General features: G+C 64.9%; 36 protein-coding genes and 1 pseudogene. 14 read left to right on the top strand and 23 right to left on the bottom strand.

Annotated features, from left to right (window positions below):
• Window positions 1-122 precede the first annotated feature (122 nt).
• Window positions 123-374: pseudogene (locus tag AC1DRP_RS16600) on the bottom strand (winged helix-turn-helix transcriptional regulator); the annotation flags it as partial.
• A 98-nt stretch (window positions 375-472) separates the two neighbouring features.
• On the opposite strand from AC1DRP_RS16600, the gene AC1DRP_RS16595 reads away from it, so the two are divergent.
• The gene (locus tag AC1DRP_RS16595; RefSeq protein WP_441493517.1) at window positions 473-1,486 is read left to right on the top strand and encodes a zinc-binding alcohol dehydrogenase family protein; all 1,014 of its coding nucleotides are present in this window, start codon (window positions 473-475) and stop codon (window positions 1,484-1,486) included.
• Window positions 1,487-1,542: 56 nt separating this feature from the next.
• Here the strand turns inward: AC1DRP_RS16595 and AC1DRP_RS16590 are convergent, their stop codons facing one another.
• Window positions 1,543-2,988 carry an aldehyde dehydrogenase family protein gene (locus AC1DRP_RS16590; RefSeq protein ID WP_441506093.1) on the bottom strand — a complete coding sequence of 482 codons (1,446 nt, stop codon included), beginning with the start codon at window positions 2,986-2,988 and terminating at the stop codon, window positions 1,543-1,545.
• A gap of 208 nt (window positions 2,989-3,196) precedes the next feature.
• The gene (locus tag AC1DRP_RS16585) at window positions 3,197-3,349 is read right to left on the bottom strand and encodes a hypothetical protein (RefSeq protein WP_441490044.1); all 153 of its coding nucleotides are present in this window, start codon (window positions 3,347-3,349) and stop codon (window positions 3,197-3,199) included.
• A gap of 213 nt (window positions 3,350-3,562) precedes the next feature.
• Here AC1DRP_RS16585 and AC1DRP_RS16580 point away from each other — a divergent pair, with 213 nt between their 5' ends.
• Window positions 3,563-4,051 carry a pyridoxamine 5'-phosphate oxidase family protein gene (locus AC1DRP_RS16580; protein WP_441490045.1) on the top strand — a complete coding sequence of 163 codons (489 nt, stop codon included), beginning with the start codon at window positions 3,563-3,565 and terminating at the stop codon, window positions 4,049-4,051.
• A gap of 9 nt (window positions 4,052-4,060) precedes the next feature.
• On the opposite strand, the gene AC1DRP_RS16575 is transcribed toward AC1DRP_RS16580, so the two are convergent.
• The 4 genes from AC1DRP_RS16575 to AC1DRP_RS16560 all read right to left on the bottom strand — a co-directional run bounded on the left by AC1DRP_RS16575 (window position 4,061) and on the right by AC1DRP_RS16560 (window position 7,238).
• Complete coding sequence (locus AC1DRP_RS16575; protein WP_441506092.1) at window positions 4,061-4,738, bottom strand: phosphatase PAP2 family protein; 678 nt, start codon at window positions 4,736-4,738, stop codon at window positions 4,061-4,063.
• A 41-nt stretch (window positions 4,739-4,779) separates the two neighbouring features.
• On the bottom strand, window positions 4,780-5,691 hold the full coding sequence (locus AC1DRP_RS16570; protein ID WP_441506091.1) for a diacylglycerol/lipid kinase family protein: 912 nt from the start codon (window positions 5,689-5,691) through the stop codon (window positions 4,780-4,782).
• 48 nt (window positions 5,692-5,739) lie between these two features.
• A complete protein-coding gene (locus AC1DRP_RS16565) occupies window positions 5,740-6,633 on the bottom strand; it encodes a transglutaminase-like domain-containing protein (RefSeq protein WP_476769013.1) in 894 nt (297 codons plus the stop codon).
• Between the two features lie 233 nt (window positions 6,634-6,866).
• Window positions 6,867-7,238, bottom strand: coding sequence for a PRC-barrel domain-containing protein (locus tag AC1DRP_RS16560; protein ID WP_441479701.1), 372 nt, complete (start codon window positions 7,236-7,238; stop codon window positions 6,867-6,869).
• A 313-nt stretch (window positions 7,239-7,551) separates the two neighbouring features.
• Here AC1DRP_RS16560 and AC1DRP_RS16555 point away from each other — a divergent pair, with 313 nt between their 5' ends.
• Window positions 7,552-7,815 (top strand): glycine zipper domain-containing protein, encoded by a 264-nt coding sequence (locus AC1DRP_RS16555; protein WP_069877583.1) that lies wholly within the window; start codon window positions 7,552-7,554, stop codon window positions 7,813-7,815.
• 58 nt (window positions 7,816-7,873) lie between these two features.
• Here the strand turns inward: AC1DRP_RS16555 and AC1DRP_RS16550 are convergent, their stop codons facing one another.
• Both AC1DRP_RS16550 and AC1DRP_RS16545 read right to left on the bottom strand, forming a co-directional pair.
• Entirely contained in the window at window positions 7,874-8,623 is a 750-nt protein-coding gene (locus AC1DRP_RS16550) for a UTRA domain-containing protein (RefSeq protein ID WP_441490049.1), read from the bottom strand.
• 17 nt (window positions 8,624-8,640) lie between these two features.
• Window positions 8,641-10,008, bottom strand: a complete 1,368-nt coding sequence (locus tag AC1DRP_RS16545) for a formimidoylglutamate deiminase (protein WP_441506090.1) — start codon at window positions 10,006-10,008, stop codon at window positions 8,641-8,643.
• 100 nt (window positions 10,009-10,108) lie between these two features.
• Between AC1DRP_RS16545 and hutI the strand changes: the two genes are divergently transcribed.
• The 5 genes from hutI (at window position 10,109) to AC1DRP_RS16520 (ending at window position 15,993) form a co-directional block, all read left to right on the top strand.
• Window positions 10,109-11,332: an imidazolonepropionase gene (gene hutI, locus AC1DRP_RS16540; protein ID WP_441490051.1), complete on the top strand. Its 1,224-nt coding sequence runs from the start codon at window positions 10,109-10,111 to the stop codon at window positions 11,330-11,332.
• Window positions 11,329-12,864: a histidine ammonia-lyase gene (gene hutH / locus AC1DRP_RS16535; protein WP_476769012.1), complete on the top strand. Its 1,536-nt coding sequence runs from the start codon at window positions 11,329-11,331 to the stop codon at window positions 12,862-12,864. The genes hutI and hutH overlap by 4 nt, the downstream gene beginning before the upstream one ends.
• The gene (gene hutG, locus AC1DRP_RS16530; protein WP_441490053.1) at window positions 12,864-13,673 is read left to right on the top strand and encodes an N-formylglutamate deformylase; all 810 of its coding nucleotides are present in this window, start codon (window positions 12,864-12,866) and stop codon (window positions 13,671-13,673) included. Before hutH ends, hutG begins: the two co-directional genes overlap by 1 nt.
• Window positions 13,674-13,735: 62 nt before the next feature.
• Complete coding sequence (gene hutU, locus AC1DRP_RS16525) at window positions 13,736-15,403, top strand: urocanate hydratase (protein WP_441490054.1); 1,668 nt, start codon at window positions 13,736-13,738, stop codon at window positions 15,401-15,403.
• Window positions 15,404-15,405: 2 nt separating this feature from the next.
• The gene (locus tag AC1DRP_RS16520; RefSeq protein WP_476769011.1) at window positions 15,406-15,993 is read left to right on the top strand and encodes a HutD/Ves family protein; all 588 of its coding nucleotides are present in this window, start codon (window positions 15,406-15,408) and stop codon (window positions 15,991-15,993) included.
• 19 nt (window positions 15,994-16,012) lie between these two features.
• Here AC1DRP_RS16520 and AC1DRP_RS16515 read toward each other — a convergent pair whose 3' ends face one another.
• The 5 genes from AC1DRP_RS16515 to AC1DRP_RS16495 form a co-directional block, all read right to left on the bottom strand.
• Window positions 16,013-17,083 (bottom strand): class I SAM-dependent methyltransferase, encoded by a 1,071-nt coding sequence (locus AC1DRP_RS16515; RefSeq protein ID WP_476769010.1) that lies wholly within the window; start codon window positions 17,081-17,083, stop codon window positions 16,013-16,015.
• A gap of 257 nt (window positions 17,084-17,340) precedes the next feature.
• Entirely contained in the window at window positions 17,341-18,747 is a 1,407-nt protein-coding gene (locus AC1DRP_RS16510; RefSeq protein ID WP_476769009.1) for a TRAP transporter large permease, read from the bottom strand.
• A 3-nt stretch (window positions 18,748-18,750) separates the two neighbouring features.
• Window positions 18,751-19,335 (bottom strand): TRAP transporter small permease, encoded by a 585-nt coding sequence (locus tag AC1DRP_RS16505; RefSeq protein ID WP_441490058.1) that lies wholly within the window; start codon window positions 19,333-19,335, stop codon window positions 18,751-18,753.
• A gap of 69 nt (window positions 19,336-19,404) precedes the next feature.
• Entirely contained in the window at window positions 19,405-20,379 is a 975-nt protein-coding gene (locus AC1DRP_RS16500) for a sialic acid TRAP transporter substrate-binding protein SiaP (protein WP_476769008.1), read from the bottom strand.
• A 39-nt stretch (window positions 20,380-20,418) separates the two neighbouring features.
• A complete protein-coding gene (locus AC1DRP_RS16495; RefSeq protein WP_476769007.1) occupies window positions 20,419-21,174 on the bottom strand; it encodes a FadR/GntR family transcriptional regulator in 756 nt (251 codons plus the stop codon).
• A gap of 344 nt (window positions 21,175-21,518) precedes the next feature.
• Here AC1DRP_RS16495 and AC1DRP_RS16490 point away from each other — a divergent pair, with 344 nt between their 5' ends.
• Window positions 21,519-23,867: a multicopper oxidase family protein gene (locus tag AC1DRP_RS16490; protein ID WP_476769006.1), complete on the top strand. Its 2,349-nt coding sequence runs from the start codon at window positions 21,519-21,521 to the stop codon at window positions 23,865-23,867.
• 95 nt (window positions 23,868-23,962) lie between these two features.
• Here AC1DRP_RS16490 and AC1DRP_RS16485 read toward each other — a convergent pair whose 3' ends face one another.
• The 4 genes from AC1DRP_RS16485 to AC1DRP_RS16470 are packed head-to-tail and all read right to left on the bottom strand — an operon-like array spanning window position 23,963 to window position 26,986.
• On the bottom strand, window positions 23,963-24,742 hold the full coding sequence (locus AC1DRP_RS16485) for an ABC transporter ATP-binding protein (protein ID WP_441506084.1): 780 nt from the start codon (window positions 24,740-24,742) through the stop codon (window positions 23,963-23,965).
• Complete coding sequence (locus AC1DRP_RS16480) at window positions 24,739-25,512, bottom strand: ABC transporter permease (protein ID WP_476769005.1); 774 nt, start codon at window positions 25,510-25,512, stop codon at window positions 24,739-24,741. The genes AC1DRP_RS16485 and AC1DRP_RS16480 overlap by 4 nt, the downstream gene beginning before the upstream one ends.
• Before the next feature lie 2 nt (window positions 25,513-25,514).
• Window positions 25,515-26,021: a mismatch-specific DNA-glycosylase gene (locus AC1DRP_RS16475; RefSeq protein WP_441506083.1), complete on the bottom strand. Its 507-nt coding sequence runs from the start codon at window positions 26,019-26,021 to the stop codon at window positions 25,515-25,517.
• Complete coding sequence (locus tag AC1DRP_RS16470; RefSeq protein ID WP_441490064.1) at window positions 26,018-26,986, bottom strand: ABC transporter substrate-binding protein; 969 nt, start codon at window positions 26,984-26,986, stop codon at window positions 26,018-26,020. Before AC1DRP_RS16470 ends, AC1DRP_RS16475 begins: the two co-directional genes overlap by 4 nt.
• A 240-nt stretch (window positions 26,987-27,226) precedes the next feature.
• On the opposite strand from AC1DRP_RS16470, the gene AC1DRP_RS16465 reads away from it, so the two are divergent.
• Window positions 27,227-28,591, top strand: coding sequence for an acetolactate synthase large subunit (locus tag AC1DRP_RS16465; protein ID WP_476769004.1), 1,365 nt, complete (start codon window positions 27,227-27,229; stop codon window positions 28,589-28,591).
• A 104-nt stretch (window positions 28,592-28,695) separates the two neighbouring features.
• Here the strand turns inward: AC1DRP_RS16465 and AC1DRP_RS16460 are convergent, their stop codons facing one another.
• From AC1DRP_RS16460 to AC1DRP_RS16445, 4 genes are all read right to left on the bottom strand, one after another.
• Window positions 28,696-29,739, bottom strand: coding sequence for a histone deacetylase family protein (locus AC1DRP_RS16460; RefSeq protein ID WP_441506081.1), 1,044 nt, complete (start codon window positions 29,737-29,739; stop codon window positions 28,696-28,698).
• Window positions 29,740-29,830: 91 nt separating this feature from the next.
• The gene (locus tag AC1DRP_RS16455) at window positions 29,831-32,167 is read right to left on the bottom strand and encodes a putative bifunctional diguanylate cyclase/phosphodiesterase (RefSeq protein WP_476769003.1); all 2,337 of its coding nucleotides are present in this window, start codon (window positions 32,165-32,167) and stop codon (window positions 29,831-29,833) included.
• A gap of 68 nt (window positions 32,168-32,235) precedes the next feature.
• Complete coding sequence (locus AC1DRP_RS16450) at window positions 32,236-32,859, bottom strand: TetR/AcrR family transcriptional regulator (RefSeq protein ID WP_476769002.1); 624 nt, start codon at window positions 32,857-32,859, stop codon at window positions 32,236-32,238.
• The gene (locus AC1DRP_RS16445; protein ID WP_441490070.1) at window positions 32,856-34,043 is read right to left on the bottom strand and encodes an acyl-CoA dehydrogenase family protein; all 1,188 of its coding nucleotides are present in this window, start codon (window positions 34,041-34,043) and stop codon (window positions 32,856-32,858) included. The genes AC1DRP_RS16450 and AC1DRP_RS16445 overlap by 4 nt, the downstream gene beginning before the upstream one ends.
• 106 nt (window positions 34,044-34,149) lie before the next feature.
• On the opposite strand from AC1DRP_RS16445, the gene AC1DRP_RS16440 reads away from it, so the two are divergent.
• Window positions 34,150-35,733: an acyl-CoA carboxylase subunit beta gene (locus AC1DRP_RS16440; protein WP_476769001.1), complete on the top strand. Its 1,584-nt coding sequence runs from the start codon at window positions 34,150-34,152 to the stop codon at window positions 35,731-35,733.
• An 8-nt stretch (window positions 35,734-35,741) separates the two neighbouring features.
• A complete protein-coding gene (locus AC1DRP_RS16435; RefSeq protein WP_441506077.1) occupies window positions 35,742-37,733 on the top strand; it encodes an acetyl/propionyl/methylcrotonyl-CoA carboxylase subunit alpha in 1,992 nt (663 codons plus the stop codon).
• 181 nt (window positions 37,734-37,914) lie between these two features.
• On the opposite strand, the gene AC1DRP_RS16430 is transcribed toward AC1DRP_RS16435, so the two are convergent.
• Window positions 37,915-38,496, bottom strand: a complete 582-nt coding sequence (locus AC1DRP_RS16430; RefSeq protein ID WP_441506076.1) for a hypothetical protein — start codon at window positions 38,494-38,496, stop codon at window positions 37,915-37,917.
• Window positions 38,497-38,749: 253 nt separating this feature from the next.
• Here AC1DRP_RS16430 and AC1DRP_RS16425 point away from each other — a divergent pair, with 253 nt between their 5' ends.
• Window positions 38,750-41,050 (top strand): DUF3141 domain-containing protein, encoded by a 2,301-nt coding sequence (locus AC1DRP_RS16425; RefSeq protein WP_476769000.1) that lies wholly within the window; start codon window positions 38,750-38,752, stop codon window positions 41,048-41,050.
• A gap of 8 nt (window positions 41,051-41,058) precedes the next feature.
• On the top strand, window positions 41,059-41,612 hold a 554-nt coding region (locus tag AC1DRP_RS16420; protein WP_476768999.1), incomplete at its 3' end, for a phosphate acyltransferase.

Below are 41,612 nucleotides of genomic sequence, written 5' to 3'. Positions count from 1 at the left end.
GTCAAGATACTCGGGAAGCAGGACACCCTGCCGACGGTCTTCACTCTCAACGAAGCGCTTCATCTAAGCTCCCGGAGCATCACCTCCAGGAATCCTAGCCGACTCGGCTCTTTTCACACAGCCTCCACCCGAGGCGGCACTTCGGGATAGACGACGCGAATGATCAGGCCATCGGCCTCCAGCTCGCGCAGCTGATTGGTGAGCATGCGCTGGGTCACCTGCGGCATGCGCTTGCGGATCGCGTTGAAGCGCATCGTCCCKTCCATCAGGAAATAGAGGATGATGCCCTTCCACTTGCCGTCGATCAGGGCGAGCGTACTCTCGACCGGACAGCCCGGCAGGCAGTTCAGGGTCTTGTGGCGCGCCCGGCGCATGACGGTATCCTTTTCGATACTATATGCGAAAATTGTGCGTTCTTGCGATGAACGAGTGTATCTCTCATCTCAGAGCTCCCGCAATCAAGGAGCCCGCCATGCGCGCCATCGGCTATCGTAAATCCCTCGCCATTTCATCGGCCGAGGCCTTGCTCGATCTCGATCTGCCCGAACCTGTGGCAACCGGACGAGACCTTCTCGTTGCGGTGAAAGCCGTCTCGGTGAACCCGGTCGACACCAAGGTGCGTATGCGCAGTGAGCCGAAGCCTGGCGATACCAAGGTCCTCGGCTGGGACGCTGCCGGCATCGTCAAGGCGGTGGGGCCCGAGGTGACGGGCTTCAAACCGGGCGATGCGGTGTTCTATGCCGGGGCGATCGATCGCCCCGGCAGCAATGCCGAGTTCCATCTCGTCGATGAGCGCATCGTCGGGCCCAAGCCCACCACACTCGGCTTCGCCGAGGCCGCTGCGCTGCCGCTGACCGCGATCACCGCCTGGGAGACCCTGTTCGACCGGCTCAAGGTCAAGGATCCGGTGCCCGGCGCGGCCAAGGCGATCCTGATCATCGGCGGAGCCGGCGGTGTCGGCTCGATTGCGATCCAGCTCGCGCGTCAGCTGACCGATCTGACGGTGATCGCCACCGCCTCGCGCGCGGAGACGCAGGCCTGGGCGCTGGAACTCGGGGCCCATCACGTCGTCGACCATACACAACCGCTCGCCGCGCAGGTCACGGCACTGGGGATCGGCGCGCCGGGGCTGGTCTTCTCGACGACCCATACCGACACGCATATGCCGGCGATCCTCGAACTGATCGCACCGCAGGGGCGGATCGCACTGATCGACGATCCAAAGGCACTCGATGCCATGCCGCTCAAGAGCAAGAGCCTGTCGCTGCACTGGGAGATGATGTTCGCGCGCTCACTGTACCAGACGGCGGACATGCAGGCACAGGGCGATCTGCTGGCGGAAGTCTCGCGGCTTGTCGATGCCGGCAAGGTCCGGACCACGCTGAGCGAGAGTTTCGGGACGATCAACGCCGCCAATCTGAAGCGGGCGCATACCCTGATCGAGAGCCATCGCGCCAAGGGCAAGATCGTGCTGGAAGGTTTCTGAAACGAAGAAGGGCCGCGCCTTGCCGGCGCGGCCCTTCTGTCGGACATCAAGGGCGATCAGGCGAGCGTGTAGGCCGTCTTCACCGTGGTGTAGAATTCCCGGGCATAGGCGCCCTGCTCGCGCGGGCCGTAGCTCGAGCCCTTACGTCCGCCGAACGGCACGTGATAGTCGACGCCGGCGGTCGGCAGGTTGACCATCACCATGCCGGCCTCACTGTTGCGCTTGAAATGCGTCGCGTGCTTCAGCGAGGTCGTGCAGATGCCGGCGGCAAGGCCGAACTCGGTGTCATTGGCGATTGCCAGCGCCTCATCATAGTTCTTGGCGCGGATCACGCTCGCAACCGGACCAAAAACCTCTTCACGGGAGATGCGCATGGCATTGCTCGCCTCGGTGAACAGAGCCGGCTGCATGTAGAAGCCGGGGCTCTCGCGCTTAAGCACTTCGCCGCCCCAGGCGAGCTTGGCACCCTCGTCCTTGGCGATGGCGACGTATTTCAGGTCCTGGTCGAGCTGGCTCTGATCGACGACCGGGCCGATATGGGTGCCGGCCTTCAGGGCATCGTCGACGACGAGGCCCTTCATGCGCTCGATCGCAGCCTCGACGAAGCGATCATGGATGCCTTCGGTGACGATCAAGCGCGAGGAAGCCGTGCAACGCTGGCCGGTCGAGAAGAAGGCGCCGTTGACCGCGGTCTCGACCGCGAGCGTGAGATCGGCATCGTCCAGCACCACGAGCGGGTTCTTGCCGCCCATCTCGAGCTGAACCTTCTTCATCGGGTTGGAGGCGATGCAGGCCGCCGCAACCTTGCGGCCGGTCGAGACCGAGCCGGTGAAGCTGATCGCATGCACATCCTTGTGCTCGAGCAGCGCCTGCCCGACCACCGAACCGCGCCCCATGACGAGGTTCAGCACGCCCTTGGGCAGGCCGGCGCGCTGGATGATGTCGACCAGCGCCCAGGCCGAGCCCGGAACGAGATCGGCCGGCTTGATCACGACGCAGTTTCCATAGGCGAGCGCAGGGGCGATCTTCCAGCCCGGGATTGCGATCGGGAAGTTCCAGGGCGTGATCATGCCGATGATGCCGACCGGCTCGCGCGTGACCTCGACGCCGACGCCCGGGCGAATGGAAGGGATCGCCTCACCGGCAAGGCGCAGGCATTCGCCGGCGAAGAAAGCGAAGATCTGGCCGGCACGGGTCGCCTCGCCAATGCCTTCCGGCAGCGTCTTGCCCTCTTCCCGCGAAAGCAGGCGGCCAAGCTCCTCCTTGCGAGCGAGGATCTCGTCGGACGCCTTCTTCAGGATCTCGTAGCGCTCCTGCGGGGTCGTGCGGCTCCAGGCCGGAAACGCAGCCTTGGCAGCCGCGACGGCGTTGTTCAGGTCCTCGACCGAACCCTGGGCATATTCGCCGACAACGTCATTGGTGTTGGAGGGGTTGATGTTGCGCGAGGCGTTCGAGCCGCCCACCCGTTCACCGGCGATCAGGTTCTTGAAAATCTCAGTCATCGCAGCCTCTCGACCAGTCGGAAGAATTCTCGGAGCCGGTGTTAACGCCTTTGTCAGGCGAACGCCATTCGTCCCRGTCATGGCTCACCGGCGCGTCAATCCGCATACAGTATGCAGAGAGTTTCTGTCGAGACGATCGACGCGCCGAGGCCGGTGCGAGGGGGCCGGGGCGAGAGGGCCGGGCAGCCCGATCGCGGCGGGGGAGGGCTCACTTCTCCTTGATCGACAGCCCGTTCTTTCCGACCGAGATCTGGACACCATCCGGCTGCTTCTTCTCCTCGTAGAGGGCATAGCCGGTCACGGCGAGGCCAGCGACCAGAATGGCGACGAGCAGCAGAAGCGTATTGCGGGAGGTGAACATCAGCGATCCTGTGGTCCAGACACAGCGACGGGGCGGCAGCCGGTCAACGTTTCGCGAGCGCCTGCGGTTCCACCTCATCATTCCGTGATCGGCATTGCCTTGCGGCTGAAAGGCGTGAAGAGTTCCCGGAGCCCCGGCACTGAGGAACGGACGCCTCAAAGGCGCGTTCCCCCAATGACGAGGACGGCGGCGTGCATGGAAGGAGAGGCGACAATGGTCGAGACACCGCTCCAGCAACGAATTTGGACCGCCCTCACCGATCACACGATCTGCATGGTGTCGACCATCGTCCGCGGTCGGATCAGGACCCGGCCCATGTCGGGGCATGTCGATCGTGAAGAACACCGCATCCTGTTCGTCACGCACAGCCATACCGGGCCGGTCGAAGAGCTCGATGCCTCGCAAACCGCCTCGATCGCCCTGAGCGACGAGAACCACAATTTCTATGCGACGATCGAATGCCGAGCCGAACGGCTTGATGACAACCACCTGCTCAGGAGAATCTGGAGCCCGTTGGTTGGAGCCTGGTTCCCGAACGGCCCCGACGATCCGGATGTGACCTTGCTGGCCCTGACGCCGGTCTCGGCCGAGATCTGGGACGGTCCATCGAGTGCCGTCGTGATCGCCTTCAAGCTTGCCACGGCCAAGATCCTCGGGCGGGCGCCGGATCTCGGCGTCAACACCACGATCGATATGCGCTGAACCGGCGGATCAGCCGGCGGAAGGGGTGCGAGCACTGGCGGGCTCCGCCCTTGCCATGCCCTGTCCGGCAAGGGCGAGCGAAAGACTCGACCACGCGATGCCGAGGCACCAGCCGGCCAGCACGTCGCTTGGCCAATGGACGCCCAGATAGATCCGGCTCACGCCAATCAGCAGCATCAGGACCCAGGCCAGCCCGATGCTGAGCCGTGTGATATCCCGATGCCGGGACGCCAGTCCGATCAAACCGGCGATGCCGAGCAGAACAACCGCCGATAGAAAGGCATGACCGCTCGGAAAGCTCGCAGTGAAGACGATTGCACTCGGCTCGACGACATCGGGGCGCGCCCGGCCGATCCCGATCTTCAGAAGCGTGCTGACCAGCGTTGCCAGCACGACATTGACGACGAGTGCGACGGCAAGGCGTCGATAGCCGGCAAGCCAGAGAGCGAGCGTCGCGGCGAGGGTCATGAAACCAAGCCCGACGAAACTGCCGAGCCCGCTGATGTCCCGCATCATCTCGGGCAACCATTGCGGCCCGATCGGCGTGGCCGGATCCCCAGCTTGCCGGAACAGCAGGATGAGGCCGGTATCGAAGGCGAAGGTGCGGCCGGACATGATGAACAGCGCCAGGCTGAGAAAGGCGAAGGCGGCCGCCAGAGGGACAAGAATGCGGGGATGAAGCGGCATCGAAATCCTGAATGATGGCAATCGACCGGAGGAACGTGTCTCTAGCCGTGCGCCCGACCCGGGGGCACCCGGCAAGCGATGATGCGCACCGCCTTTGGCAGGAGGCGATAGCGGAGCTCGCCGGCCTTGCGCTCGACCTCGCCGTCAAAGGTGATGTGACCGCGCTTCTTGTCGCGACGCGTCAGCGTGACTTCGTCACCGGTATAGGAGGTCAGGTTCTGGGACGAGCGCCAGTGCCCGGATGCGACCGACAGCGCTGCCTTGGTGCGAGAGAGAAGGCCGCCCGCATTGAGGATATGAACCTCGAAGACGCCGCCATCGAGCTTGCTGCGACGCCATTCGGGCCCATCGAAACTATTGATGGTGACAAGAACGGCATCGGCCTCGACCTGGCGGCGCTCCTGGCCGATCCGGATGTCCACGGTGATCGCCCGGGTGAACAGGATGGAGCGCGTCGCAGCGACCGCAAAGGCGACCGCGCGGCTGAAGGGGAAGCGCCTGCGCGCATATTCACGCTCGCGCGCCATCAGGCTGAAGAAGCCCATTCCCGAGATCGAGTGGAACAGCCGGTCGTTGACGCGGCCGATGTCCATCGTCACCGGCACGCCCGTGCAGAGCGCCTCGATCTGGCCCTCCAGCGTCCCGATGAGGCCGAGATCCCGCCCAAGGATATTCACCGTCCCGAGCGGGAGAACCCCTACTGGCCGTCCGGCCTGCAGCAGGACCGGCAGCACGCCGTTGATCGTGCCGTCGCCACCGGCAATGACGGGGGTTGCCGCAGCATCGGCGATCGCCGTCGAAAGCGCATGATGCAACTCGCGCGGCGGCACGAGCCGGACCTCCGCCTTGCAATCATGAGCATGGAACGCGGCCTCGATCCTGGCCGCGAAGGCCTCGGGCCCTGCGGCCAGCACGGTTCCCGCCCGCGCATTGACGATCACGATATGGCGCATGACGCCCTGATATCATCCCATCCATGCCGGAGCCCAGGCCAAGGCATTTCACAATGCAGCGGCCCGCTCCGCGCGCCACTCAACACGGTCTTTCGTCACAATCATGGCAGTTGCCGCGTCTTCGACCTCTTCGGTCGTGACTTCGAAATGCTGAAGCGAATGGGCTCCGAAGGAATTGAGCATCGCGACGTCGGTCGCGTCACGCCCCCGGGCGATCACGATCCGGCCGATGCGGCGGGCATTGTGACGCGCATCGAAGGTGTACCAGCGACCACTGAGAAAGACCTCGAACCAGGCGTTGAAATCCATTGGGGCCGGGTCCTTCGGCACGCCGATATCGCCGAGATAGCCGTTGCAATAGCGGGCCGGGATATTGAGGCAGCGGCAGAGGGTCACGGCAAGGTGGGCGAAGTCGCGGCAGACGCCGATCCGTTCCTCGAAGGCCTCCGCCGCAGTGCGCGTGTTGCGCGCATAGGCATAGCCGAAGGTCAGGTGATTATGGACGAAATCGACGACGGCCTGGACACGCTGCCAGCCCGGAGGGATCTGGCCGAAGAGCTGCCAGGCGCGATCCCCGAGCTTGTCGGTTTCGCAGTACCGGCTGCCGAGCAGATAGATCAGCACCTCGTCGGTCAGCTCGGACGGTTGCGCTTGCCGCGCCGCCGGATTGAAAGGATCGGGCTCGCCGGAATCATGGAGAAGTCCCGCTGAACTCAGCCGGATCCCGCCCGCTGGGGCGACAAGCCGGCGGCAGATATTGCCGAACGGGTCGCGATAGCGCTCGACTGGAACATGGCGACGTGGATCGACCAGGGAGACCGCGGTCATATCGTCTTGGCGGATGACATCGTGCTGACGGGAAGGATGCACATCGAGCATCGTCAACAGCGGCAATTCCTGCTGAGAGACGAGTTCGATGCGATAGCCGTAACGGATCTGCATGAGGGGCTCCTGGCAGGAACTGGGCCGTCTCAACAGGCCGGCGGGCAGTCCCACACGTGCCGGCGATGACGGAAAGGCGCTGTCAGGATGACGCGCGATCAGCGAATTGGTTCCCGAAAAAGGGAAGGAGTCGGGCCTCCAAACGGAAGATGCGGGCCTTTCGGCCCGCATCCCGCCGTCACGACGGTTCGGCTGGGGGGATAGCAACCGCCGCGACCTGCAGCCGGCGGTGCCTACATCATCCAGTAGGGCATCGTGCCGTAGTAATCATGCACGCGCTTGCCGTAATTTCTGTCGTCCCAGTCGGGCTCGCCTTCGCTGTCATACATCGGCGCCGCCTCGAGCTTCTCCTTGGTAAGAGGCACGACATAGCCACCGCGATTGGTGTCGTAGTCGAGCACACTCCAGGGGATGGGATGGTATTTTTCACCCAAGCCGAGAAAGCCGCCGAAGGACATGATGGCGTAGGCGACCTTGCCGGTCTGCTTGTCGAGCATCACGTCATAGATCTCGCCGAGATGATCGCCCGACGCATTGTAGACGCTGGTTCCGGCGACACGTGCACCGGCAATGAGCGGGTTCCCCGTGGTGGCAGTTGCGGTCATTGGAGCCTCCATTGAACGGCTACGCGGTGGCTCGCACCGCAGTCTGCCGGATCAACGCCGGGGAATCCGGAAGGTTCCGGGCAAAAGCCGAACCACTCCACTCCCTGTGGAAGACAACCCTGGGTATCTCCGCTCCACATGGCGAAGCCATAAATGGAACATTAATCCTTTGTCATGGTTGCTATGTCGCGCGATGTTGGTTGCGTCGCCCGTTACGGATCGTGTCTCGATCCTTTCGGGTGCGTTTCCATATCGAATGGAGCGGTTCGGACTGTGCATTAGGCCTGTCGATTGCATCCTGGGAGTCAAGACAATGAAGAAGCTTCTCATCCTCGTCGCGGTCGCGGCCTCGCTCGGTGCCTGCACGCAGCGCGAGCAGAATACCGGAACGGGCGCCCTGATCGGCGCTGGCACGGGTGCACTGATTGGTGGCCTCGCCACCGGCCGCGCTGGTGGCGCGCTCGCGGGCGCTGCAATCGGCGGTGCTGGCGGCGCCATCATCGGCTCGGCCACTACACCTGACCGTGTCTGCTACGGTCGCGACGAATGGGGTCGCCGCGTTCGCTATGCCTGCTGAACCGTTCAGCAGCTGAAGATGGAAAGGCCCGCATTCGCGGGCCTTTTTCATGCGCCGCTCAGACCGCACCGTATGGGCCGAAGCGACCAATGAAGCGGTGGCGCCCGCCAGGATAGAGCAGGCGAACGGCCGTCACCGGCTGGTTCTGATTCCAGGTGCGGCGCTCGACGAGCAGGCATGGCTCGCCCTGCTCGATCTCCAGCAACCCCGACTCCCGTTCGCCCGCCGCCACCGCGCTGATCGCGTGCTCGGCCTGCGACCAGAGACTGTGTTGCAGCAACCAGTCGCCGGGAGGCGTCGTCTCGAATCGTTCGGCCGCGGCTGCGGGCACGGTCGCGAGATGAATCACCCGCTCCTCCAGCACATGCGGCTGCCCGCCGCTGCGATGCAGGGTCACGAGATGGGCCACCTGTTCCGAGCGCTTCAGTTCGAAGCGCGCAGCGACTTCAGGCGAAGGCCGTGCGTCCCGCCGCGACAGAATCTCGAAGGAATAGTCCTGCCCGAGCTGCCTTACCTCGTCGGGTATCGACAGGATGTCGAGCATGGCATGGCTTGCCGGCGGGTTCGCCACGATGGTGCCGGACCGCCGGCGCCGCGTGATCAACCCTTCGCGCGCCAGCTGCACCAAGGCGCGATGTACCGTCATGCGCGACGCGCCGAGCCGCTCCATCAGAGCGTGCTCCGGCGGCACCGCCGTTCCCGGAGGCCAGGCCCCATTCAGGACGAGATCCCGGATGGCACGGCGGATCTGGTCATAGACCGGGCCCGTGCCATCCAGCTTTACAGCCTCGATCCCGTTATCCGACATGACGACCCTTCAAGGACTCAGGCAAGCAGCCGACGCATCGTCGCGGCGAATCGGCTCGCGACAGCGGCGCGTGCGACATGGCGACCTTCGCTGACAACCTGCCGCCCGCCAACCAGGACATCGCGCAAGGGTAAGGCGTTGGCAGCGAAAATCGCGCTGTCGAGCACCGCCTCGCCACGCTTTCCGACCAAGGCAGGATGATCGGGATCGAGCGAGACGAGATCGGCGCGCTGGCCGACCGCAAGGCTTCCAATGGCACGGCCGCAGGCCTGCGCGCCGCCGACACAGGCCTTTGCCCAGAGTGCATGTCCCGTGGAGGCGTCGGCATCCGCCAGCAAGGCACGCCCGCGATCGCGCAGGCGCTGGGAGTATTCGAGTTGGCGCAGCTCGGCGCCGGCATCGATCTGGATGTTGGAATCGCTGCCGACACCGAAGGCCCCGCCAGCGGCCACGTAGCGCACGCCATCGAAGATGCCATCGCCCAGGCTAGACTCGGTGATCGGGCACAGTCCCGCGACAGCGCCGCTGCGCGCGATGGTGTCGCGCTCCGCATCCGTCAGATGGGTGGCGTGGATCAGGCACCAGCGCCTGTCCAACGCAATGCTGTCCGTCAGGAACTCGACCGGGCGACGCCCAGTGATCTTCAGGCTGTCCTCGATCTCGCGCATCTGTTCGGCGACATGGATGTGGATCGGTCCATCAGGCGCCAGGCCAAGCAGCCACTGCAGATCCTCAGGCGAGACGGCGCGCAGCGAATGCGGCGCGACGCCGAGCCGCGAATCCGGCAGAGCGCCGATCGCGACAGCGCTCGCCTCCATGAGCCGGGCAAAACTGTCGCGATTATTGATGAAGCGACGCTGGCCATGGCTCGGGGCCGCGCCGCCGAAATTGCCGAAACGATAGAGCACCGGCAGCAGGGTCAGGCCGATGCCGGTTTCCTCGGCTGCTGCCGCAACCGCCAGCGCCATCGCCGCGATATCGGCATGCGGCTGGCCGTCCTTGTCATGGTGCAGATAGTGGAACTCGGCGAGCGCGGTGAAGCCGCCCTCCAGCATTTCGACCATTGCCTGCGCCGCGATCGCCTGGACGTCGTCGGGATCAAGCCGGTCGAGGAAGCGATACATCACCTCGCGCCAGGTCCAGAACGAATCCGCCGTGGCGCCCCGCCGCTCAGACAGGCCCGCCATGCCGCGCTGGAACAGATGGCTGTGGAGGTTCGGCATGCCAGGCAGCGTCAGCCCGGCCAGGTGCAGGGCACCGGCCGGAGCAACCTCTCCCACGCTCATGGAGGTGATTGTCCCCTCCGCGATCGTGAGCGTCACGTTGTCGGCAAAGCCCTCCGGCAAGAGTGCCTGGGCGAGATGCAGGGTCGGGTATTGTGTCACGCTGGCTCCTCGCTCGATTTGCATATGCAAATGACACTTGCTAATTGCATATGCAATTGTCTAGCATAGTCGGATCGCAAACGAAGTCGAGAGGATGCGGATGGCCGCGGAACCTTCCCACTGCGACAGGATCTGGGTGAATGCCCGCCTCGCGACCATGGCGCCCGGCGCCGGCCAGCCCTATGGCGCAGTCGAAGACGGGGTCGTAGCGGCCCGCGACGGCCGCATCGTCTTTGCCGGCCCGCGCAGCGAGGCACCAACCCTGGACGCGCGCGAAACCGTCGACTGCGGCGGACGCTGGATCACACCGGGCCTGATCGATTGCCATACCCATCTCGTCTATGGCGGAGATCGGGCACATGAGTTCGAGCTCAGGCTGCAGGGCGCGAGCTATGAGGAAATCGCACGCGCCGGCGGCGGCATCCTCTCCACCGTCAAGGCCACGCGCGCTGCCAGCGAGGCCGAGCTCTTCGCCAGCGCCGACCGGCGCCTGGGCGCCTTGATCGCTGAAGGCGTCACGACCGTCGAAATCAAGTCGGGCTACGGGCTCGAACAGCAGGCCGAGCTGAAGCAGCTTGCGGTCGCACGGCAGCTCGGTCGCGAACGGCCTGTCACCGTCCGCACCACTTTCCTTGCCGCCCATGCCGTTCCGCCGGAGTTCACCGGCCGCTCCGGCGACTATGTCGACCAGATCACCGGGCCGATGCTCGACGCCGTGACCGCGCAGGATCTTGCCGACGCAGTCGACGTGTTCTGCGAGGGCATTGCCTTCTCGCCCGAGGAAACGGCCAGGGTATTTACCGCAGCCAGGGCCAAGGGGCTGCCGGTCAAGATCCATGCCGAACAGCTTTCCAATCTCGGCGGCGCCGCACTCGCGGCCGAACATGGCGCACTCTCGGCCGACCATCTCGAATATCTCGACGAGGCGGGCGTGATCGCCATGGCCCGGTCCGGAACGGTCGCCGTCATCCTGCCGGGCGCCTTCTACTTCCTGCGCGAGACGCAGAAGCCGCCGATCGACCTGCTCCGCAAGCATGGCGTTGCAATTGCGCTCGCGACCGACGCCAATCCCGGATCCTCGCCGCTGACCTCGCCGCTGCTGGTCCTCAACATGGCCTGCACGCTCTTCCGGCTGACACCCGAAGAGGCGCTGGCCGGGCTGACGCGCCATGCCGCCAAGGCGCTCGGCCTGCAGGACGAGATCGGCACGCTCGAGGCCGGCAAGCGCTGCGACCTCGCCATCTGGGAGATCGAGCGCCCCGCCGAACTCGCCTACCGCATCGGCTTCAACCCGCTTCACTCCCGCATCTGGAACGGCCAATGACCGCAACATTCTCCCTGAAGCCGGGCGAGGCCGCCCTGAAGCAATGGCGCGCCGTGATTGACGGCACCGCAGCCAAGCTGGATGGCGCAAGCGGGGCAGCGATCGCCTCCGCCCAAGCGATCGTCGACGATATCGTCGCCGCCGGAACCGTGACCTATGGCGTCAATACCGGCTTCGGCAAGCTCGCCAGCGTGCGCATCGCCGATGCCGACCTGGCAACCCTGCAGCGCAACCTGATCCTCTCCCATGCCGTCGGCACTGGCCCTGCCCTGCCGGACCGGATCGTGCGCCTGATCCTCGCCATGAAGGCCGCGAGCCTGGCGCGCGGGGCCTCCGGCGTACGCCCCGTCGTGGTCGAGGCGCTGGTCGGCGCGCTCGCCTCCGAGGCGCTTCCGGTCGTTCCCGCCAAGGGCTCGGTCGGCGCGTCCGGCGATCTTGCGCCGCTTGCCCATCTCACCGCGGCGCTGATGGGCGTCGGCGAGATCAGGCTGAAGGGCGAGACGCTTCCCGCAGGGGATGCCCTGGCCCGGATCGGCCAGAAGCCGCTCGAACTTGGGGCCAAGGAGGGTCTTGCGCTGATCAACGGCACGCAGGTCTCGACCGCGATCGCGCTGACGGCGCTCAGCGACATCGCCCGCGTCTTCGATGCGGCGCTGGTCACTGGCGCACTCTCCGTGGATGCGCTGAAGGGCTCCGACACGCCGTTCGACCCTCGCATCCAGGCGCTGCGCGGCCAGCCCGGCCAGATCCGGGTCGCGCAAACATTGCTCGCGCTGATCGCGAAGAGCGAAATCCGCGACAGCCATCGCTTCGGCGATACCAAGGTCCAGGATCCTTACTCCCTGCGCTGCCAGCCGCAGGTGATGGGGGCCGTGCGCGACCTCCTCGCCAATGCCGCCGCAACGCTTGCGATCGAGGCCAACGCGGTCACCGACAACCCGCTGGTGCTGGGGCCGGGCGAAATCGTCTCGGGCGGCAACTTCCACGCGGAGCCCGTCGCCTTCGCCGCCGACATCCTCGCCATGGGGCTGTGCGAGATCGGCAACCTGTCCGAGCGGCGCATGGCGCTGCTGGTTGACCCCGTGATGAGCGGCCTGCCTCCCTTCCTGGCCCGCGATGCCGGGCTGAACTCCGGCTTCATGATTGCGCAGGTCACGGCAGCCGCGCTGGCATCGGAGAACAAGCAGAAGGCCTATCCCGCCTCGGTCGACACGATCCCGACCTCTGCCAATCAGGAAGACCATGTCTCGATGGCGACGCATGGCGCCTATCGCCTGCTCGACATGGCCCGGAACACGGCCAGCATCATCGGCGTCGAGCTGATGGCCGCGGCGGAAGCGATCGAGCATCATCGCCCGATGAAGACGAGCCCGCGGCTGGAGCCGGTTCTGGCCCTGGTCCGGCAGCGTATCGCGCCGCTCGACGCGGACCGCTACCTTGCCCCCGACCTTGYGGCGGCGACAGAGCTGGTGCTCAGCGGCGCGATCAGCGATGCCGCCGGGCTCGACAGCTTCGCGGAGTTCTCGGCGTGATGAGCATGAACCCTTCCGAGATCGTCAACGTCACGCAAGGCGCCGGTCCGCTGGTCCTGTCGATGCCGCATCCCGGCACTGGCTTGCCGGAGGAGGTGAAGGTGGCGCTGAACGAGACGGGTCGTTCCGTGCCCGACACCGACTGGCATATGCGCCAGCTCTATGCGTTTGCCGAGCGCTTCGCACCGACRATCGTCGAGGCCGGGCTGTCGCGCTATGTCATCGACCTCAACCGCGATCCGTCCGGCGTATCGCTCTACCCCGGACAGGCGACGACGGAACTCGTGCCGACCACGACCTTCGACGGCGAGCCGATCTGGGCAAAGGCGCCCGACGAGGCCGAGATCGCGCGCCGTCGCGCCGCCTATTTCCAGCCCTATCACGACGCACTCGCAGCCGAGATCGAACGGGCCAAGGCCGCGCATGGTTTCTGTCTGCTCTGGGACTGCCACTCCATCAAGTCGGTCATTCCACGCCTGTTCCCGGGCACGCTGCCGCTGCTCAATCTCGGCACCAATTCCGGTGCGAGCTGCGCACCTTCGGTCCAGCACGCGGCCGATGCAGCGCTTGCCGGCTCGGGCTTCAGCCATGTCAGCAATGGCCGCTTCAAGGGCGGCTGGATCACCCGGCATTACGGCCAGCCGGCGCGGGATGTGCACGCGATCCAGATGGAAATCTCGCTGAGCGGCTATCTCACCGAGGAGACGCCGCCCTGGCGCTTYGACACGCCTAGGGCCGCCCAACTGCAAACCGCCCTCTCCGCCATCATCGAAGCCGCGCTCGAAGCGGCCAGAAAGCTGAAACCCTGACCCTGATCGGGCGGAAACAACGCATTCCGCATGTCCCGATCACGGTTTGAACGGAGCCATTCATGACCCGCATCGACAATAGCCGCGTCATCCGCAGCCCCAGGGGCAGCGAGCTCTCCGCCAAGAGCTGGCTGACCGAAGCGCCGCTGCGCATGCTGATGAACAATCTCGACCCCGACGTCGCCGAGAAGCCGGGCGAGCTCGTGGTCTATGGCGGCATCGGCCGCGCTGCCCGGACCTGGGAAGATTTCGACCGGATCGTCGGCGCGCTGCGCTCGCTCGAGGCCGACGAAACGCTGCTGGTGCAGTCCGGCAAGCCCGTCGGCGTGTTCCGCACCCATGCGGATGCACCGCGCGTGCTGATCGCCAATTCGAACCTCGTGCCGGCCTACGCGAACTGGGAGCATTTTCACGAGCTCGATAAGGCGGGGCTGATGATGTACGGCCAGATGACCGCGGGGTCCTGGATCTATATCGGCACGCAGGGCATCGTTCAGGGCACTTACGAAACCTTCGTCGAGGTCGGCCGCCAGCATTATGGCGGCAGCCTCAAGGGCAAGTGGATCCTGACCGGCGGTCTCGGCGGCATGGGTGGGGCCCAGCCGCTCGCCGCGACGATGGCCGGGGCCTCGATGATCGCCATCGAGTGCAAGCCCTCCAGCATCGAGTTCCGGCTGCGCACCGGCTATCTCGACGAGAAGGCCGACAGTGTCGACGAGGCGCTGGAGATCATCAAGCGCGCCCATGCGGCCGGCAAGGCCGTCTCGGTCGGTGTGCTCGGCAATGCGGCGGAAGTCTTCCCCGACATGGTCAGGCGCGGCATCCGCCCGGATGTCGTCACCGACCAGACCTCGGCCCATGACCCTCTGAACGGCTATCTGCCGGCCGGCTGGACGCTCGAGCAGTGGGAAGAGCGCAAGGAGCGCGATCCTGCCGGTACGATCGAGGCCGCCAAGAAATCGATGGCCGTGCATGTCCGCGCCATGCTGGATTTCCAGCAGATGGGCGTGCCGACGCTCGATTACGGCAATAATATCCGCCAGATGGCGAAGGATATGGGTGTCGACAACGCCTTCGATTTCCCCGGCTTCGTTCCGGCCTATATTCGCCCGCTGTTCTGCCGCGGCGTGGGCCCGTTCCGCTGGGCTGCGCTCTCAGGCGATCCGGAGGACATCTATCGCACGGACCAGCGCGTGAAGGAGCTGATGCCGGACGATCACCATCTGCATAACTGGCTCGACATGGCGCGCGAGCGCATCAAGTTCCAGGGCCTGCCGGCACGGATCTGCTGGGTCGGCCTCGGCGACCGGCACCGGCTCGGCCTGGCCTTCAACGAGATGGTGGCCAAGGGCGAGCTCAAGGCGCCGGTGGTGATCGGCCGCGACCACCTCGATTCGGGTTCGGTCGCTTCGCCGAACCGCGAGACGGAAGCGATGAAGGACGGTTCGGACGCCGTCTCCGATTGGCCACTGCTGAACGCGCTGCTCAACACTGCCGGCGGCGCGACCTGGGTCTCGCTTCACCATGGTGGCGGCGTCGGCATGGGCTATTCGCAGCATTCGGGCGTCGTCATCGTCGCCGACGGCACCCCGGAGGCGGCAAAGCGGCTGGAGCGCGTCCTTTGGAATGACCCGGCGACCGGCGTGATGCGTCATGCCGATGCCGGCTACGAGATCGCGATCGACTGCGCCAAGGCAAAGGGCCTGAAGCTGCCGGGCATTCTCGGCTGATCATGCGCATCATCCGCRCCAGCGCGTGCCGCACCATGCCGTGGAAGAACGGCGGCGGCACCACGACGGAGATCGCAGCGCATCCGCCCGGCGCCTCGTTGGACGGCTTCGACTGGCGGATCTCCATGGCCCATGTCGGGTCGGACGGCCCCTTCTCCGTTTTTCCCGGCATCGACAGGACCTTGTCGGTGCTGACGGGCCGGGGAATCGTCCTCGCCTTCGGCGAGGGCGAAAGCAAACGCCTCGAGCGGTCCACCGAGCCCTATCCGTTCGCGGCCGACAGGCCGGTCGAGGGGCAATTGGTGGACGGGCCGATCGACGACCTCAACGTGATGACCCGCCGCGGTCGCTGGCTGCACAAGGTAACGCGCTTCAGTGGCACTGGCCCGTTCCAGCTCGACCAGACGGGAGAACTCGTGGTCCTGGTCGCTCGCTCCGATGGCTGGACGATAGCGCGGCCCCCGCACCGGGAAATCCTAGCCACCGGGGACAGTGCCCTGCTGGAATCGGTCGAAGGCGTCGTCCTGACGAATCCTCACGACTCCGGCGAGATCTTCGCGATCGTGCTGTCGGCCGCTCCGCAGATCTGACGCGCGGCCGACGCTCCGATCATGCCTCCATGTAACTGCGCGTCATCGGCAAGGTGTCGAGCCGCTTAGCGAGCTGGAGCTGGAAGACGACAAGGCCATCGTGGCGGAAACTCGCTTCCGAAGCCGCCAGATAGAACTCCCACATCCGCGCGAAGCGCTCGTCATACATGTCCACCGCCTCCTTGCGCCGAGCGAGGAATCGCTCGCGCCAGGCCTTCAGCGTCTCGGCATAGTGAAGGCGCAGCACCTCGACATCAGTGATGATCAGGCCCTCGCGTTCGATTGCCGCCGTGATTTCCGACATGGCGGGAATGTAGCCGCCGGGGAAGATGTATTTGGCGATGAAAGGGTTCGTCGCACCTGGGGGCGTGGTGCGACCGATCGTGTGAATGAGCGCAGCACCGTTATCCGTGAGCAGCTCCGTAATCTTGCGAAAATAGGCACGGTAATAGCCCACGCCGACATGCTCGAACATACCGACCGAGACGATGCGGTCGAAGGGTTCCGCTAGCATGCGGTAATCCTGGAACTGGAAATCGACCGGCAGCCCCTCGGCGGCAGCCCGCTCCTGCGCGACGGAAAGGTGCTCCCGCGAGAGGGTGATGCCCTTCACCGAGGCACCGGTCTCGCGCGCGATGCTCAAGCCCAGACCGCCCCAGCCCGACCCGATATCGAGGACGCGCTGGCCCGGCTCGATCGCCAGCTTGGCGATGATGTGGTGCTTCTTGGCCGCCTGTGCGTCCACGAGCGAAATGTCCGGGCTCGGAAAGTAGGCGCAGGAATACTGCAGGTCTTCGTCGAGGAAGAGCCGGAAGAACTCGGTCCTGAGGTCATAGTGATGGGCGACGTTGCGTCTCGCCCAAGCCAGATTGTTGTTCTGGGTGATGCGCCTGATCGCCGTGCGGAATTGCGTGAGAGGTCGCGTCCACGCGGTCAGTTCCTGTCGCGATGCGCCGGCGATCAGAATGTCGAGAAGGTCGTAGAGACTGCCACGCTCGACGACGACACGCCCGTCCATCACCGCCTCGCCAAGAGCAAGCTCTGGATTCAGCGCCAGTTTCAACTCGGTCGGCCGGTCGAGAATACGCATCGTCGGCCCAGGACTTCTCCCGGCGCCGACGGAGCGCTGGGATCCGTCGGCGAAGACAACATCGAGCCGGGATTTCCCCACCAGCCGAGACAACATCGATTCAATGAGCGCGCGCAAGGACGTCACTCCGTCAGCGAACTCCCCTTCGCCAAAAAAATGGCAATGGAGCCCCTTCAGTGCAACACCTTCAACCTGGGAGTGCAACAGGGGCCTGACTTCAGTGCATGGCGGCGGAGGCTCGGCTCCGCCGCCGAATATTACCGCAACATCCCCATCGTTCGCGGCAGCCACAGCGTCAACTCGGGAATGAAGGTGATGGCGAAGAGCGCCAGGAAGAGCGGCACCAGCCAGGGCAGGATCGCCATGGTGGTCTGCTCGACCGAGAGTTTCGCCACCCGCGAAAGCACGAAGAGCACCATGCCGAGCGGCGGATGCAGCAGGCCGATCATCAGGTTCAGCGTCATGATCAACCCGAAATGGATCGGGTCGACGCCGAGCTTGAGGGCGATCGGCAGCAGGATCGGCACCACGATGGTGATCGCCGCAATGGTGTCGAGGAAGCAGCCGATGAAGAGCAGCAGCAGATTGACCAGGATCAGGAAGACCCATTTGTTCTGGGTCAGCCCGAGGATCAGGTCGGACAGGATCTGCGCCGTGCTCGAGACCGTCAGCAGCCAGGCGAAGATCGAGGCGGCTGTGACGATGAAGAGGACGGAAGCGGTCGTCTCGATCGTGTCGAAGGTCGCCTTGGTGAGTGTGCGCAGCGTCATCGAGCGATAGCGGACAAGGCCGAGGAAGAGCGACCAGATCACCGCCGCAGCGGCGGCCTCCGTCGGCGTGAACCAGCCCAGCGTCATGCCGCCGATCAGGATGACCGGCGTCATCAGTGCCATCACCGCCGAGAAGTCGAAATAGTAGTCGAGCGCCAGCAGGGCGACGAGCGCGAGCCCGATCGCGACATTCTCCGACAGGCCTGCCCAGACGAGCAGATAAGCCAGGACCGGGAAGCCAAGCACGACCAGAACCTCGATCCCGGCCGAGCCGATCTGGCGCAGCGAGAATTTGGCGTCGGAGCCCCAGCCGCGCATGCGGGCGAAGACGGCGACCGTGCCCATCATGAACAGCGTCATCACCACGCCGGGAATGACACCGCCAAGGAAAAGTGCACCGATCGAGGTGTTCGACATCATGCCGTAGATGACGAAGGGCAGTGAAGGCGGAATGATCGGCCCGAGCGTCGCCGAGGCCGCCGTCACGCCGACGGCAACATCCATGGGATAGCCATGGTCCTTCATGGCCTTGATCTCGATCGTGCCGATGCCCGCGGCATCCGCGATCGCCGTGCCCGACATGCCCGAGAAGATCACCGAGCCGATGATGTTGACCTGGGCTAGGCCGCCGCGCATCCAACCGACAAGCGCGACCGCGAAGGCATAGATGCGACCGGTGACGCCGGCGATGTTCATCAGATTGCCGGCAAGGATGAAGAACGGCACCGCCAGCAGCGGGAAACTCTCGACGCCGGCGATCATCCGCTGCGCCATGATGACATCGGGCACAGTGCCGGAAATGACGATGAAGGCGAGAGAGGCGACGGCCATGGAGATGGCCACCGGCACGCCGAGGATCATCAGGCYGAGGAAGGTTCCGAGCAGGATGAGCATGCCTCAGGCCTCCGAGCCGTCGAAGGCCGAAGGCCGTTCCAGCACGGAATAGCCGCGTCGTGCATTCTGCCAGGCGACCTGGATCGAGCGCAGCGTCATCAGAGCGAAGGCAATGACGACGGCATTGAAGACGATCGACTTCGGAAACTGGATCGTCGTCATCATCTCATCGGGGATGAGCGACGCATATTTGTACATGAGCCAGGTGGCGTAGCCGAAGAAGACGATCCGCAAGAGATCGACGCCCGTCGACAGGATCCGCCCCATGCCGGGCGACAGGTAGCGGTAGATGAAATCGACCTGGATGTGGCGCGAGGCCCGCACGCACATCGAGGCGCCGAGGAAGACGACGACGATCAGCGCGTAGATCGCGATCTCTTCCGTCCAGGCGTAGGAATCGTTCAGGACATAGCGCGTGAAGAACTGCAGCACGACGCAACCGACCATCAGCCAGAAGGCGGCGAGCGTCACCCAGTCCTCGACGCCATAGCCGCTCAGATCGGCAGGCGGTGGCGCCTCGTCGAAGACATGCGCGATTTCCTCGCTGGTGACGGGGATGTGGATCTCCTGCGGGGTCTCGCTCGACATCGACGGCCTCGGCTCGGCGTGAGGACAAAAAAGGGCCGGTCAAAGACCGGCCCGATGCGACGGATCAGATCACTTGATCGCCTGGATGCGTTCCCAGTCGGCCTTGCGGTAGCCGAACTGCTCGAAGCTGACATTCTTCTGTACGGCAGCGAGGAAGTCGGCCTTGTCGATCTCGGTGACCGACAGGCCCTTGTCCTTGAAGACCTGCACGAGCTTGACCTCGTCGGACTGGATCTTCTTGGTCGCACGCTCGGCAGCCTCCTGCGCGACGTCGGTGAAGATCTTGCGGTCTTCTGGCGAGAGCTTGTCCCAGAGCTGCTTGGAGACGACCGTGTTGAGGTGGTCGACGATATGTCCGGTCAGGACGATGTGCTTCTGCACCTCGTAGAACTTCTTCGCCTCGATCGTGTTGAGCGGATTCTCCTGCGCCTCGACCGTACCGTTCTGGAGCGCGAGATAGACCTCGGCGARGGCGATCGGCGTCGTATTGGCGCCGCAGGCGCGTGGCATGGCGAGATAGGCCGGCACGTCCGGCACGCGGATCTTCAGCCCCTTCATGTCCGCGCAGGTCTTGATCGGCTTGTTCGCGGTGGTGTGGCGCGTGCCGTAATAGGTGACGGCCAGGATCTGGTGCCCGCTCTTCTCCTGATAGCCCTTCGCCATCTCCTTGAAGACGTCGCTCTTCACGTAGGCGAGGAGGTGGTCCGGGCCGCGGAAGATGAAGGGATAATAGGTCACGCCGATCGGCGGATAGGCGCGGGCCGCGAAGCTCGAGCCCGAGATGATCATGTCGACGGTGCCCAGCGTCAGGCCCTGGTTGATGTCGGTTTCCTTGCCGAGTTGCGAGGCCGGGTAGACCGTGATCTCGTATTTGCCGTTGGTGCGCTTCTTGATCTCGTCCGCAGCCCAGACCGACTCGGTGTGGAACGGCTCGGATGTCTCGTAGACATGCGCCCATTTCAGCTTGGTCTGGGCCTGGGCCGGCGCCCCGGCAAGAACGAGGCCGGCGGCAAAGGCTGCAGCCAGTGTCAGATAGCTCTTCATCAGGTGTCCTCCCATGGACTCGAAGATCGTTGCTTGGCGTCAATTCTTGCTGGCCGGGCAGGAGTTGACGCTCTCCTKCCCGCTTGAAACCCCTTCACCGAAACTCTGCGAAAAACGCTCCTGCGAGCAGCGCAGGTGCCGGCGCATCGCGGTGCTGGCGGCCTCTCCCGATCCAGCGGCCAGCGCATCACGGATAACCCGGTGCTCGGCGACGGCGGTGCGCCAGGATGTCTCGTTCTCGAAGTAGCTCGCGAGTTGCTGGAAATACGGATTGATGCGCTGATCGAACAAGGTGCCAACAAAGCGCGCCAGAACGGAGTTCCCCAGGATTCCGGCGATCGCGACATGGAAGGCGCGGTCGAGCGCGACGAGTTCGTCGCTCGGCAATCCGGGAGCCTCCATTCCGCACAGGATTTCCTCGAGGCGCGCGAGATCCTCGCCCGTTGCCTGCCCTCCCGCCTCGGCGCAGATCGCGCTCTCCACCAGCTCGCGGGCCTTCAGGACCTCGAAAGGCCCCTCGGGCGCATCATCGGAGACAAGGATGGCGCTGGGAACCGGACGTGGCGGATCGATCACGTAGACGCCGGAGCCCATGCGGATACGCACCCGCCCCTCGACCTCGAGCGCGATCAAGGCCTCGCGCACTGAAGGACGAGAGACGCCGAGCTTTTCCGCGAGTTCCCGCTCAGGTGGCAGGCGTGCGCCAACGGGAAACTCCTGCCGGTCAATGAGATGACGCAGCTGATCGGCGATCTGACGATAAAGGCGCGGCGACTCGACGGCTTCGAGCGGCACGTGTCACTCCCCGGTCCATCCCCTGCCTCGGCAGTACCGAGGTCAATTTGGCCATGTGGTCAGGCCAATTTTGGAGAAGAAACCATCGTAGCGACCGGCATGTCAATGAGCCTTCGCAGGCAGGCGCCTTCCGTTCCAGCGATGGCCCTGCCCCTGCCGTTACGCCCCGTACCAGCAGCTCGGTCTTTCAGAACGCCAGCGGCCGATGGTACGGCTGAGTGCGACCAAGGTCGCGGACTTTGGTTTGTCGATTTGTCCGACCATGGTCTCTCCCCGCAGTCCGGCCTCATGGGTATAATTGTTGAGGCGGCTCGCACCCATTGGCCAGATGCGGGGAGGCGGACATGTATCTTCCGCGCGAGACCACCGGCGTCCTGTTGAAGGAAGCTGAGCGCGCTCTGGAAAACCGGCTCGAGATCGTCAGAGCCCTCGCCTTGGGGCAGATCACCAAACGCGATCTGCTGCGCTGGGGATATTTCGCGACCGGCGGGCTTCTGATCGCGAGGAACGGGCTCGGCCGGTTCGTCGGTAGCGCCTATGCCGACAGCGTGCCGCGCAGCCCGACTTTCGGCGCAGTCAAGTTCCAGACGCCGATGCCGCGGGCCGAGCTTCAGAGGCCGGTCCCGCTGCTGCGCCTGCCGAATGGCGATGCGGCCTGGCAGACGGGTGGGGGCGGTACGGAACTGGCCGCCAGGAGCTTTTCCTATCACACCGACTTCACCAATTCCGGCGGTGCGGTCTTCCGCAATCCGGTGACCGGTGTCGGGCCGTTCGAGGGGCGGCCGCCCGGCGAGTTCTTCGCGCATCAGCGCTGGGAGGAGCTTTACCCGAAGGTGGGCTATCTGCTGTCGGTCGGACAGGTCCGACCGGGCAGCAAATTCGGCCAAGGGCTGCCGGACCAGAACGCGAACTCCGTCTGGTCCTTCGGCCCCCGGCAGCCTGGGCAGACGGGGAATGCCGCCGGCCTGCGCACGGGGTTGGCGAGGCCCGTTCTGATCAAGGCCCGCTACGGCGAACCGATCCTCACGCGAATCTACAACGACCTGCCGGTCGACCGGGCCATCAATGGCGGATTCGGGCGCAACGAAAGCTCGGTTCACCTTCACAATTCGCATAACGGCGCCGAGAGCGACGGTGCCTGCAACGCGTTCAATTTCCCCGGGACTTTCTATGACTATCACTGGGCAATGGCCATGGCGCGGCGCGATTTGCCGAGCGTCTGGCCGACCAGCGACCGCGACTTTGCGCGCAAGGCCTCGGGACCCGACGATGGCAACGGCCTGGTTCAGGTCCCGGGCGATTTCCGGGAGATCCAGGGCAGCCTCTGGTTCCACGACCATCGCTTCTTCTTCACGGCGCAGAACGTCTACAAGGGCATGTTCGCTGTCTTCAACATCTACAGCGGCCCTGATCGAGGCCGCGAAGATCTCGATGACGGCATCAACCTGCGGCTGCCGAGCGGCTCGCAGCTCAAATGGGGCAATGTCGATTTCGACATCAACCTCGCGATCTCGAACCCGGCCTTCGACGCCAATGGGCAGCCCCGGTTCGACATCTTCGACACCGATGGCTTCCTGGGTGACATCCTGTTGGTCAACGGCACCTATTATCCGTATTTCGAGGTGCTGCCGCGACGTTACCGCTTCCGCCTCCTGAACGTCTCCGTCGCGCGCTTCATCAAACTGGCACTCGGGGTCAACAAGAGTGCTCGCTTCTCGCAAGCCACCAAAGTTCCGTTCTACTTCATCGCCAATGACGGAAATCTGGTTGTCAGTCCGATCGCCCTGACCGAGCTGGACGAGCAGGGCGTTGCGGAGCGCTACGACATCGTTGTCGATTTTTCCGCCTTTGCGCCAGGCGACAGCATCTATCTGGTGAACCTGTTGCAGCAGACCGACGGGCGCCGGCCAGACGGCGCCGTCTCGATCGACAGGGCACTCAAGGCTGGCGGTGACGATCCTTGTGTCGGCCCCTTCCTTGAGTTCCGGGTCGTGAATTCGCTGCAAAGCGTCGACAATCCCGGCAAGATCTACAATGCCAGCAATCCGCTCGACAAGGATCGCAGCGTCAATTTCACCGATCCCGAGTGGCGGTCCGGCGCCAAGACCCTGACCAGTCAAATCCCGATCGTCGCGCCAGTGCGTGAGCGGACCCTTGAATTCGGCAGGTCAGGGGGTGGAGATTCTCGCAATACTGCTGACGGGCAATGCATCCCCGATTGCGGCAATGCCGATTCCTTTCCCTGGACCATCAAAGTCAACGGCCAAGCAGCGCACTCGCTCAACGCCAACCGCATCTCCCTCCTGGTCCCCAAGCCGGGCGAGGTGGAGCACTGGACCCTCGTCAATGGCGGGGGCGGCTGGGACCACCCGATTCACCTTCATTTCGAGGAAGGCGTCACCATCGACCGCGGCGGAGCTGCCATTCCCGCAACGGAGCGCCTTGTACGCAAGGATGTCTGGCGCCTGCGGCCCTCGRGCAAGGTGAAATTCCAGGTGCGGTTCGGGGAGTTCGGCGGGGCCTATGTGACCCATTGCCATAACGCCACCCATGAGGATGCTGCTGCGGCTCCAGCTCCTGACGCCTCCACCCGGAGATCCGAACTTCAAGGGCCAGCCGCAATATGTGGTGACACAGACGCCGATCCCGACGCCGAACGGCGTGACCTTCAAGCAGCCCGAAATTCTACCTGAAGGAGATCCCCGGAAACTCAGAGTTGCAGGATCTGCACGCTCCTGACCAAGACAGGGCGACCGATCGCCGGAGCTCCGCTGCACAAGATCGCGGGCTAAGCCGCGCTCGCCATCACCTCTGCCCGGATCTCCTCGACCAGCCGCTCCTTGAGCGCGACGAATTCCGGGCTCGTCTTGATCGTGTAGGGCCGCGGATGCGGGAGGTCGACCGGGATGTCCGCCTTGACGCGTCCCGGCCGGGCGCTGATCACCACGACGCGCGAGGCCATGAAGATCGCCTCCTCGACGTCATGGGTGACGAAGAGCACGGTCTTCTGCTCACGCTCCCAGATGCCGAGCAGCATTTCCTGCATCAGGGCGCGTGTCTGGTTGTCGAGCGCGCCGAAGGGCTCGTCCAGCAACAGGATCTTTGGATCATTGGCGAGGGCACGCGCGATCGCGGTGCGCTGCTGCATGCCGCCCGACAGCTGCTTGGGGAAATGGTTCTCGAAGCCCTTGAGACCGATGCGTCCGGCCCAGTCGACGGCGATCCGCAGCCGCTCCGCCTCCGGCACGCCCTTCTCGCGCAGGCCGAAGGCGATGTTCTGCGCCACGGTCAGCCAGGGAAAGAGGGTATAGCTCTGAAAGACGAAACCGCGATCCGCACCGGGCCCTGTCACCGTCTCGCCATCGAGCAGGATGCGCCCTTCCGTCGGCGTCTCCAGCCCGCCGATCATGCGCAGCAAGGTCGACTTGCCGCAGCCGGAGGGGCCGAGAATGGTGATGAAGTCGTTGTCGGAGACGCTGAGGGACGTCGGCATCAGCGCCCGTGTCGCCTGCCCACCGTGACGCGCGGGGAAGGATTTTCCGACATTGTCGATGATGAGCTTGCTCATTTCGCGGCCCAGGGGAACAGGCGCTGATTGACCGCCTTGAACAGGAAATCCGAGATCAGCCCGATCAGGCCGATGACGATGATGCCGAAGATGATCTGCCCGGTGTTCAGCAGCGCCTGGCTGTCGGTGATCATGTGGCCGATGCCGGAGGAGGAACCGATCAGCTCGGCGACGATGACATAGGTCCAGGCCCAGCCCAGCACCATGCGCAGGATCTCGGCGATCTCGGGCGCAGCATTGGGCAGCAGCACGCGCATCACCACGGAACGGTCGCTGGCGCCCAGCGTATAGGCGGCATCGACGAGATCGCGCCGGATCGAGCCCACCGCGACGGCGATCATCAGGATGATCTGRAAGAMCGAGCCGATGAAGATSACSAGCAGCTTCTGCGTCTCGCCGATGCCGGCCCAGAGGATCAGCAGCGGGATGAAGGCCGAGGCCGGCAGGTAGCGCGCGAAGGAGACGAAGGGCTCGAAGAAGGCCTCGATCGGCTTGTAGGCGCCCATCAGGATGCCGAGCGGCAGCGCGACGATGACCGCGAGGATGAAGCCGCCGAGGACACGCCAGATCGTCATGCCGATATCGAACGCGAAGCCGTATTCGACGAGCAGCTTGTAGCCCTCGCCGACCATGGTCAGCGGATCGGCCAGGAAGAGGCGCTGGACATAGCCGCCGAAGGTCGCGACCGACCAGAGCGCAACGAAGAGTACGAAGAAGCCGAGCCCCAGCGCGACGCGGGACGGGACGGAAACGGGCTGAAGCGGCTTCATCGTCAAATCGCCCGCGAACGCCAGGCCGAGGCCAGTTCCTGCCAGGGTTCGACCGACCAGAAGCCCGAGGCCGCGCCGGAGGTCGATGGCAGCACGAAAGTCGCGCAACCCGCGACATCAACCAGCTGGCGGCCATAGCCGATGGCAGCACTGGATTGACCCAGCACGGCCTCGGCCGCCCGCTTGCCGTTGAAGGCGATGAAGGCCGGAGCCGTCGCACGCATCTTCATCAAGAATCCTTCAACATCGAAATGAGCACGAACGAGCGCGGCATCCGGCCCGGAGGTCGCTTTCGCGACGTCGGTGAGACCAAACCCATAGTCGAGCAAGTGAGGAAAATCCTCAGGCCTGAATTGCCGGGGAAGAAGGCCGATGGTGTGAAGCACCCGCCAGAACTTGTTCCCCGGTCCGGCGTAATAGGCGCGCCGCAAGGCTGAGGCGCGCCCGGCCTGAGTGCCGCAGAAGACGATTCCCAGACGTGGCGCAAGCACGTCCGGCAGGATCGTCACATCGCACCGCCCGAAACGAAGCGCGTATCGACCAGCGTGGTGATATCGGGCTTCGACTTGATCAGGCCGATCTCGAGCAGCAGGTCGGCCGCCTTGGTGGTGAAGGCCTGCCATTCCCCGGAGAAGAACTTCTTGTTGCCCTCGGCATCCGACCAGCGCAGGAAGCCGGCGGATTTGCCGAACTGCTCACCGGACTGCTTCACGTCGGCGCCCATGATGCCATAGGCCTTGGCCTGATCGGCCTTGATCAGTTCGAGCGCCTCGAAATAGCTCTTGGTCAGCCCCTTCACGGCAGCCTCGTTGCCCGCGATGAAGGCCGGCGTGCAGCCGAAGGTGTCCATCACCATCGGATAATCGAGCGTGGTCGCGATGATCTTGCCGGCATCCGGCTTGTCGCGCACGGCAGAGAGATAGGGCTCATAGGTCATGGCCGCATCATTCTGGCCGGCGATGAAGGCCTGGGCCGCCGGGCCGGGCTCCATGTTGACCACGGTCACGTCCTTGACCGACATGCCGTTCTCCTTGAGGAACCAGGCGAGCGCGAAATAGGGCGACGTGCCGGGCGCAGAGGCAGCAACCGTCTTGCCCTTCAGATCCTTGATCGAGCCGGTCGCGCTACGCACCGCCATGCCGTCGGCGCCATAGCTCTTGTCGAGCTGGAAGAGCTGCTTGGTCTTGATCCCGGCGGCGTCCCAGACGATCCAGGTCTCGACAGTCGTGGCGGCGCACTGGATATCGCCGGAGGCGATGGCAAGGTGACGGTCCTTCTGCGGGATCTTCTTGATTGACACATCGAGGCCATTCTTGGCGAAGATGCCGGCCTCCTTGGCCAGCACCAGGGGCGCGAAACCGGTCCAGCCGGAAATGCCGATCGAAACCTTGGTCTGCGCCTGTGCGCCCGTGGCAGCCAGCAGCGCCGCGAAGCCAAGTCCGGCCGCGGCTCCGATACGCTTCAAACCTGTCATGTCGAAACCCTTCCCCTGGTTGATGTCGTTCGCGCCCGTGAGACTTAAAGCCCATCGCCTCATCCGAAGCGGGATGCAACCTTCATTCCAAGGCAGGTTAAATGCATATGCAAAACCGTCAAGGCGGCGATCAGTTTCCTGAACGAAGGTGATAAATTTCTCTTGTTTGACACCGGACGAGGGTTCCGTTCCCTTCGCAGGGTCCTGCGCGCCGCGCATCTCCCAAGAGGTCCTTCCAGAATGAACGGCGCCGACCGCCTTTGCGATACCCTCCTCGTCAATGACGTGGATGTCTGCTTTGCCAATCCCGGCACCTCCGAAATGCATTTCGTCGCGGCGCTCGACCGCAAGCCGGAGATGCGCTGCGTACTCGGCTTGTTCGAGGGTGTGGTGACCGGTGCGGCCGACGGCTACGCCCGCATGGCCGACAAGCCGGCGGCGACGCTGCTTCATTGCGGCCCCGGCATGGCGTCCTATGCCGCCGCCATGTCGCTGCCGGGCGTAACCACCGTGATCCTTCCGGCGGATTGCGCCTGGGGCAGCGTCGCGCCGGCCAAGCTTGCGCCGGTCGCGGTGCCCAAGCTGAAATCGGTCGATATGACCGCCGTGAAGGAGGCCGCAGCCGCCCTTCGCAAGCACGGCAAGCGTGCCGCCCTGATGATGACCAATATGGCTTTGCGCGAAGGCCCGATGGCGATGGCGGCGCGGATCTGCGCCGTCACCGGCGCGCGCGTTTTCGGCCAGATGTCGAATGGCCGCATCGAGCGCGGCGTCGGCCGTGTCGCCCTGCCGAAAGTGCCCTACCCGGTCGATATCGCGCTCGAGGCGCTCAAGGATATCGACCTTTTGGTTCTGGTCGGCGCCAAGGTGCCGGTCGGCTTCTTTGCCTATCCGGGCAAGCCCGGCCGCCTGATCCAGGACAGCTGCGCGGTGGTGACGCTGGCCGAGATCGGCGACGACCTGCCGCTCGCGATCGAGGCGCTGGCCGATGAGCTTGGCGCGCGCCAGAGCCAACCGCTCTATGTCGCGGAGCCTCGCAAGGAGGTTGCTGCCCTGCCGACCGGCGCGCTCGACGCCGACAAGGTCTGCACGATCGTGGCGACGCTGCTGCCCGAGAACAGCATCATCTGCGACGAGTCGGTCTCATCGGGCCGCGTCTTCTACCAGCAATGCCACAACGCCCCGCAGCACGACTATATCCAGCTCACCGGCGGCGCGATTGGCGAGGGCATTCCACTCGCGATCGGCGCAGCGGTGGCCTGCCCGGACCGCAAGGTCATCGGCATGCAGGCCGATGGCTCCGGCATGTATACGGTTCAGGGCCTGTGGACACAGGCGCGCGAGAATCTCGACGTCGTCAYGGTGGTCTTTGCCAACCGGACCTACCAGATCCTGCATGGCGAGATGCGCGCCGTCGGTGTCAATGATTTCGGCCGCAACGCCAAGCTGATGCTCAATCTCGACGAGCCGGCGCTCGACTGGGTCTCGATGGCGCGCGGCATGGGCGTCGAAGCGGGCCGCGCGACCACCGCCGAGGAATTCACCAAGCTGTTCCAGGGCGCATTGTCCCGGAAGGGACCGTTCCTGATCGAGGCAGTGATCTGAACTTCGCCTGGCGCGGAGGCCGGGCTTGCCCCGGCCACCGCGCCCTATTGTGGCTTCAAGGCGTGATGCCCGGCCCAGGGCCGGACATCACGAGGGCGCCGTCTTCAGGCGCCAAAGCCGGTCAGGAAGCCGTCGAGGCAGCCGCCGATCGCCTCGATCGCATAGCCCCCTTCCTGCACCACCAGGGTCGGCAATCCCATGGCCTTCACCTGCCGCCCGATCGTTCCGAAATCGCAAGCCTCGAGCTTGAGCACACCGATCGGGTCGTCCTTGTGCGCGTCATAGCCGAGCGCGATGACCAGCGCCTCGGCGCCGAAGTCACGGATGGCCTTGCCGGCACGATCGACGGCGGCTTCCATTTCGGCGCCGCCCGCGCCATGGGCGAGCGGCAGGTTGATATTGAAGCCCTCGCCCGCACCGTTGCCGCGCTCGTCCGCATACCCGGTGAAGAAGGGATAATAGTTCACCGGGTCGGCATGGACCGAGATCGTCAGCACATCCGAGCGGCGGTAGAAGATCTGCTGCGTGCCGTCGCCATGATGCGCATCGACATCAAGGATCGCGACCTTGCCGAACTTGGAGCGCAGGCGCTGGGCCGCAACCGCCGTATTGTTGATGTAGCAGAAACCGGTGGCGCGATCGGCACGGGCATGGTGGCCGGACGGGCGGCAAAGCGCATAGACCGCGTGCTCGCCGGCCAGGATGGCGTCAGCACCTGAGACCGCCGTCTCGGCCGAGCGCAGTGTCGAGGTCCAGCAGTGCTCGCCGACCGGCACGGAGAGATCGCCGAGGAACCAGCCGAGCTGGCCCATCAGGCCGGTTGGCCGACAAGGCGAACGCATGTCCTCATCGACCCTGCCGCTCCAATAGGGGAAAGTGTTGGGCCACGCTTCGGGGCCACGCTCTGGCAGTTGGACCCAGCGCTCCCACAGCGTCTCGAGGAAGCGGACGAATTCCTCGCTGTGCACGGCCAGGATCGGGTCGACGCCGTGAGCGCCGGGGCGCTCCGGCGTGATGCCATGGCGGGCGAGCGCGCCCAGCAATTGCTCCGTGCGTTCCGGCAGATCCTTCGGCGCGACAACGCGGCCGAAGCGCATGTATTGCTGCGGATCGTGAAGCGACTGGTCCGGGTGATAGAAGGCGCGCATGCGGAAACGGTCCTCGGATTGTTGATCTGCACCATCCCCTCGACGGTGCGCGAGCTTGCAATGACATGCTTAGCAAGCGCCGGGCGCGTGGTCAGGCCGCAGCCACGCCGCCCCGGTCTGCATCCATGGCGGGTTCGGCCGGCTGCAAGCCTGACTGCTGGCTCAGCCACGGCACCCGATGCGCCGGGACCGGACGGGAATAGCGATAGCCTTGCGCGAAGCTGCAGCCGCACTGGCGCAGGAAGGCCTCCTGCTTCCGTGTCTCGACGCCCTCCGCGATCAGATCCAGCTTCAGGTCGGCCGCGAGGTTGATGATCGCGCGCACGATGGCAGCATCCTCCCCACCCTCGTCGAGATGGCGGACAAATCCGCGATCAATCTTGATGACATCGACGGGGAAGCGCCTGAGATGGGTCAGCGACGCATAGCCGGTGCCGAAATCGTCCAGCGCGACGGAGACCCCGCGCTGGCGAAGCGTCTTCAGCGCGCGCTCGGCATCCCCGGCCGCGCGGGCCAGGAGCACCGTCTCGGTGACTTCGACGCCAAAGCAGGATGTCGGGACGCCCGCCTCTGCCAGCTGGGCCAGCAGCTTCTCCGAAAACTGCGGATCGCGGAACACCGCTGGCGCGAGATTGACCCAGACCCGCGGGACCGTGATCCCCGTTGCCAGCCAGTTGCTCAGATCGGCAATCGCCTTGCGCAGGATGACATCGCCGATCGCAGAAGCGGTCTCCGGATCTTCCAACCCATGGACGAACGCGGCTGCCGGTACGATCCCGCGTTCCGGATGGCGCCAACGTGCCAGCGCCTCAAGGCCATCGATGGCGCCAGTGACCAGTGAAACCTGCGGCTGATAGAAGGGCAGGATGCGGTCCTGCGCCAACGCCTCGGCCAATTCGCGGCAAATGGCGACGCGCGCGTTCATCGCCTCGCGCATGCCGCTGTCATAGACCACCGCCATGTTCCGGCCCAAGGCCTTGGCGCGATAGAGCGCGAGATCGGCATCCTTCATCAGCTCGATCGGAGCGCTATCATGCTGTGGCGCAAGCGCGATGCCGAGACTGGCGCGAGAGGAAATCGCGTGTCCGAGATGGCTGAGCGGGCCACGCAGCGCCGTCAGCAGCCGTTCCGCCTTGGCCTGAGCCTCGGGCACGTCCATCGTCTCGGTCGAGAGCACCACGAATTCGTCGCCGCCCAGTCGCGCGACGAGATCTCCGGGGGCCGTATGGCGCAGGAGGCGCGCGGCCGCTTCGTTCAGCAGGGCATCTCCGGCATCGTGCCCAAGCGTGTCGTTGACCGATTTGAAGTCGTCGAGATCGACCAGGAACAGGCTCACGGTCTCGCCATCGCCGAGATCCGCCAGGGCTTCCTGCAGACGCTCCTGGAAGAGCAGGCGGTTCGGCAGGCCCGTCAGAGCGTCATGCGTCGCCTGCCAGCGAACATGCGCTTCGGCGGCCTTGCGCTCGGTGATGTCGACAATGCCGGCGACGATCGTCGAGGACTGGCCCATCGACAAAGAGGTCGCGGTGATCAATGCGTCGCGGCTCGTGCCGGATCCGTCACGGATCTCGGCCTCGAACTCGCCGACATGCGCGCCGCGAAGCAATTGCCGGGTCAGGCTGCGCCGGCTTTCAGCATCGACGAAGACATCCGGCACAGCCACCTCGCGCAGATCGCCTCCCGCTCCCTTGCCGAAGAAGCGCAGCGCCGCGTCATTGGCCCGCACGAAGCGCCCATCCGCCACCGATGCGACGACGAGCGGGATCGGCACGGCCATGAAGAGGCGCTCGATCATGGCGCGGCTCTCGTCGAGCTCCTCCTTTGCAGCCCGCTCTGATTGGGTCGCAGTCCATTCCAGCCGCCTCAGGCGGTTGGCGTGGATCACGACCAGGCCGAGCGCGAAGTTCAGCATCGCCAGCACGAGCACCAGCCCGACGAAGGTGCTGGGATAGGGGCCCGAACCGAGATAGCCGAGCAGCATGAGCAGGCTGGTGCAGACGCCGAGGATGAAGGTCCAGCGGAAGGATATCGGCGCCACCAGATAGAAGATGGAGGGCAGCAGCAACACGACGAAAAGCGCCAGATCGCTGCGCGAGCTGACCAGGAAGGCGACCGCCACGGCGCAGCCGACCTCCCACAGGACGGTCACGGCCTCGGCCTGCTTGAAGCGGGTAGCCCTGCGGATCAGGATCGCACAGAGAACCGACACCGCCACGACGGAGAGGCGTGCTGACACCGCGACGAGGAAATGCGGCGTCCCGAAGAAGCGCCAGTCGCTGACGAGGAAGAACGTGTTCAGCAGCGCCGAGATCAGGAAGATCAGTCGGCACTGCCGGAGGGTCTCCGGCAACCGGGCCGCCTGGAAGATCTCCTCCCGGTCGGAATCGCGGAATTCTCCACCAAATCGGAACAAACTGTCGCGTTGCATGCCGCATCGTTACGATGCGAAGGTCAAAACCGCGTTAAGGCAGCCGGAACTTGTTGCAGCGCAATGCGTCAATCGGGCGTGGCAAGCCCGGCTCGCGGCGCAATCAGAGCGGCGAATTCGCGTGCCAGTTCCGGGATGTCGAAGCGCCCGGGGCGGTACCAGTCGGTGGAGCCGTTGAGGGCGCCGAGCAGGAAGAGGCGCAGCGCCTCCGGCGAACGCTCTGCGGCGATCACATCGGCGGCCTGAAGCTCGGCGATCAGGAGACGCCAGACGTCCTCATAAGCGCGGCGAACCCTGYGCACGCTGTCCGGCACCGACATCGCGCCGAAGGCAAAGGCCTTGATGCTCGCCGAGGTGTAATCGCCATGGCCATGCAGCGCCGTCAGATGTGCGTGAATCGCGCATTCCAGCCGGGCACGTGGCTCGGCCCCCTCGGATCCCTGCAAAGCGGCAACCACCGCCTCCTGAACGAAGCGAACGCCGTCATTGACGACGGCCTCGACGATCTCCTCCTTCGACGCGAAGTGATAGTAGAGGCTGGCCTTGCGGATACCGACCGCCTCGGCGATCTCGCGCAGGGTGGTCTGGTGATAGCCACCCTGGCGCAGCAGGCGTGCAGCCGTGTCGAGGATCAGCCGGCGCGCGCCCCCTTCTACGGCACCGCGCTCCGCTTTCGTCGTCTGAATGCTCACAACCGCTTCGCCACCTCTTCCAGCATGACTTCGGTGGCCCCGCCGCCAATCGACTGGACCCGCGCATCCCGCGTCAGGCGTTCAATGGCGCTTTCGCGCATGAACCCCATGCCGCCATGGAACTGCAGGCAGGCATACATCACCTCGTTGACCAGTTCGCCGCAATACGCCTTGACCATAGAGACCTCGCGCGTTGCCTCAGCGCCACGGGCGTCGAGCCAGGCGGCGTGATAGACGAGCTGGCGCCCCGCCTCGACCTTGGCGGAGAGCATGGCGAGCTTCTGGCGGATGGCCTGCTTTTCCCAGAGTGGAGCCCCGAAGGCTTTGCGGGTGCGGACATAATCCAGCGTGAGATCGAGCGCAGCCTGCGCCTCGCCCATCGCCATCGCGCCGATGACCGTGCGCTCATTCTGGAAGTTGCGCATGATCGCGTAGAAGCCGCGCCCCTCCTGGCCGAGCAGGTTCGCGGCCGGGATGCGGCAGTCCTCGAAGACGAGCTCGGCGGTGTCGGAAGAGCGCCAGCCGTGTTTGTCGAGTGCGCGTGAGACCCGGAAACCGGGCGTTCCCTTCTCGACCAGGAAGATCGAGACCGATTGCGAGGGCCTGGCCGAGAGATCGGTCTTGGCGGCGACGCAGTAGAGATCGGCATGGACACCGTTGGTGATGAACATCTTGGCGCCGTTCAGGACATAGGTTTCGCCCTCGCGCCGTGCCGTGGTGCGGATGCCCTTCACATCCGAACCCGCGTCAGGCTCGGTCACCGCCACCGCGCAGATCGTCTTGCCGGCGATGATGTCCGGCATGTAGCGGTCATGCTGCGCCTTGCTGCCGGCATTGAAGACATGGACAGAGGCCATGTCGGTATGGACCAACGCGGTGATAGCAACGCCGGAGAAAGTCGAGCGACCAAGCTCCTCGGCCAGGATCACGGTCGCCAGCGTATCCATCTCCGAGCCGCCGAATTCGGCGGGGTAGCGGATGCCGAAGAAACCGAGCTCGCCCATCCGACGCAGCACCTCCCGCGGCACGAAACCGGCCTCCTCCCAGGCGAGCGCATGCGGCTTGATCTCGGTCTCGACGAAGCGGCGCAATTGATCGCGCAGCGCCTCGTGCTCCTCGGTGAAGTAAGGCGAGCGGCGCAGCTCTTCGTCGGTCCTGGGCCCCAGTCTGTCCACCGCCGTCATCGCACTCTCCCCGCTGCTTGACCTCTCGGCGCAAAGTCGCCTACCTAACGGACGGTAGGTGACTTGATCAACGAGATCAAGGGCGAGCGCCGAGGCGGGAGGAACCATGTCTGCAGGCTCCACGAGCGAAGCGCGCGCAAACGTGCCCCCGCCTCTCACCGAGATGCTCGCCACCCTGCGCGAGCGCCATGCCCTCGTCGCCAATGGCGGCGGCCCCAGAATGCGCGAGCGGCACGAAACGCGCGGCAAGATCATGGTGCGCGAGCGCATCGACCTGCTGCTCGACGCCCAATCCCCCTTCCTCGAACTCTCGCCGCTGGCAGCCTGGGGGCTCTACGGCAACGAGGTGCCCGGCGCCGGCATCGTCACCGGCATCGGCACCGTCTCCGGCCGTGCCTGCATGCTGATCGCCAATGACGCGACGGTGAAGGGCGGCTCGTTCTTCGCCGAGACAGTGCGCAAGCATCTCAGGGCGCAGGAGATTGCCGAGGAACATCGCCTGCCCTGCCTCTACCTGGTCGATTGCGGCGGGGCCTTCCTGCCGGAACAGGACCGGGTCTTTCCGGACCGCGACCATTTCGGCGGTTCCTTCTACAACCAATGCCGGATGTCGGCGGCCGGCATTCCCCAGATCTCGCTCGTCTTCGGCGGCTGCACCGCCGGCGGCGCTTATATTCCAGCGCTGTCCGACGAAGTGATCATGGTCAGGGGCACCGGGCGCATCCATCTCGGCGGCCCTCCGATCGTGAAGGCTGCGATCCACGAGATCGTCGATGGCGAGACCCTGGGCGGGGCCGAGATGCACACCCAAGTCTCGGGCGTCAGCGACCATCTGGTCGAAACGGAAATGGAGGGCCTCGCCAAGCTCCGCGAGATCGTCGGCTCGCTCGGCGAAATCGGCAGGCTGGGCGCAGCGCCCTACCCGTCCGTGCCACCGCGGCTCGATGCGGCCGAACTCGAGCACATCGTCCCGACCGACCTACGCAGATCCTATGACGTGCGCGAGGTGATCGCCCGCGTCGTCGACGACAGCAGCTTCAATGTCTTCAAGCCCGATTATGGCGCAACGCTCGTCACCGGCTTCGCCCGCATCCACGGTTACCCCGTCGGGATCATCGCCAATAATGGCGTGCTCTTCTCAGAATCGGCGCTGAAGGGCGCCCATTTCATCGAGCTCTGCGACCAGCGCCAGATCCCCCTGATCTTCCTGCAGAACATCACCGGCTTCATGGTCGGCACCGCAGCCGAACGCGGGGGCATCGCCAAGCATTCCGCCAAGCTGGTCTATGCCGTCTCGAATGCGCGCGTTCCCAAATACACCGTGCTGATCGGCGGCTCCTATGGCGCCGGGAATTACGGCATGTGCGGGCGCGGCTTCCGGCCACGTTTCCTGTTCTCCTGGCCGAATGCCCGTATCGCCACGATGAGCCCCGAGGTTGCAGCCACGGTCGTCACGGAACTGCGCCGCCAGAGCCTGAAGGGCGCGGCCGACGAGGCAACGATCGCCGAGCTCGATCGCAGGACGCGGGCCCAGTTCGAGGAGCAGAGCGACCCGTATTATGCGACTGCACGGCTCTGGGATGACGGGATCATCGAGCCGGCGCAGACGCGCGACGTGCTCGGCCTGTGTCTCTCGCTTGCCGCAGGCGAAGCGCGCGACACCTCCCCTCGCCCCGTCTACCGGATGTGACCGCCGCCATGTTCGAGAGCATCCTGATTGCCAATCGCGGCGAGATCGCCTGCCGCATCATCAAGACCTGCCGCCGTCTCGGCATCCGCGCCATTGCAGTCCATTCCGATGCGGACCGTGACGCGCTGCATGTGCGCCTCGCGGACGAGGCCATTTCCATCGGCCCGGCCCCCGCGCGCGACAGCTATCTGCGAGCCGACCGGATCATCGAGGCTGCACTGGCGACAGGCGCGCAGGCGATCCATCCCGGCTATGGCTTTCTCTCGGAACGGCTCGACCTGATCGCCGCCTGCGAAAAGGCAGGCATCGCCTTCATCGGCCCTTCGGCCACCGCCATCGCTGCCATGGGCGACAAGATCCGCTCCAAGCAGATCGCGCGCGAGGCCGGCGTGCCGGGCGTGCCCGGATATGACGGGGCCGACCAGTCCCGCGACGTGCTGAAGCGGGAGGCGTTGCGCGTCGGTCTGCCTGTCATGGTCAAGGCCTCTGCCGGTGGCGGCGGCAAGGGCATCCGCAAGGTCGAACGGGAGGAGGATCTCGATGCCGCCATCTCCGCGGCGGGCAGCGAGGCACAAGCCGCATTCGGAGACGGGCGCCTGCTGATCGAGAAATTCGTGACGCGCCCGCGCCATGTCGAGGTCCAGGTCGCGGGCGACAGGCACGGCGCCATCGTCCATCTCTTCGAGCGCGATTGCTCGGTGCAGCGCTCCAACCAGAAACTGATCGAGGAAGCGCCAGCCCCGAACCTGCGGGATGAGACACGCGCGGCCCTGCATGACTACGCCTTGAGGTTGTCGCGCGCGATTTCCTACGACAATCTCGGGACCGTCGAATTCCTTGTCGATGCCGTGACGCAGGAGGTGTTCTTCCTCGAGATGAACACCCGACTGCAGGTCGAGCACCCGGTCACCGAAGCGATCACCGGGCTCGATCTGGTGGAATGGCAGATCCGCATCGCGGCAGGCGAGCCCCTGCCGCTGGCCCAGGGCGAGATCCGCTGCTCGGGCCACGCCATCGAAGCCAGGCTGACGGCAGAGCGGGCGGACCACGGCTTCCGGCCCGATACCGGTGTGATCAGGCTGTGGCGGGAACCGCAGGCGGCGCGCGTCGACAGCGGCATCGCAGCCGGCAGCGAGGTCACGCCGCATTACGATTCCCTGCTCGCCAAGGTCATCGCCCATGCGCCCGATCGCACGAGCGCGGCCCAGCGGCTCGCCAGAGGGCTGGATGGGATGGTGATGCTCGGGCCGGCGACCACCCGTGCGTTCCTGGCGGATGCCCTGAGAACTCCGAGCTTCACGAGGGGCGAGGCCACAACCCTGTTCCTGAGCGAGAATTTCCCGGGAGGCTGGAAGCCGCAAGCCGTGCCGCAGGACCTGCTCAATGCGGTGGCGGCGGCCCTCTGGCTCACGGCGCGCGGGACCGAGCCCGACGGCACGCCATGGCATGCGCTCAAGGGTTTTCGCCTTCTCGCGCCTGCCGGAAGGCCGGCGACGACGCATCTGGCCATCGGAGCCGGCGCAGATGCGACGCGGCTCACTATCGAAACCCATGATGGCTTCCTGCGCGTCGCGTCAGCCGGTGGCCAACATGATATCGCGCTCCGTCGCGGTGGCTCGGACGCCGAGTGGGTGGTGGCCATGAGCGGGGCGAGCCAGATGGCATACGCCGTCTGCGACACCCAGGGTCTGCTCCTGCGCCTCGGCGGCTTCGAAGGCCGGATCGAGATCGCGTTCGCGATCGAGGCCGCAGCAGCGCGCCGCGATGCGGGCGGCGATTCCGGCAGCACCGTGCGGGCACCGATGCCAGGAACACTTGCGGCGTTGCATGTCGCCGCGGGCGACACCGTCGAGGCCGGGCAGATCGTGGCCGTGCTGGAATCGATGAAGCTCTTCATGGAGTTGAAGAGCCCCGCCGGCGGAACGGTTCAACGGATCGGTCCGAGGGCCGGATCGACGGTGGCAGCCGGCGACATTCTGGTCGCGATCGAGCCGGTCTGAGCGCGAGCGCGGTGCCGATCGCCTCGCGTATCGGCCCGAACAGTGGATTGAGGCCCTCGGGAAAGCCGATGCAAACACCGAAAGTTAGATCTTCGGACCGGACAGGATCCGGTGCGATCGACTCTCATAATTTAGAGCATTCTCAATGCGAAAAACCGTTGCCACTCTTTCGCAGCATGCTCTAGGTGCCCACCGCCTTCGTCGGCGCGGACGTCTTCCTCACCGTAACCCGTGCCGAGGCGAGGCGCCTATAGAGCGTCCGCCGGCGAAGCATGGGCAGCCAGTCGTAGAGGAACATCTCGGCCGGCCTCCAGATCACGACCCAGCCGATGATCACGAAGCTCTCCTGAAGCACGCGCGCGAACGGGCCTTCGATACGCTCCGACAGCCACCAGCCGATGAAGAGACAGGCGCTCAGGACGATGAGGCCGATCAGGAAGGCCAAGCGACCGTCCCGAAACAGCTGCCGCATCGCCTTTGTCTCAGATCGCGCACGCCCGTCGAACCAATTGCCGATGGCCGCAGCAAGATCGGGCGCCGCGCCGCCGGATTCGCCGTCCGCCGCGATGTCGATGAGGATTTCAATGGCGCGATCCTTGGGCAGCTCCTCGGCCCATTCGACGATGTACTGCTCGGCATCCCCCGACAGGTCGCGCTGGCGGAAGGGAAACGGATCGAGCGTGTTGAACAACTGTGCACCATCGGTCAGGCTCAACTCAATCGTGCTCGCACTCCGCAAGCCCGGAGCTGCATTGTCAGCCATCAGTCACCGCCATTTCCCATGATCGCGCCAAGAGCTACCCCCATATTCCGGCTAAGGATATTGCATTGAATCCTGAACATCCTGCCGGCGAGCCGACTTGATTGAAGTCAATTCCCCGCGCCGGCGAATGCCGCATATGACAAGCCCCTCTTGCATAGGTTGCGCGGGCGTCTCAGTCTGGTGATATTGCAGTGCGAAAGATCATCGTGAAGTTTCTGACGTATCGGCCCCCCGGCCATATGAGGACAACGATATGGTGAGCGCATATTCCGTGACGTCGCCTGGCGCGACCGCTGCGATGGCCCATGCCGGCTCCGACCTCGCCGCGTATCTGGTCGACGTCGCACAGCGCAACGTGCTGATGCTCGATGTGTTGCGCCGGCGGGGCGACAATTACCTCGACCATCTGGCGATGGCGGCTCCCAATGTCCTCGGATTTGGCTTCGAGATCGTCATGAGCGGCCGTAGCCTGCCCCGTCCGGTCAATTACGGCCTGGTCCGGATCATTGCACCCGAAGGCGTCGTCACGGACGAGTCCTCACGCCCCTTCATCGTCGTCGATCCGCGTGCCGGCCATGGTCCGGGMATTGGCGGCATGAAACCCGACAGCGAAATCGGCGCAGCGCTCGCTGCCGGACATCCCTGCTATTTCATCGGCTTCCTGCCGGATYCGGTGAGAGGCCAGACGATCGAGGATGTGGGCTGCGCCGAGGCTGCCTTCATCGAGGCCGTCACCAGGCGTCATCCCGGTTACTCCGGCAAGCCTTGGGTCATCGGAAACTGCCAGGCCGGCTGGGCCGTGCTCGGGCTCGCCGCCGCCCGGCCCGAGCTGATGGGGCCGATCATGGCCGCGGGCGCACCGCTGGCTTATTGGAACGGCAAGGATGGGCTCAACCCGATGCGCTATTCCGGCGGCATGCTCGGCGGCTCCTGGCTCACCTCGCTGACCGGCGATCTCGGCGCCGGAATCTTCGACGGCGCTTATCTCGTTCAGAATTTCGAGAAGCTGAACCCGGCCAATACGTGGTGGAGCAAGCTCTACGATGTCTGGTCGAAGGTCGATACCGAAGCCGAACGCTTTCTCTCCTTTGAGAAATGGTGGGGCGGGCATGTGCTGCTCAACCGAGAGGAGATCGAGTTCATCGTCGAACAGCTCTTCGTCGGCAACAAGCTGACCAAGGGGGAACTGACGCTCTCTTCCGGCAAGCGGATCGACCTGCGCGAAGTCGCCTCGCCGATCGTCGTGTTCTGCTCCTGGGGCGACAACATCACGCCGCCGCAGCAGGCACTCGGCTGGATCACCGATCTCTATGGAAGCGACCTCGCGCTGATCGCAGCCGAGCAGACGATCGTCTACTCCATCCACCCGCAGGCCGGACATCTCGGCGTCTTCGTTTCAAGCTCCGTGGCGAAGAAGGAGCATACCGAGCTCACGGAGAACATGGATCTGATCGACATCCTGCCACCCGGGCTGTGGGAGGCGGTGATCACACCGCGCGAGCCCGGCYAAGACTACGCCGATCTTGTGACCGGCGACAATATCCTGCGCTTCGAGGCGCGCAGCCTCGACGACATTCGGGCCCTGGGACTGAACACGGCGGAGGATGACCGTCGGTTCGCGACAGTCGCCAAGGTCTCCGAGATCAATGCCAGTTTCTACAAGACCTGGCTGCGCCCATTCGTGCAGGCTGCCGCCACGGCGCCCGCTGCAGAGCTGGAACGCCGGCTCAATCCGCTGCGCTCACAGTTCGAGATCTTTTCGCACAACAACCCCTTCATGCGCGGCGTCAGCGGCTGGGCGGAACTCGTTCGGGAACACCGCCGCCCCGCGGCCCAGGACAATCCATTCCTGGCCTGGCAGGAGATCATCTCGCAGAACATCGTCGCCTCGCTCGACCTGTTCCGCGACATCCGGGATTCCACGACCGAACTCGTCTTCAAACAGATTTACGGCGCGCCTGCCTTGCAGGCGGCGCTCGGCGTCACCGACGAGACGGCGCGCCCGTGGCCAGCGGATCGCGACCGCGGCGTCGCGGCGCTCGAAGCAGGCCGTTCCGACCTGGCCCAACGGGTCGGACGCGTCAGCGCAAAGATCGCGATCCTGCGTGCGGTGATGTACGTCCTAGCGGCACGCGGCGGCATCGACGAACGGATCTTTGCCGTACTGCGTCGCCTGCACAGCAAGCATCAAAAGCTCGACGGCATGACGCTCCAGCAGTTCAAGCTCAACGTCCGCGAACAGTTCTTCATGCTGCGCTTCGACGGCGAAGCGGCGGTCGCAGCGATCGCCACGGTGTTGCAAACCGAGACCCCCCATCTATCGCTCGAGGAATTTCACGACATTCTGACCGCTGCAGGGCCGCTCGAAGGCGAAGCGCTTGTCCGTTTCGAGCGGATCAGCCGGATGTTTCCCGATCAGTCGCCGGTTCACGAAACGCGTGCGACCGCCGACAATCTGCATCGCTTGGCGAGCCGGTCGGTTGCACGCAAGGAGACAGCCCTCGACACTGCCTCGAAGGCAGCGCCCCACCGCAGTTCATCGCCCCGGAAGTGAAGCGCAGAATGTCTCAGCCTTCCCAAGCTGTCGCGAGCGCCCGATCAGGTCATGCTCACGACAAATATGAGCGCCTGATCGCGAAGGCGCGCGAATTTGCGCCGGTCATGACGGCGGTGGCGCATCCCTGCGACGAGTCCTCTCTCAGGGGTGCGCTCGACGCAGCAGCGCAGGGTCTGATCAAACCGATCCTCGTTGGACCCACCGCCCGGATCATCGCGACCGCCAAGGCTGCCGGGCTCGACATCGCGGGCTTCGAGATCGTCGATACGCCGCATAGCGTCGCTTCCGCGGCCAAGGCCGTGGAACTCGTCCGCAGCGGCAAGGCGGCCCTCCTGATGAAGGGCAGTCTGCATAGCGATGAGCTGCTCGCCGAGGTAACCAATAAGGAGACAGGCCTGCGCACCGGCCGGCGTATCAGCCATGTCTTCATCATGGACGTGCCGTCCTATGCCGAGCCGCTCTTCATCACCGACGCGGCCGTGAACATCTTTCCTGACCTCGAAGCCAAGCGCGACATCATCCAGAACGCCATCGATCTGCCAGAACGCCATCGATCTGC

This window comes from Allobosea sp. 01N443, assembly GCF_056399325.1.
This window is presented reverse-complemented; position numbering and strand designations above follow the sequence as displayed.

Excerpts from the sequence above, each read along its gene's own strand:
- AC1DRP_RS16515 (WP_476769010.1), bottom strand. The coding sequence starts at position 17,083 with ATGCGTATTCTCGACCGGCCGACCGAGTTGAAACTGGCGCTGAATCCA.
- AC1DRP_RS16555 (WP_069877583.1), top strand. The coding sequence starts at position 7,552 with ATGAAGAAGCTTCTCATCCTCGTCGCGGTCGCGGCCTCGCTCGGTGCC.
- AC1DRP_RS16455 (WP_476769003.1), bottom strand. The coding sequence starts at position 32,167 with ATGCAACGCGACAGTTTGTTCCGATTTGGTGGAGAATTCCGCGATTCC.
- AC1DRP_RS16485 (WP_441506084.1), bottom strand. The coding sequence starts at position 24,742 with ATGAGCAAGCTCATCATCGACAATGTCGGAAAATCCTTCCCCGCGCGT.
- AC1DRP_RS16590 (WP_441506093.1), bottom strand. The coding sequence starts at position 2,988 with ATGACTGAGATTTTCAAGAACCTGATCGCCGGTGAACGGGTGGGCGGC.
- hutI (WP_441490051.1), top strand. The coding sequence starts at position 10,109 with ATGGCCGCGGAACCTTCCCACTGCGACAGGATCTGGGTGAATGCCCGC.
- AC1DRP_RS16565 (WP_476769013.1), bottom strand. The coding sequence starts at position 6,633 with ATGCAGATCCGTTACGGCTATCGCATCGAACTCGTCTCTCAGCAGGAA.
- AC1DRP_RS16550 (WP_441490049.1), bottom strand. The coding sequence starts at position 8,623 with ATGTCGGATAACGGGATCGAGGCTGTAAAGCTGGATGGCACGGGCCCG.
- AC1DRP_RS16580 (WP_441490045.1), top strand. The coding sequence starts at position 3,563 with ATGGTCGAGACACCGCTCCAGCAACGAATTTGGACCGCCCTCACCGAT.
- AC1DRP_RS16570 (WP_441506091.1), bottom strand. The coding sequence starts at position 5,691 with ATGCGCCATATCGTGATCGTCAATGCGCGGGCGGGAACCGTGCTGGCC.
- AC1DRP_RS16445 (WP_441490070.1), bottom strand. The coding sequence starts at position 34,043 with ATGACGGCGGTGGACAGACTGGGGCCCAGGACCGACGAAGAGCTGCGC.
- AC1DRP_RS16460 (WP_441506081.1), bottom strand. The coding sequence starts at position 29,739 with ATGCGCGCCTTCTATCACCCGGACCAGTCGCTTCACGATCCGCAGCAA.
- AC1DRP_RS16560 (WP_441479701.1), bottom strand. The coding sequence starts at position 7,238 with ATGACCGCAACTGCCACCACGGGGAACCCGCTCATTGCCGGTGCACGT.
- AC1DRP_RS16470 (WP_441490064.1), bottom strand. The coding sequence starts at position 26,986 with ATGACAGGTTTGAAGCGTATCGGAGCCGCGGCCGGACTTGGCTTCGCG.
- AC1DRP_RS16505 (WP_441490058.1), bottom strand. The coding sequence starts at position 19,335 with ATGTCGAGCGAGACCCCGCAGGAGATCCACATCCCCGTCACCAGCGAG.
- AC1DRP_RS16435 (WP_441506077.1), top strand. The coding sequence starts at position 35,742 with ATGTTCGAGAGCATCCTGATTGCCAATCGCGGCGAGATCGCCTGCCGC.
- AC1DRP_RS16595 (WP_441493517.1), top strand. The coding sequence starts at position 473 with ATGCGCGCCATCGGCTATCGTAAATCCCTCGCCATTTCATCGGCCGAG.
- AC1DRP_RS16430 (WP_441506076.1), bottom strand. The coding sequence starts at position 38,496 with ATGGCTGACAATGCAGCTCCGGGCTTGCGGAGTGCGAGCACGATTGAG.
- AC1DRP_RS16585 (WP_441490044.1), bottom strand. The coding sequence starts at position 3,349 with ATGTTCACCTCCCGCAATACGCTTCTGCTGCTCGTCGCCATTCTGGTC.
- AC1DRP_RS16440 (WP_476769001.1), top strand. The coding sequence starts at position 34,150 with ATGTCTGCAGGCTCCACGAGCGAAGCGCGCGCAAACGTGCCCCCGCCT.
- hutU (WP_441490054.1), top strand. The coding sequence starts at position 13,736 with ATGACCCGCATCGACAATAGCCGCGTCATCCGCAGCCCCAGGGGCAGC.
- AC1DRP_RS16575 (WP_441506092.1), bottom strand. The coding sequence starts at position 4,738 with ATGCCGCTTCATCCCCGCATTCTTGTCCCTCTGGCGGCCGCCTTCGCC.